Genomic DNA, 50,045 nt, shown 5'->3' with positions numbered 1-50,045 from the left:
CTAAATTAGCAGCATCGTGTTTGAATGCGACTGAATAAGTTGTTCGAGCTTTTTTCATTATGTACACCATTTTGATATTAAGAGTATTTTATCCTATTTAGGTGTACAAGTTCATTAAGCCACAACAATTGGACAATAATAAAACCCCACAAAAAAGCCCCATCACTAACAGCAATGGGGCTATTTAATTCAATAAGAATAAACCTTAACGGCGGCGCATTTTTAAGAACAATGCACCAGCACTTAAATTGCTGCCATCAAGTTCTAGTTTACGGTTTACCACGATAGGGAAGTTCTTACCTACACGTAAGCAAACGCGATCTGCTAGCACTTCATTAGCAAAGTCACTACCTGCAAGGGTAACGGCTTTAATGCCACCAGTTTCGTCCATACGTTCGATCCAGTTAGCAATATAGTCTGCTAGTGAGTCCATCACACCAAAGGCGAGTTTGTCGTAATTAACTTCATCAACGACCAAACAGAAACTCATTAAACTGCCGACCATTTTTGCCCAATCAATGGTTCGTTTGTTATCGACCATATCTAATGGAAAATCGACACGGTGACCTTGATTGTCAGCATTGTGGAGTGATTTAGCGATCAAGGCATCATTCAGATATTGAACACTATCATGACCTGTTTTAGATAAACCTAGTATCGTAGCTGCCAATGCAAATAAACCAGAAAGTTGGTTATTACACTCATTTAAGATTAATTTATTAAGCGCGTTATAACTTACAGGTATTTGATATTTAAATTTCGCTAATACTTCAGCTTGTTCACCAGCGGCTAATGTCGCAATCATTTCTGAGCCTGAATGCGGCAGGGTAGGCATGGTTAAGAAAGTCTCAGTGCGAGTAAATCTATCTTGACTAACAATCTCGCCTGCGGCATAGCGGCCAAAGTAAATAGCGGCACTATGACGACCCACTCCTGATTCTAACATTCCACCATGCAGTGCACAGATCGGAATAGTTTGTGCTGGTGCATCATTGGAATGATGAGGTTGATAATCAAAATGAATGCGACGCTTGCTCCAATAGGCATTTAAGCCATTGATGCAAGCTTGATCATGTAATGGTTCAACCGCTTTGAATGGCGCTAAAGGATTAATCACCGGATCGCTACAAACCTGACTCCAACCTTTATTAATTCGTGCAATTAAAGGTTGCTGATGATTGGTTTCAATGTGTAAATAATCGATACCACGTACACGGAGTATTTCAGTCAGTATTGTTAATACGCGGTTGTAGCTAAAGCAGAGATCATATAACGGTTGATCAAGCTGAGCGTGATGTTGTTTAGATCGAACAGTAACACGGGGTTTTTCTAAGCTCGATAACGCTAACACATGTAACGATGGCACAAGAAAGTGCATTGGTACATTATTAGGGTTACAAACAATGACTTGTTGACGCTGCTGGTGTGCGATGACAATAGGACCACGACTTAAATGAAATTCATGTTGTTGGTTATTAGCTAGCGGTAAGCTAAAGCTGACATGACCCGTATTCATTACCGTTTCAGCCCATTGCTGAATCTGTTGGCTAGTAATAGAGGGATCAACCAATTTTTCACCATGACAATGTGAACAAGTAATATCCACTTCACCAAATAATTCAGATTGGTTATCACCAAGAGCAGGTTCGCAATAACTACAAAAAGGCAGGTTATGCGCAGTTGTTATTAAGGGAACAATACGCCCTTCACGGTGACGAATTTCTTTGATTGAAGAGTCAATTAGCCAAATAGACAGTAAGAAATCTTTGGATATTTGATCAGCTAATGCTTCAAGTTGTGGTTGGGTGCCAACGGCTTCAATAAGGTAACGATTTTTATCATAAGCAATAGTGATTTCCACTTGTTGATTGGCTAAATAATCGTTACATAATTGCGCATAGAAAGGTACAGGGCGTGAACAGGTAAAAGAAAATTGAATTAATTTCATTGTTCAATGCCTCGTTTGTAAGCCGTAGGAATCAGGCTGTTAATATCAATATTATTCACTTTTTCGCACGTTATATCGAGAGCGGAAAGGTGCTTAATTAGTGCAGATTCCATAACAGGTATTGCTGCATTAATTTTAGAGGTTAGACCCATATGCATTGGCTCTAACACTGTTGGTGTAACGCCTAAAACATATGTTTTAGGACGATCGCCAACCAGCTCCATCATGATTAATGTTTGTAGCATTTCCACTTCGTGAGCACTACCTTGCCAATCGATTTCAGCAGGGGCTTTATCAAAGTCAAAGAAATACACTTCACCAGCATCTACATCTGCGGCATTCACTGTATCAACCACAACAAGGTGGTCATATTGGGTTAATGTCGGAATAAGACAATGTGCTAACGTACCGCCATCAATAAGATCAATCTGATGGTCGGGGTGCGTAAAGCGGTAATTTTCTGTGAGATAATTGACGAAATGTACGCCGACTCCTTCGTCGGCGTACAAGACATTGCCAATACCAAGCAGCAATATCTTCATTTGCGCTAGTGGCCTTTATTTTTTGAGTGACTATTTTGATGAGCATGATGCTGAACGGGATGATTGCCGTTATCTGTTTTTTTTACGTTTACCGCGTGGTAATCATAACCAGACATAATGGCATCAGCAGAACCGTTACGGAAACGGATCCCTGTCCAAATCACCATATACACGTGGATCAATACAAAAATAATGAATGCCCAAGTAATATAATGGTGCCATTTACGTACTTCATCTAGCCCGCCCATCGCGTATGCGACCCATTGAGCAGGTTCCCACATCATGCCACCAATAAAGTGGTACACATTAGCATATAGCGTTAAGCCAGTCACACACATGAAGATGGCAGCGATAGAAATCCCTGCATAAACCATCAGTTGTAAAGGACCATAAGCGCCATGGTGCGGAGCATTACCCATCCAAAAATAGGCTTTGATCTGTTTTACCCAGCTTTTGGGACTCACGATATCTTGAATCGAGCGCCGTTCAACGTTGCTACGACTGAAAAAGAACAGATAGACACGAATCAGTGTTACGGCGATTAAAATAAAGCCTAATACTTCATGTGCTAAACGGATCCAGCCTTGTTCAAGCACATTGGTGCTATCGGGTGCGACTAAAAACGGCCAAGCAATATAAAAACCAGTAACGACTAGTCCAAAAACTGCAAAGGCACGTAGCCAGTGGCATAAACGAATAACGAATGAAAATACATAGGATCGTTTATACAACACAGTATTTGTTGACATGATAAATCCTTAGTTACATTGCCTGAGCTGGAATACGGAATTCACTAAGAGATTGACCTTTATAATCCATTACGTGTACTGAACACGCCATGCAAGGGTCAAATGAGTGAATAACACGTAATACTTCTAATGGTTTTTTCGGATCTTCAAGGTGTAATCCTACTAATGACGCTTCGTATGGACCAACCTTGCCGTTACCATCAATAGGGCCCGCATTCCATGTTGTTGGTACTACTGCTTGGTAGTTTTCAACTTTAGCATCTTTAATACGTAACCAGTGGCTTAAGAAACCACGTGGTGCCTCAATGATGCCAACACCTTTGTATTCTTTATTAGGATCAATCGTCGGTTCGATGTAAGTGGTATGATCTGAATTTAGGTTAGTAACCATAGATTCAAATGTTTCTAGACCATGACGAGAGATAGTTAATGAATGCAACATACGTGCAGCAGTACGACCAAGGGTGGTAAATAAAGCGCCTGCAGGTAGTCCTGTTTGTTTTAGGAAATCATTTACAACTGGTGTTACACGAGGGTTACCCTGTGCGTAGTTAACAACCATTGTTGCAAGTGGACCTACTTCAACAGGTTCGCCATTATAACGTGGTGATTTAACCCAAGAATATTTACCAGCTTCATTGATTGTTGGACGTTTACCAACAATAGTATCGCGCTCAATAAACGGTGTATGTTCAGGGATTGTAGTACCATCGTATGGATGTTGAGGCTTGTTAGCGTCATACCATGAGTGAGTCACATCTTCGGCAATTAGATTAATATCAATCTTTTCTGCTTTAGATAAATCTTTATTACGGATGACACCACTAACAAAAAGATGATCATCTGGGTTAAGTAAAATAGATTCACTACACATGAACGTATCAACGTTACAACCACCAAGAACACTTGGTGCAGTACCATAAGCCGCTGCTGCCATTAAAATATCAGCTTGGTATGCGCGTTCAACAAAGTCAGCAACATGTTGATATTTTTGCTTGAATTCTTGTAGGCGAGCAGGGTCTAGCATGTCACGTACACATGTTACACCACCAACAACAATCGATTGTGGGTGTGGGTTCTTACCACCCCAAACTGCCATTGATTCTGCTGCAATACGTTGAACTTCAAGAGCTTTAAGGTAGTGGCTTAAACCGATCAAGTTTTGCTCAGGCGTAAACTTGTAGGTTTTATTACCCCAGTAAGCATTAGCAAATGGACCTAACTTACCGGTATTGACTAAGCCTTGCACTTTTTCTTGTGCAGCACGTAAGTCGCCTTCACCAGCTGCTATTGGTGTTGCTGAGTACTTCATTGCTTCAGCCGCAGCTTTAGCAGGATCGGCACTTAATGCTGAAACAACATCTATCCAATCTAAACCATGCAGAATGTAGAAGTGCACAATATGGTCATGCAATTGTAGAGTCGTTAAGATCAAGCTACGAATGTATTTCGCATTGAGAGGAACTTGGGCATTAATTGCATCTTCAACAGCCAACGTACCACATAGGTAGTGTGATGATGTACATACACCACAGATACGTTGCATTAATAGGCCAACATCATACGGTGTACGGCCTTTCATAATAATTTCAAGACCACGGAACAGGGTAGATGATGCCCATGCTTTGTTGATCACGTTATTCGCATCAAGTTCAACTTCGATGCGTAAGTGGCCTTCGATACGAGTAATGGGATCGATAACGACGCGCTTGCTCATGGATTATTCCTCGACTTTTTTAGCAAAAATACTACTGACTGCGTGTGCACCAATACCAACGGCAGTGACACCTAAAATAACTGCACCAATGGTATCTGCGGTAGCATCTAAACCATGAACAGGTTGGCGACTTAATGGTTTTTCGAAATCTGCCATATCATCCCAAAAGTCAGGTTCTGAACAACCGATACAACCATGACCTGCAAGTACTGGCCAGCTAGTGTGAGCATTAAATCGCTCAGTAGGACAGTTGTTGTAAGTGTAAGGACCTTTACAACCCATTTTGAATAAGCAGTAACCTTGTTTGGCATTGTCATCACCAAACTGTGTTACGAATTCGCCAGCATCAAAGTGACCACGACGTTCACAGTTATCATGAACACGTGCGCCATAAGCCCATTTAGGACGGTTGAAAATATCTAATGCTGGTAAACGACCAAACATGATGAAGTACATTAATGTACCGGTAATGTTGGCTGGGTTAGGTGGACAACCTGCAACGTTAACCACTGGACGGTCAATAACCGTACCGACACTTTTCGCGCCAGTTGGGTTAGGACGAGCGGCTTGTACGCCACCGAAAGATGAACATGTACCGACACAAATAACTGCGGCAGCATCGGCTGCAACACGTTTAATTAGTGAGACACCTGTTTCGGCTTGGCTACCTATAGTAAGGAAAGTACCGTTATTTGCTGTTGGTACTGCACCTTCAGCGGCAAGTAGGTATTGACCTTTATAAGCTTTCATTGCGTTATCAAGATTTTCTTCTGCTTGATCGCCAGCGGCGGCCATGAGCACTTCTTGATATTCAAGTGACACATGTTCAAACAGTAATGTACTGATATCAGGTGTGGTGCTACGTACTAATGATTCAGAACAACCTGTACATTCGGCAAGGCTCAACCAGATAAGTGGAACACGGTCAGAAAGCTCTGCAGCCTCTGCAACCATGGTACTAAAAGGTAGCGGGAGTGCCAGTAATGAAGTGATGGTTGCACTCCAAATCATGAAATCACGACGGGTAAAGCCATTTTGTTCAAGTTTTTTCTGAAAAGATCCCTCACGAAGAGGTTTCGTATTTCGAAGCTCAGCAAGACGTTTCTGGCCGAGTTCAAAAAGGGCTGCATGCGAGTCCATGTATCAACCTTGTTAGCTATGATTAAATATACTTTAGAAGTATTACACACCAATTTTATGACTTAAATCAATAGAATTAGTTGATCTGAATCAGATTTTGAAAATTTGTGTGACAAAATAAAAAATCAAAAATGAACTTATGCATAAAATAATAAGTGGTAATGATAATTGCTATTATTTCAAAGTGTTATAGTCTGTTTTTGACCATTAACCCTATGATTAAAAATGATTTTATTTAAGCGGCGAATTGAATGTATTCGCTAAGGTTTTGCATTATTATGCAATATAAAAGGAAATTAAAATATAAATATTTTGAAAGAGTAGTTTGTTAAATTCTAAAATTAGAATTTTTTAGCAATGTGACATAAAAAACGGCCTTATTTGGTTAAATAAGGCCGTTTTAATGCGTGTAATGAAAGCTAAAAAAGCTTATTCACCAATAAGAAATTTCTTATCAAGCATGCAGAATGAAAGGAGTAGATTTGCAGCTGCAGCATAGAAGCCAAAGCGATCACGTATCTGGCATTCTTTAGCAAATAACGGTAACCAGTTTAGTAGCATTGTATTGATGAATGACAATTGTGATTGCATCAGAGCTTCACGTTGTTCTTCAGTTTTCTGCTGATTACCCATGATGATTAAATTACCCATGAAGTCTAATTCAATGGCAAGGTGATCAGCTGGTTCATTAAATTCTTTGCGCTGTGCAATATCAAATGATGCCATAAGCTCATGCATTTCTTGTGCGGGCTTATCGTTTAGTAATCCTGTTTTACCGACATACATTGAAGCGTAAGGCAACGCTCCTGATTTTGGTGTGCTTAAAAATAAACCACAAAAATCAGCGGCAAGTTCTAGTTGCTCGTCACTGCGAGCATTAGACTTTGTAATGGCTGCTCGAAAGTTATCAACGGGTGCTTTTAATTCCTCAGTCATACCAAGACCCGACAGGAAGGTATACATCTCACCGCCATGGTATTCATGTAGATCTGCATCACTTAATTCACGGGCGAAAAGTGAAGACATCCACCAATAGATTTCAGCTCGTTGTTCATTGAATGCGATAAATTCTTGCATGGTCACTCCAGACATAAAACATATTCAAATAAAGCAGTTAAGTAGAGTATACCTAACGGTTATTAGAATAGGTTCTAAAAAATGAAATAAAGGCGATGAAAATAAGATTCATCGCCTTTATGGATTGATTTATTCGGCTAACAATGGATTAATTATTTATCCATTGCAGGGAATAGTGGATCAATGCCAGTTTCATACGTCGGGCCGTTAAAACCAGTTACTTCAGGTACTGGGCCTGTGTATTTCTCAATATCAACCACAGCGGTGTGCGCTGATGTTGCTTGTGCTAGTTGAGAAGTACCGATATCTAACGTTAATACGTTTGGATCGCCGTAAGTACAGATTGTACCTGCTTTGCCGCCTTCTAATGGGCTATACCAAGCACCTTCATGAATACGACAAACACCTGGTGAGTAGTCTTCAGTAACAACCGCACCCGCTAATACTTGACCACGACCGTTAAAGACACGTACCAAATCACCCGATTTAATATTACGAGCAGCAGCATCTTGAGTATTGATGTAAATCGGCTCACGATCTGCAACAGCGTAAGTTGCACGGAAGTCAGTTGATGAACATAACTGTGAGTGCAAACGATTATTGGGGTGACAGCTTTGTAAGTGAAGCGGATAGACATCAGAGCGTGGACCACCGTGACTACGTTCTTCTTTTTCAAACCACATTGGGTGACCTTGACAGTCGTTATAACCCATATCTGCGATGGTCTTACAGTAGATCTCAATTAGACCTGATGCTGTACCTAGTGGCTCAAGATCCGGTTCGTTACGGAATGATTCGTGACGTACCCACTCTTTGCCCGCAGGGAATTCAATATAACCATCACCTTCCCAGAACTTAGAGAAGTTTGGCATACGAACACCGATACCACGGCCTTGCAAACGCGCACCGTTGTAGATTTCTTCGATGATTTCCATTTTTGTTTTACCGCCAGTAAATGCTTCTTCACGGTTGAAGCGTGCACATAGCTCACGGAAAATATCAAAGTCATCTTTAGATTCAAACATTGGCTCAACAATCTTACGTAATGCAAGGATACCTTTGTTGGAGTGGTTACCAAACTGCTCGATATCATCACGCTCGTAAGTGGTTGTTGCAGGTAAGACGATATCTGCAAAACGACATGTTGCTGTCCATTGGTGCTCGATAGAAACAACGGTCTCTAGTTTCGTCCACGCTTTGATCATACGGTTACGATCTTGGTGGTGAGCAAATGGGTTGTTACCGCTGAAGATCGCCATCTTCATGTATGGGAAGGTAATTTCGTTACCATTCCATTGAATCTTCGTACCTGGATTAGAGATACAATCAACAAAGCGCGCAACAGGAATTGTCTTAGCGTAACCTTTAAAAGAACCGTTGTAGATTGGCTCTACGCCTGTTACACCACTAAAGCCTGACATTAGTGGGCCAGCCGAAGTGATAGTACCTGCGTCGTTGTAGTGCCAGCCAAAGCCGAAACCACCACCAGGTTGACCAATTTGACCAAGCATTGCGGCAAGAACAACTAGCATCCACGCCCATTGTTCGCCGTGTTGCATACGCTGTAAACACCAACCGCCGACAAGCTGAGTACGACCACCCGCCATTGTACGTGCTAGTTCACGGATCTGACTTGCCTTGATGCCACAGATTTTCTCTGCCCATTCGGGAGTCTTAACGATACCGTCAGTTTCGCCCATCACGTAAGGCATGAACTGCTTAAAGCCTGTGGTGTAGTTAGCGATGAATTCTTTGTCGTATAGATTTTCAGTGTATAGCGTGTGCGCAATCGCCAGCATCAACGGAATATCTGATTGTGGGTGAACAGGTAACTGCTCACCACCAACAAACTTCATGGTTTGGTTACGGACAGGGTCAATGTGAATAACTTTAATTTCTTTGTTTTTCACTTTTTCAGCAAGTTGCTGGTATGAACCGTATACGCTGTGATCAGGAACCAACCAACCTACTTGAAGGTTTTTAACGGGATCCGTACCCCACATTACGATGGTATCTGTGTTTTTAAGCACGATATCCCAAGAGGTTTGTTGCTCGTAGACTTCCATTGCACCAGCAACGTAAGGAAGAATAACTTGTGCAGCACCTGTTGAGTAGTCACCCATTTTACCAAGGGTTGTACCGTGTAGGCTGATACCACGTTTCATCATCGTACCGGCGTTGTGTAGTTTACCTACAGACTGCCAGCCAGTATGACCTGCGTATAACGCACTTGGGCCATAAGTTTCTTGAACACGGTTTAATTCGTGTTGGAAGAAATCTAATGCTTGTGACCAAGGCACACGTACGAAACGGTTGTTACCACGTTGGCTTGTATCAGACTTGTAGCCTTGTTTTAGCCAATCGATACGGATCATTGGGTATTTAACACGTGCATGGTTGTATACCACTTCACGTACGGCATCTAGCATAACTGTTGGGTGTGGGTCTTTCTCAAACGGTGTGGTTTCAGTCCATACACCGTTAACAACTTTAGCGCGGAAAGCACCCCAGTGAGAGCCACAAAGCACTTCACCGTTAAAACCTGTTATTGCATCTGTTGCTGCCATTGCTTTACGAGGAGCAAGCAGGCTAGTACCGACAACTGATGCAGCACTTGCAATCGCAAGACCAGATAAGAAGCGGCGGCGTGTAATGCCTTTATGATTGTTTTGAGTCGCCATAGTTGGAGAATCCTTAAACTTTAATTTTTATCGATGGGGCGGGGATAACCGTTATCACCCGCCTATCATTTAATCGTTTATTGGTGCGCTGGATTAATGCGCGCCAGTACTACCGGTATCGCTGCCATGGTTCTGAAGATATTTAAGTAGTGTGCGTTCTTCAGTTTTAGTCAGACGGTAGTAAGAGCTCATGGCTTTCAGACTTGCGATCCAGCCATTTGCAGTAAAATGGCCAGGATCAGGCGCCGCATGACAAGCGTTACATGTAGACGCGTACATATCTTCTGCGTAGTTCCAGATTGGTTTAATACTATCAATCATGTCTGATTTAGTAACCCAACCTTGAACGCTGATGTTCTGCCATACAATGTTAGTTGCAGGATCAGTTTCTTCTTTAATGATTTTCTCGTTCGCTTTCACTTCGCCACGGATAGTTGCCTTAAAGACACGCTTGCCCATGTACTCAGTCATTACACGACCTTTACCTGCTTTTTCTAACCAGCCGTTAACTTCAACTTTTAGCATGTCGCCTTTGCGTTCAAGTACGGTGACTTCAGAAGCCGGTAATAATTTACCTTCTGATTTACCTTTTGGATCATCAGTTGCAAAGATATCTTTCTCACCTAATGAGTAAAGTTTCTCAGCCGTTGCACCTTGAGAGGTTGCTTCGGCTTGTAGCCCTTGGAAATCTTTCTGGAAACCACCTGCCATGTTTGGCAGTTCGTGTGCAATACCTTTGTGACATTCAATACAGTTCATGTCTTTTGACGCTGCTTCTGTCATTGCAGCAGCAGCGGCAGGTGATTGCTTAGCATGGTCCATAGCAGAATAGTTATGGCAACTCTTACATGTGCTTGAGTTTTGTTTTTCCATGCGTTTCCAAACCATTTGAGCCAATTCTAAACGGTGCTCTTCAAATTTTTCAGGCGTATCGATTTTCTTGGTAATAAACTGGTTATACACATCTTTTGATGCCATTAACTTAGTTTCTATCATACCGACTAAATCTTTCGGTTGGTGACAGTCAACACAGTCAGCACGAACACCTGAAGCATTTTTGAAGTGTACAGATTGGGTATACTCTTCATAGTTTTGCTGCATGGTATGACAACCAACACAGAATTCATTGGTTGATGCATGTTCAAAACCTTTGTGCACAGCAAAAATGCCACTCACGGCGATACCAATACCAACAAGCACCAGAGCAAGAATTGAGTACTTGCTGCTTGGTTTCGTCAACATCTGCCAAATTTTTTTCATTTTGAAAGATTCCATTTAAAAGAATGCTCACCGTAGGCTACGGTGACGGTTAAAATTTTATGAGGTAATCTTATTGTTACGATATGAATAAGGTTAACGCTACGAATGAATAGCCAAGGCAGAGTTATGACAAATTGTGAATGGTCTTAGTTTGTGCTACCGTTCAGCAAGAAAGCCAAAAACTAAAAAGAGAACGACATGACCCATCACATACTTGTTGTAGAAGATGAAATTGTTACCCGCACAAAATTGGTTGGGTATTTTGAGAATGAAGGATACAAGGTAAGCCAAGCAGACAGTGGCGCACAGATGCGCGAGATAATGGCAACGGAAAAAATCAACCTTGTAATGCTTGATATTAACCTACCTGGCGAAGATGGCTTAATGCTAACTCGTGAGCTTCGTAGCCGTTCTGAAGTAGGTATTATTTTGGTGACTGGACGTACCGATAGTATTGATAGAATTGTTGGTCTAGAAATGGGCGCAGACGATTATGTAACTAAGCCTTTTGAATTGCGAGAGCTATTAGTTCGAGTGAAAAATTTGTTATGGCGCATGACGTTAGTAGAAAAAGCGCGTGATGAAACGATGGTTGAAATGCAGGAAGATAACATCATTCGTTTTGGTGAATGGCAGTTTGATATTAATAAACGCGCACTGACACATAACGGTCTTCCAGTGAAGTTAACTAAGGCTGAATATGAGCTGTTAGTTGCGTTCTCTTCACACCCAAATGTAGTGCTAAGCCGTGAACGTATTTTGAACATGCTAAGCCACCGTGTTGAAGCGCCGAATGACCGAACTATTGATGTTTTAATTCGTAGAATGCGTTCTAAAATGGAACTTGATCCGAAGAACCCACAGATTTTTGTTACCGTCCATGGCGAAGGATATATGTTTGCTGGCGACTGATAGTAGTCTTGTTTGGGTCAGAAAAACGTTGTCTCAATAAAATAGTTATGACATAAATTGACATAAAAATGCCCTATTTGAAAAGAATAGGGCATTTTTTTTGAACGCTATTTGGGCGATTTTTTGATTTATATCATGATTCATTGAAATATTTTTTTGGGTCAAAATGGAACAAAATCGCGTATTGAGAATTATTATTAATACCAAGACCGTTTTGTAACATTACAGAAACTATAAAAATGATTTACGGACACTTGGTGAAACATATTTGCAGCAATGACATTGAAAAATGAAATCTTATGAACATGTATTTTGAGCTATATTCCCTTGTAAAATTTATTTTACCTTAAATTGATACTTTCAATGTGTAAGTGAGTGAATATTAATAAAGGTAAATAATGCTTTTTGGTGATGCTATTCATACTACAATCATTCACTGTTCATAGTTAAGTTGTGATTTATTCATAAAATAGTCATATATCGAATGAGGCATTTACGCTAATTAAAACCAATGAAATGGCAAAAAATGCGATATGCCGTTAATTTTAAGAAAATACCGTATAGATATAAGCGCCTTATATATCGTTTTAAATTCTTTTTTCTAGTATTTTTTCAGTCAATTTAATGATTTTAGGCAGGCTAATAGTGCTTTGTTGTGCAAGTTGTTGTTGCTCAATAAGGACATTTTCTAGAATTTCAGTGGTTGTTAGAGGATTTGCTAGCACAACCCGAAACACAGTCGTTGCTTTTCGTTGCCACTTTTCAGGGGTAATACGCGTACGTGATACAAATGATTTACCTGATTCTCGTTGGCGTTTTTGAATAAATTGGGTGAGATCATTTAACAGCTCTAGCAATATTTCACGTTGTGCTGGGGTTGCTTGTTGTAATGCTTGTTGTGTGTTTTTGGGAACAAAGCGGTAAGTCAGTAGGCATAATTCAGGTTCAGTAACTAACTCAAAATCAGGGTGCTGTTTAATACATTGTGCAAAGTAAGCGGCTTTTTCAATGCTGTTATTGATCAATAATTCATAGCCAGGGCGACTAATAATATTCAGACTCGCAAACAGTAACATCGCCATACCACTGCGTGATCCTTCAAGTGTATGACTGCCTAAATCTTTTGAACCTTCTCGAAGAATATATTCAGCATGATGCTCAATTGCACTCATTAATTCTGGATTTTTAAAGATCACCATGCCAGCACCCATTGGAATATAGAGCTGCTTATGGGCATCGATAGTAATTGAGTCTGCGCGTTCAATCCCTTTCAATAAATGACGATATTTATTTGACATTAAAGTAGCACCGCCCCAAGCCGCATCAACATGGAAGTGACATTGGTGTTCGGCCGCAATATCTGCAAGCTGATCAAGGGGGTCGATATTGCCCGTTTCTGTGGTACCTGCAATCCCAATAATCGCAAAGGGTTTAATATTTTTCTGTTTTAAAATATCGAGTGTGATTTGTAATTCATCAAGATCAATACGATTATTATCATCAGTTTTTATGGCAATAAGGCTATCTCTGCCGATACCTAAAACATCTGCTGCTTTTTTAAGAGAATAGTGTCCACGTTCTGATACGAGAATAGCAAGATCATCATAACCATAGTGCTTCATTGCTCGCAGTAAACCTTGTTGTCCTACACCCGTGAAATCACCATCAGGTTGTAATACTGTATTACGAGCAACCCATAATGCGGTGATATTGGCGATGGTGCCACCGGAACAAAAAGCGCCTAAAGAATGGTCAGCACTGTGCATCCATTGTTGGTAGAAACTTTCATTTTGATTAAATATTAACTTATGAAGCATACCTAAAACTTGACGTTCTAGTGGTGTAAATGCTTTTGATGTTTCTATTTTTACGAGGTTTTGGTTTAGCGCGATCATGATCTTAGACAAAGGCATCATGAAATAGGGTAGTGCAGAGGTCATGTGACCGATAAACGTAGGCGCAGCAGTATGAACTGATTGGGCGACAAGTTTATTTAATAAGAATTGGGTATGTTCAGAAACAAAAGAAGGAACTTCCGGAATATTCGGATTAGAGAAATCTTTTTCAATTTCAGCTAAGGGTTTTTCGATTGCTGCGATATGGGTTCGCAGAAATTCATTGAGGTTTTCAGAAAGCTCTTTTTCGATGGATCCCAAAGTTGAATCAGGTGCTTCTGGTATAGTAAAAATGCGATGCAAAGATTCTAGGGATGCATCTGCAGTACGATTATTAGCCGCCATAATTTATTTAACGTTTCCATAACGTTGGCAAAGTATCGTTAATCTAATCGATATTTTGAATGATGTCTCGAATTATTTCGATATGGTCAAAATGTAATCACTTCAAATGAAATCCATTAATTAAAGAGTGCCATTATTTATTATGTTGTTATTAGAATTTATAATTTAAACCGATACTAACTAACATCTCGTTACTATCATAAAAGTTTATATTTGATTGTGTTGAGTTATAACCGACGAGAGAAACTAAACCCCAGTTCTTCCAATTAAAGGGTTGGTTATATTCATACGCTAAGAATGCTCCGAATTTATTATCTTGTTGTTTTTTATTAAATACGGGATTAGCTAAGTCAAATAATGCTCTTTTGTAATTTAAAGTAAATGCAAAGCTTGATTGAGGTAATAACTGAATAATAGTCGCGGCTACACCATACATATTATTACGCATGGCATTACCCTCAGCATCAATATTAGTGAAATTAAGAGAGGTTCGTAGAATTAAACTACGACTAAATGGTTTCGTATAAGAGGCTTCAGTATAAAGAACGTTAGCATTACGATTTAGAGTGGCTTGTTCGTTGACAGTCAGCGAAAGTAAAGGATCGTTGCCACTACGTTCATGATCAACACTAAATTTACCGTAGGCAACTTGACCAGAAAAACGAGAACCACGAATGTTGTTAAGCTTGATGCTAAATGCATTAATGCTGGTTTTTGTTTTACTGCGTTCTACATCTTGTAGGTAAGGATCTTGCCATGTTTTTTGAGTCAGTACACCGGGTATATAGCTCAGGGTTAGCATTGAGCTATCAGCAAACTTTTGTCGATAACCTATATCAACATGAAACCGACCAAGAGCAATATCAGAACGGTTAGTACCAAAATAGAGTTGTTTATCACCATCATTAAAGGTGTAACTGAGGCTACCAATAGGGGCAACGAACATTTTATTTTGATCGTCACCGCTACTATTTAGATTTGGTGTAGTGTGATTATCACTATTAAACTGTGAGTTAGATTTACTGTAGCCAACCATGAAAGAAACATCACCGCCAATTCCAGGCGTCCAATCGACGGGTTTTGCCAGTGCCGTGGTGGAGATTATTGTCGTAGCAATTAAGCTGACAGTGAGTAATGGTTTCATTATTTTCCCTATAAAATAAGCTATATAATCAGTAGATTATAATCTTACATAGAATATAAAAAAACTGTTTATTTGCATAGTGTAGCATAATGAAAAGTTTTCTTTATTGGCGATAATGTATTGTGTGAGTATTGTCGTAATGATCGCAATTCATATTGCTTTTAGTAACAACCTGAACAAGACTTAAGGTAATGTTATGTTCCGTATTATAAGAGGGCTTTATTATGAATATTGAATTTAAAATTACGCTAATAACAGTAACTATCATACTTTTCGCATTAGCAGGCTATGGAATTATTGTTGTACATGCATAGTAATTGACACTGCATTATTAGTTAATGTAATAATATTTTTTAGCATTATTGCCTGTTGGTATGTACGAGTTGTATATTCTACTCTCTTAGATATAGTAACGTATGTTGGTTTACATATTTAACAGGGAGAAGCAATGAATTATCTTCCGTTTAGTTTACGTGATTTTAATGAAAAATCGGTCGCTGATTTTTCTTTGATGCTTAACACTACATCGAATAAAAAAATAGCATTAATTGTTCAAGGAGGCGGCCAACGGGGTATATTTTCTGCTGGTGTGCTTGATAGCTTTCTTGATCATCAATTTGATCCATTTGAGTTGTATATTGGTACTTCTGCCGGTGCGCTCAATTTATCTTCTTTTATTAGCCGTCAACCGAGATTTGGTTATCATTTTATTCGTGATGTATCGATGGATGATAAATTTTTTAATCTTTATAAATACCTTAGCAAGCAACAGCCGATGAACTTGGAGTGGGCGTTACAGCAAGTGTCATCCTCTGGGCTATATCCTCTCGATGTTGCAACCGCGCACAAAACATTAATGTGTCGAACTGCACTCGCATGTGCGACCCGTAAAGATACTCTGCAAGATTATTATTTGCCAATGTACCAACAAGATTGGCAAGATGTGCTGTTAGCATCGTGTGCGATTCCTCTGCTTTATAATCAACCTGTCAATATGGATGAGCTTCAATGGGTTGATGGTGGCGTGAGTGCGGCAATTCCTGTTAAAGAAGCATGGCGACGTGGTGCTGATTTAGTGGTGGTTATCCGTACTGAGCCACTAGAGTATAGCGATACAGACAGTAGCGATAATAATGGACGGGGTATTTTTGATGATTGGCGGGAAAACATTGAAATTCAATTACCTTATTATATTGATAAGTTAAGTTTGAATGAGTCAGTTGATAAAATTAAAAATATTCATCAAGAGTTGAGCCAGCGATTTGAACAATGGCGACAACATTATTGGAATGATGAAACTAACGATTCTCAAGAGACTGGATTAGTAAATAAATCGATATCTAAAAAAGGTTGGTTTTCACAGTTAAATGTTGAGCGACTCATAGCGTTAACAGGGCAGGGAACAAACTCTGAAATATTAGAAATGTTAGCGCGTTATCATCATACTTATCGTGATGTGAATGATTTTTTAGTGAATCCACCGCAAGGGTTGCAGGTTATTCAAATTGCACCTGAGAAGGCATTAAATAGTAGTGCGTTATTAAGTAGTTATGAAGATTTAGAGCTTGATTACCAGCAGGGAAAACAAATTGGTGAGCAGTTTGTGACGTCTTTTTCACAGTTATTGAATCAAAAGACCAGTTTGATGCAGCATTTGCGTTAGGTCAATTACATAAAAAAAACACATAAAATAAAGCCTTGATAACTTGCGTGGTATAAACAAGATTATCAAGGCTTTTTGTTAGGCTAGATTATTTATTTAAAAAATCAGCCATATCTTTTTGCATACTCTTTGTTGTTGTTTTAGACGCTTCAATGGTAAAGCTGTCACTTGCTGTTGGCATCGTGACATCGAGTAATGATGTATGGCTGCCTGGTGTATATTCTTTCCAACCTTTAGTTGCATTGTTTAATGCTAAATCTAATTGCTTAATCAGTGGTTCAGTACCGGTGAACGGTGAGTAAGGCAGGTTGTTTGGCGTAGTAATATTTGGAATCGTACTATCACCTTTAACCATTTGCACATAGACAGGGACAGAAGACGGAATACCATCAGCAAGGTTAATCGGATCAACTGGATCCATTACTGTTTGGGCGGCATAAGCGAACTTAACGTAAGTCTCTGTCCATTTAGCGAATAAACTTGGGTTGTTATCTTTAATCGCTGTAATGTTATCAACATAACATTTGTTCAAATCTTTGTGCTTATTATCTTGAGCGACATAACAAACATTCAGTGCTTGTAGAAATTTACCTGTTTCAATTACGTCTGGCGTTATTTGTGCTGGATTAGATACTGAACTTTGTAGAACCCCTGCTTTTAGAAGACCACCAAAACTGCCTGAGTTTAATAGTAGGTAAGGGATCTCGGCCCCAGGGTTTGCTAATGCCAGTTTGTTTATTTCAAAGTATTGTTTATCAAACGCTGGGTTCATTGTTGGACGGTTGGCAATATTACCGACATTAGTACCAACGATTGCGCCTAATGAATGACCCGCAAAACTAACACCGCTATTAGGATTTAACATATCAAGTGGTGATGATGCGGAGTTATTATCCAGCTGTTTTTGTTTTATTGTGCTGAATAATTTACCAATAGATGCTCTAAGGTTCACTACATCAATCGTACTTTGACGTAAGTTATCACGTGCAACGGTTAAGTTTTCAAGATTTAAATACATTGATGGATCTATTGCTGCATTTTTATATACCGTTACGCCACTTTTATTTGTGATATTAATACCACGATCGGTACCATGAAGTGGTTGGTTTATGGCAAAAATTGCGCGGCATTGATCCCCAACTAATTTTTCTGCTAAAGAGGGTAAACCATCACTGTGTGTGGTTAATACACTCTTATCTGCGGTAATACCATGTTGGAAAATAGTGACATCATTAGCACCAAGAGTCTGACATTTTTTACTGTTTGGTAAGACTAAAGTGTAATCAATCGTCTGCACTGATTTAAGTTCAGGTATAGCACTGTAGCGAGTAATTAGACGTTCAGGGTCAAGTTGGTTGCCATTGGCTAAAAATAGCTTTTTACCCATTAATAGAGTGAGTACTTTAATTTGCACTTGTGGGTTTGTCGCCACTTGCGCCATGTCGGTTAGTGTTACTTTCGCAGCGGCTAATTGAGCTAAAATCGTCGCTTTATCCGCATTACTACCATTGCTTAATACATATTTAATCTTAGCAAGGCTTGGCATACCACTTTGCCAAGGGGTATTCATAAATTTGTTAGCACGAATATCTAAGTAATAAGGTAAGGAAATCTTACCAGAGTAAATATTAATTTTACCGTCTACTACTTCTTTATATTTACCGTCTTTGTCTAGATCTAAAGAGAATGTAAATAGTTTGTCTAATTCATTTTGTTTTACAGAATTTGCAATAGCAGAACCTTGCCATACGTTGTGAGCACCAGCATTTATGGCTTCTTCTGTTGCCATCTTCGCTGCAAATAACACATCACCAGATGATAATGTCGTAAACCATGATGAGAAGATAATATCGCGTTTTTGCACAATACCATGGAAAGCTTCTTCTGTGGCGTGAGTGATCTTTTGAGCAGGTAATAATGCAGGTGCTGGTGGCAGATTATTCGATTTTAATAAAGCGTATGAATTACTCATACCAACAGCCTGACCATTCACATCTTTTAAATCATCAGTAACGGCATACATATAGTTACTAGCAGGATCTAACGGTTTTAAAAGAGTGACGATTAAACTATTGCCTAATACCTTGAGCTTAAAATCACCATGCTTACCATCCGTTGATTGGGTTAACTGAGTGACATTATTAGGATCAGTTGGAGTCCCTTTGATTAAATAAAAGCTAGTCGCCGCTGGTGTAGGATCAAGAGCTTTACCTATAAAATTGATCGTAATAGGTTGAGTCGTACTCCAACCGTCGGTTTGTCCCATGGCAACTAATGGATCTGAGGTATTGGTTTTATCTTGCGCCATCGCTTCTGTTGCAAGGGTGCCGTCTTGAGCATCCATCGCTAAATAGGTTGGTAATATTAGCGTTTTATTGGCAGACAAAAGGTCAAAGTTTATTTTTGTTTCAGCATTCAAGCTTGCAGCAATATTAGGATCAATCGGTGATTGATTCTCCAATGTACCATCACTTTTACAGCCCATTAAACTTAATGCAGAGGTGACTAATAATGCTATTGAACGTATCTTCATTGTTATTCCTAATGATTTATAGTTTATTTCGCATTAAAAGCGGTAATTAACTTGTGCAGCAGCAAGGTAAGCTTTGCCTGATGACGTAATGCTGTCATTTTCACTTGCAGGTGTTTGTTCTACAAAGTCAGCTTTTTTACTGTGAATATAAGATACGCCGAGATCAACAGATAGAGCTGGATTGTAATGATAAGTTGCACCCGCTGAGTACCAATAACGATCAGTATCTGGAATGCTTAATGTTGCCTGTCCAGCATTTTGATCAATGGCAAAACCATAACGCAGTGTCCACGTTGGGTTTAATGTATAGGTAGTACCTACAGCCCAACGGTAAGTATCTTTGAAGTTTTCTTTTTTAACAAAACAAGTGCCTGTTTTACATTGAGAACTGATTGCTCTGATTTCTTTAAATTTATTGTATTGCGTCCATTGCACGCTATAGCTAATCGCCCATTGTGGGTTCAGTTGATGAAAGCCTGAAAATTCAGCAATTGCAGGAAGAGGAAGTGCAAGGCTTGCTGCAACGGTTTCATCTCGTTTGGATGTTGCTTGACCCAAGTAGTCAGTAAAATGGCCTTTAAAATTGAGGTCTACTTGTGAACGGTAGCTTAGTCCAAAACGAGTATTGTCATTTAGTTCGTATAACGCACCAACATTCCATCCCCAGCTCCAATCGGTACCTTCCATATTGATAAGGTTATGGCTTGGCGCTGCGTAAGCTAAAGAGCCTAAACGACGATTAAATTCTGCTGTGCCATAAACAAGGCTAACACCGGCACCAATACTTAATTTTGGTGAGATACGATAAGCAATATTCGGATTGAAGTTAACCGTTTCTAATGCAGTTTTACCCGCAAGGCTACCTGCTTGCATCGCTGTAGGGTAGTCAGTGGTCACGCCATAGTTACTAAAAATAGCTAAACCAATCGCTGTTTTATCATTGATAGGCTGAATGTAGTAGGCTGCGGGGACTAGACTTATTGGTGAAATATCTTTTGCAGTTTCATTGTGAGTATGATCATCAATATTGATTGATGGATTAATGACACTCATTACCCCTGAAACTTCAGCATGTTTAAAACGTGTCATTGCGGCAGGGTTACGTGCTAATACCGCAGCGGTGTCTGCTATTGCAGCATCACCGGCGTATGCACGACCAAGACCTGCAGCAGAGTGTTCTGATACCTGATATCCAGCAGCATGCGCTTGGCTTGAAAGTATGGCTGTAATAATGAAGGAGATATGTTTTTTATTTATGGACATTATACTGTCTCTCTATAATTTCTAGTAGCTTCTTGTTCACCCTTCAAAGAAGGCTGGATTTAAAAGAGAGAGGATTATAGTTATACCTCAAGAGAATAATAAGCAAATATGGATAAATATCACAATAAAATAGTTTGTTTGCTTATAATTTACTCATAGCGGTGGTTTTTAGATGTATTTATATTGATTTAAATAATTAAAGTATTTGCTCTAATTTGGAAATTGGTGTAGCACATATTTTATTTTTAGGGGAAAATTGGTGGTTATTATTGGTGTTATTTATCTTTATTATGATCAAAAAAAAGACTCTAAAAAGAGCCTTTTTTATTATCAATAATTAGTTGAAATAATTATTTTGCAAGTACTGTTTGTAGCCAAGGCCAGCCTTGTTTTTTACGGCTTAGCGTATTTTCCATCATTAATACACCGTCTGTTGCGTGTGTATCAAGAATGTGATTCCAATCACCGGTGTAAAGTAGGCGAGTAGTACTTGTTGTAATATCTGTTAGCATTAATGCTGCCAGACCTAAACCGTCTTCGTCACAACGACGTTGAAGATCAGCTTGAAGCTCTTCAATCATGCTATCTACTTGCTCAAGAGTCGCAAGTTCGATTTGACCAACAACAACGTCACGATTGTTGAAAGGGTAGCCTTTAAGATCTTTTTCAACAAGTTGTGCAGCCGTTAGACCTTTGATATCAGTCTTAGCAATTAGTAAGGCTTTGATGAATGATTCTAGGTCTTGTATGTCAGCAATTTGAGCAAGCTCATGTACTGCATCTTTATCTTTTTGAGTACACGTTGGAGATGCAAAACCGACAGTATCAGACAAAATAGCTGACATCATTAGTACGGCTAGTTCACGTGTGATTTTGTGATCTTCAATCTTAAATAAGTTGAATAGAACAGTACAAGTACAACCTACAGGCCAGATCCATGCTTCCATTGGGTTGATTGTCATTACATCACCTAGACGGTGGTGGTCAACAATACCGACAACTTCAGCTTCAGCTAGGTCATCAGGTGCTTGAGCAAGGTCTGAATAGTCAACTAACCATACTTTCTCACCAGCAACACTTGTACGTAGCTCAGGAGCCGTAACGCCAGCTAGCTCAAGGATATGTAGAGTTTCACGGTTCATTTCGCCTTGACGAATTGCTGTCGCCTCAAGACCACGAGCTTTAAGAAACGCTGTACAAACTAGTGCAGAACAAATGCTGTCACTATCTGGGTTTTTGTGACCTACAACTTGGATCATGATATTTCCTTTACTTTATCTGTAACAGCATGGTGCTGTGTAAGATATATAAGATTAACTCGATTCTTGATCGATTATACCTTGAAGATAAATTGTTTTATAGGGATAAGCGAGATCAAGAACTTGGAATGGGGGATGATTGTAGAGTATTTTGCAGAAATAACAATTAAGGATAAAAAATAAAGGCGCAAGTGTCTAATCTTGCGCCTTTTTCGTTATTTGAAGATAAAATCTTTTTTAACTATAGCTTATGCTTTTTGAGCTTGCTCAATAGCAACGGCAACAGCAACAGTTGCGCCAACCATTGGGTTGTTACCCATACCAATAAGACCCATCATTTCAACGTGAGCTGGTACAGATGAAGAACCTGCGAACTGAGCGTCAGAGTGCATACGACCCATAGTATCAGTAAGACCGTAAGAAGCTGGACCTGCAGCAACGTTATCAGGGTGAAGAGTACGACCAGTACCGCCGCCTGATGCTACTGAGAAGTAAGCTTTTCCTGCTTCTAGACGTTCTTTTTTGTACGTACCAGCAACAGGGTGTTGGAAACGTGTTGGGTTAGTTGAGTTACCAGTGATTGAGATATCAACGTCTTCGCGGTGCATAATTGCAACACCTTCACGTACATCATCAGAACCGTAACAGTTGATGTCACCACGTTGTGTTTGAGAGAAACGACGCTCAGAAACAACGTTTAGATCGCCAGTTACGTAATCATATTTAGTTTCAACATAGTTGAAGCCATTGATACGAGCGATTAGGTAAGCAGCATCTTTACCAAGACCGTTAAGAATAACGCGTAGTGGGTTAGTACGTACTTTGTTAGCGTTTAGGGCAATTTTGATTGCGCCTTCAGCTGCTGCAAATGATTCGTGACCAGCAAGGAATGCGAAACATTGTGTTTCGTTACTTAGTAGACGAGCACCTAGACGACCGTGACCAAGACCTACTTGACGTTGGTCTGCAACAGAACCAGGAATACAGAAAGTTTGTAGACCAAGACCTAAGAATTCAGCCGCTTCAGCTGCTGTTTTTGCGCCTTCTTTAAGTGCAATAGCAGCACCTAAAACGTAAGCCCAAGATGCGTTTTCAAACGCGATAGGTTGTGTTTCTTTAACGATGTTGTATGCATCAACACCATGTTCGTTACAGTAATCACGTGCTTCTTCTAGTGAAGCAAAACCATATTGTTCTAGTACTGGAGTGATTTTTGCAATACGACGATCAAAACTTTCAAATAATGCAGCCATGATGGAGTTTCCTCTAATTCGGTAAAAACAATTTCAGTGACGCTGTAACTCTTGAAAAGTTAAAATAAATGCGTCATTTACTTGTGTGATATAGGTCTATGATTACTCGTGACGAGGATCGATAGTACGAACTGCTTCATCAAAGCGACCGTATTGACCCGTAGCTTGTTCCATTGCTTCTGCAGCAGGAACGCCTTTACCGATAGATTCCATCATCTTACCTACGTTTACAAAACGGTAGCCAATGATTTCTTCGTTGTCATCTAATGCAATTTTAGTTACGTAACCTTCAGCCATCTCCATGTAACGAGGGCCTTTAGCAAGAGTACCGTAGTGTGTACCTACTTGGCTACGTAAGCCTTTACCTAGATCTTCAAGACCAGCACCGATTGGTAAACCGTCTAAAGAGAATGCAGTTTGAGTACGACCGTAAACAAATTGAAGGAAGATTTCACGCATTGCAACGTTGATAGCATCACAAACAAGGTCAGTGTTTAGTGCTTCAAGAATAGTTTTACCAGTAAGAATCTCTGAAGCCATTGCAGCAGAGTGAGTCATACCAGAACAACCGATAGTCTCGATTAGAGCTTCTTCAATGATGCCGTTTTTAACGTTAAGTGTTAGTTTTGCAGCACCTTGTTGAGGAGCACAAGTACCAACACCATGGCTTAAGCCAGAAATAGCAATAACATCTTTAGGGCTAACCCAGCGACCTTCTACTGGAATTGGCGCTGACTCGTGTTGTGGACCACGAGAGATAGGACACATGTTTTGAACTTCACTTGAGTATTGCATTGCTCTGCCTCATAGACACCGCTTTATAAGTAATAAAATAATACATATTGTAGGTATTAATCTATTACAGTGAGCAGTGTAGAATTGATAATTCGTTATCGTGCAGGTAATAAGAAGAGGACGGATACGTAAACAACGCGACGTGTTTGAAAATGAACATCTATCGTTAGATATTCAATAGAAAATAACACGGACCTCAACTATTAAAAGCCGAATGTTGTCAGACGTCATTATCCTTAAAGAAATTCAATAAGGCGGTTAAAGGAGGAACATCATCTCCCGCTATAACGATTATTATAATAATTTATCATTTATAGCAACAAAATAGATTTTAATACCTATATTTGTTAATGGAGTAAATATACGCTTTTTTTTATAAATAATATTACTTAAATTTTGAAAGAAAGATTTCAAATATGAAATCATTAACTGATAATTATTCTTATTAATATTTGTGGTTATTAAATAAAAAACAGTAATATTGTAAAGTGTTAATATTAAAGTATTTTTTATTTTAACAATTAAATCATCAAAAAAATAAAAATAATATTAGAGTTAAATGTATTATTATTTGTACAATGCTAAATGATAATCGTTTTTATTGTTAAGGGAGATAATACCATTGCAAGACTTTATTCAGAATGATGAACTTTGCTTTCGAAATATAAATATGAATGTACCTTTAAATTATGAACAAATAACCGAGGGTTCATTAACTATTTTTGCACGAGAGGTTGTACATAAATCCAACATTAATAAAGAATCACCTTGGTTGGTTTATTTACAAGGTGGTCCAGGGTTTGCTGCTCCACGACCAGAAGCAAACAGTGGTTGGTTAAGAGTCGCGTTAAAATACTATCGGGTATTATTACTTGATCAACGTGGTACTGGTGCGAGTAGTGCGATTTCTCATCAAACATTAGCGGCAAAATCACCGCAACAACAAGCTGAATATTTAACGCATTTTCGTGCTGACAATATTGTTCGAGATGCGGAACAATTACGTCAATATTTAGATATTGATCAATGGGCATTGCTTGGACAAAGTTTTGGTGGTTTTTGCGCATTGCATTATTTGTCTTTTTATCCGCATAGTTTGTCGCGTGTCTTTATGACGGGCGGAATACCATCGCTCACCGCAACAGCTGATGAGGTGTATCAAGCAACCTATAAAAGAGTAGCAGATAAAAATAAGGCTTTTTTTAAACGTTTTGCTGGCGCACAACAACAGTGTAACGCTATTGCTGAGTACATTATAAACAATAAGGTCTATTTACCGAATGAGCAATTATTTACGGTTGAACAATTTCAAACATGGGGCATAACACTCGGCGGTACGGGTGGGGATTTGGCGATGTACTATGCGTTAGAAAGCGCATTTGTAGAAGTCGAAGGGCAGCAAGTCTTGAGCTATACTTTTCTTAATACATGCTGAACCAACAGAGTTACCAAACTAATCCTATTTATGCGATTTTGCATGAGGCTATTTATTGCCAGCAACAAGCATCTGACTGGGCAGCTGAGCGAGTACGTCAGCAATATCCTCAATACCATTATCAAAAAGGCAGTGATTTGAGTTTTACGGGTGAAATGGTTTATCCGTGGATGTTTGATCAAATGACATGTTTGCAACCATTACGCGAAGCTGCACATTTATTAGCAGCAAAAGAAGACTGGCCACTATTATATTGTGAACAGCAATTGGCTAAAAATACTGTACCGATTGCCGCTGCGGTGTATGTTGAAGATATGTATGTTGAATATCGCTATAGTTGTGAAACCTTAGCCTTATTAGCAAATGCGAAATCATGGCAAACAAATCAATATGAGCATAATGGCTTACGTGTTGATGGTGAATATATTTTTGAGCGACTTATTACGTTAGCCGATAGTATGTAAGATCAATACAGCGTTAAAGGTGTATTTATTTTGTCATTTTATCGCTAATATTATCTATTGTCATTAAACGTTATAATATAACATTTAAATTTGTGGCACTAAGTGGTAATGTAACGCATTCAAAATAAATGTGGATTAATGATCCTGATTGATTTTGGATATAGTTGTTGTTAGTACCCTAATTTCGGTATTATTTAATCATAATCAAATACCCCTCTATGGCAGGGGTGTAAAGAAATGCTTAGGAAGAATATGGTAAATGTTAGGGCAAGAGTGCCTTTTAAAGTAGGTCTTAACAGCAATATCCCAGCTGAATTGCTTTCATTCAACGGTCTTGATTCAGGTAAAGAGCATGTTGCCATTATTTTTCAAGACGCAGATAAAACGCTAGTCCCTTTGGTTCGTATGCATTCTGAATGTTTAACGGGCGATGTGTTTCATTCTTCGCGTTGTGATTGTGGCGAACAACTTGATGAAACTATCGAAAAAATGGGTAAAGTTGGCGGTATCATTCTTTACTTACGCCAAGAAGGGCGTGGCATTGGTTTATATAATAAAATCGATGCCTATGAATTACAGACTCAAGGTATGAATACCTATGAGGCGAATAATCATCTGGGTTTTGATGATGATTTACGTGAATTTTCTGAAGCAGCCAACATGTTAAGAGCTTTAGGGATTAATGAAGTACGCCTCGTGACGAATAATCCTAAAAAGATTCGTGACTTAGAAGAACATGGTATCAATATCGTTGAAGTTGTTGGTACGAAAGCACATGTTAAAGATGGCAATGAAAATTATTTAAAAGTGAAAGCTTCACATGGTAAGCATCGCTTAAAGTTTGACTAATATTGATAAAACCATAGAGCCTCGTAATATTCTTTGTCTAATTGAAATATTACGGGGCTTTTTTGGGCTAAAAAACGCCCCTAATGCTTATCTTTACTTTGGATTAGTTTTTCTAATGCAGACCATAATAAACTATCGTGCATTATGAACAAGATTCACTTGTTAGTTATTAATCAGAAGACTACTATTTGCGCTTATTTTACAGGCATAGATACTATTTAAACGAACACGTTCGTCTTCAATAGCAGTGATACACTATTCTATATTTTTTTTCTTATTTAATATGTTGATTATTAATAATTAATTAACTAACAATATTAATCTTTTTGAGGGTGACGGTTGTGATTAAGCAATCTTCGGCTAGTAATACAAGTAAATTATTAATACTAATAATTGTTCTAGTTGCTGTAGGGCAAATGACACAAACAATGTATGTGCCAGCGATACCTGATATGGCAACATTTTTTTCTGTTAAATCCGCATATTTACAAGCGGTAATGGCTGTATACCTTATTCCGTATGGATTATCACAGTTTATTTATGGTCCATTGTCTGATCGTATAGGTCGTCGACCTGTAATCATTGCGGGAATGGTGATTTTCCTTATTGGTACCATCGGCACCTTATTATCATCAAATTTCCATTGGTTCTTGTTTGCTACCTTTATTCAAGGTTGTGGTACAGGTTGTAGTGGTGCGATGTGTCGTACAGTACCTCGTGATAGTTATGATGGAGATGATTTACACCAAGCTAATAGTTTAATTAGTATGGGTGTTATTTTATCACCACTGATTGCACCTGTTTTAGGGGGTTATCTTTCTAAGCATTTTGGTTGGGAATCGGTGTATGCGTTTCTATTAGTATTTGGTGCTGTAGTGACGCTTGCCATGATGCGATATTTTAGTGAAACATTACCTCCAGAGAAGCGTCATGTTGAACGTGTATGGGTAAGTTACCGATATGTATTAAGTAATCGTCGTTTTCAAGGCTATGTTATTTGTCTTATCGCAACATTTGCGGGTATTGCTGTATTTGAAGCATCGGCGGGTGTCTTACTTGGTAGTGTGCTGAAATTAGATCCTATCACTGTTAGTTGGTTGTTTATTTTACCTTTGCCTGGTTATTTAGGCGGCGCTTGGTTATCTGGTCGATTAGTACGACGTCTTGGTGTTGATCGGGTATTGGTTATCGGCATGATTGCACTTGTGCTGGGTGCAGTGACGATTATTATTCCTGGTTTTGCGGGTTTAATTACGATTAAGAGTTTGATTGGCGGTGCGTTCTTGTATTTTGTAGGTACTGGTATGCTATGTCCTGTTGCAACGACTGCGGCAGTGCAACCCTTTCCTAATCATGCAGGAACCGCTGGCGCTGTGCTTGGTGGTTTGCAAAATGTAGGCGCTGGTTCTGCAACATTAGCGGCATCATTTATGAATGCTCAAAGCCAATTTAGCTTAGGTGCAGTGATGACTGTAATGTCGATTATTGTCATAATGAGCTTATGGTGGATCCGTTACAGTAAACAAGATACGACGATTCTTGCTCGTTAATGATATTTGTACGTAAGATTATTGGTTAGCGAATCGCAAATTAGTAATCGTGATTAGAAAGACAAAAGGCGCGGAATACGACTTTCTTACTAGTTAATGTCTAGTTGAAAGTTATATCCCGCGCCTTTTTTATGGGGTAGCGATTGACTTAGTCACGCTTCCATAAAATGTGACAGCCTTTATTTTCAGGATCACGGCTGATCAGTAAACGCGCGAAAACATCATCAAGTTCGTTATTTTCTTCGTTAACTAGACCTACACAGACTTCTGCGTAAAGATCTTTATCGATTTCACACGCTAAATGTTCTTCCCAATCATCACGGGTTTCAACAACTTCCGCTGCGCCACGCTCGTCAAATTGTAGAGTGAAAAGCAATACGTCTGCAGACTCTAAGTTATCTGCTGCCATTTCTAGAAAAATATCGTATGCAACGTCAATAACATCATCGTATGAAATAAGGTTTTTTGTTTCCATGATACTGATTGATCTCTATCTGTGTTTAGTGGTGTTATTATACCGAAACCCTTGGAATATGCGATATTTAGCGATAATCGTTAATTGTATGGATAATTATTCTATTTGATGTCGATATGGTTGGGTAATCATCGTTGGGTAATATTAGGATTTTTCGGTAAGTTAATGACTTAGATTGATAATAAAACGTCATTAATATGTGTTAGTTGATGTAATGAGTATGTTTTGTGGCTAAGTTTTTACCTCAGTTGGATAGTCAAACCGCTTTTCAATTAGATTTCATGCCATTGCTTATGGCTGCTGTTACAGATTTACAATCTCAAGTGACGGTATTACACAGTATTTATCTTAATGGCAGTATTGCTTATCGGCAGGCAACGCGCGGTATTTCCGATTTGAATTTGACCGTGGTGATCACGTCGCCATTAACAGTGGAAGATCAACGTCGAATAGCCAGTGTGTCACAGACGTTACGCCGTGATTATCCTGTGATTTCAGCGATTGATATTACATGGGTACTGCTTGATGATGTACTGTCTATTGCTGCCATCTTTAAATGGGGCTTTTGGCTAAAACATTGTAGTGTGTGTTTATATGGTACTAACCTCAGTGAACAATTTGGTGATTTTGAACCTTGTTGGGAAATAGCAAAAGCGTTCAATTACGATATTGCAATCGCTTTAGTGGCGATAGAACAACAGATTAGGCGCACTAAAAGTATTAGCGAATATCAATATTATTGTCGGTGCGCGGGTAAGAAAATGTTAAGAAGTTGCTTTATGCTGGTGGCTATTTACGTTGATGATTGGGCATATACTGATCAACAATGCGCCGATTTTTTTCTGACGCATTACCCAGATAAAGCAACAGAGATTGAACGATTATTTGTGTTAATTAATGGCCCACAAGTACCAAAGAAAGCGTCTATTTTTATGTTGTCGCAATTTGGCGCATGGATCGTGAATGAGTTTAATAATATTGAACGAAAAATTGGCTAACACTTATTTTACCCTATTAAAATCAGATTGAGGTTTCTTTGCAGTCAAATTCAACCGGGTTTGTATTAACTCGTCAAAGTCGAGATATAAAAGGACAAACGGAAATTGTTCTGTGGGTAAAAACCGCCACGGGTCCTTGTCGATTATCGATTGTTGGCGATAAACCTGTGCTCTTTATTTGTGCAGATCAGCAGCAACAAGCCATGGATATTATTCGAGCGACTAATATTCAAGTGCAGTGGAAACCGTTAACGCTCAAAACATTTCAGCATCAGAATATCGTTGGTTGTTATAGCGATACTATTCGTGACAATTACGCCATTAGTAAAAGTTTACAGGCTGAAGGGATTCAGGCATTTGAAGCAGATATTCGATTGGCTGATCGCTTTTTGATGGAACGTTTTATTCGTGGTGGGCTAGTTTTTTCTGGGGAGGTAAAACAGCGTAATGGTTATCAAGATATATTGTTTACTAAAGCCAAAGCCGCTGACTATATTCCAACTCTGACCTTGGTATCTCTAGATATTGAGTGTTCAGAAAAAGGGGTTTTATACTCGATTGGTTTTCATAGCCAGATGGACAGTCGCGTCATTATGGTCGGAGAGCGTCCCGCTGATTATGATGCTAATGCTGAACTTAATATTGAATGGGTGGCTGACGAAAAAGCATTGTTGTTGGCGTTAGAAGCATGGTTTATTGAGCATGATCCGGACATCATTATTGGTTGGAACGTGATTGATTTTGATTTCCGATTACTGTTGCATCGTGCAGAATGGAATAAAATTAGTCTTCGTATCGGTCGCGGTAAACAAACCCCGCATTATCGACATTCGACTCAAAATGCCAATCAAGGTTTTATCAGTGTTCCTGGTCGGGTTGTCATGGACGGTATTGATACCTTAAAAACGGCGTCTTATAATTTTCGATCGTGGTCGTTAGAAGCGGTTTCGCAAGAACTATTAGGTGAAGGTAAAGCGATTCATAATGTGCATGATCGTATGGCTGAAATTAATCATATGTTTAAGCACGATAAGTGTTCATTGGCTAAATATAACCTGCAAGATTGTAAGTTAGTTACGCGAATCTTTAAACAAACACATTTGTTAGCGTTTGCGATAGAGCGAAGTCGTCTTACGGGGGTGGAGCTTGATCGTATTGGGGGTTCAGTTGCGGCATTTACTAATCTTTATATGCCGCAATTACACCGCGCAGGTTATATAGCCCCTAATCTTGAAAGTGAAAATTGGATCGCCAGCCCTGGTGGTTATGTGATGGATTCTAAGCCTGGGTTATATGATTCAGTGTTAGTCTTAGATTTTAAGTCACTGTATCCCTCTATTATTCGATCATTTAGGATCGATCCAATGGGCTTGGTGGAAGGTTTATTGTTAGAAGAGGGTAAAGCTGAACACCAAGCTATTGCTGGTTTTCGTGGTGGTCAGTTTCATCGAACACGTCACTTTTTACCTGAAATGATTGAATCATTATGGGCTGCCCGTGATCGGGCTAAACGTGAGGGAGATAAAGCTTTTTCACAAGCGATTAAGATCATTATGAACTCGTTTTATGGTGTATTAGGATCATCTGGCTGCCGTTTTTTTGATCACCGTTTAGCATCGTCAATTACTATGCGTGGTCATGAAATTATGAAGTTCACTCGTGAGTTGATTGAAGCAAAAGGTTATGAAGTGATTTATGGTGATACAGATTCGACTTTTGTATCGCTTAAAAGTGCTCACTCTCAGCAAGATGCAAATCATATTGGAAATACATTAGTTGAGCATATCAACCAATGGTGGCAACAACACTTACAACAACACTATGGTTTAGTGTCTGCATTAGAAATTGAATATGAAATTCACTACCATAAATTTCTAATGCCAACCATTCGTGGACAAGAAACGGGCAGTAAAAAGCGTTATGCGGGATTAGTGTGGCGTGGTGATGCTGAACAAATGGTCTTTAAAGGTTTAGAAACAGTACGAACTGATTGGACACCGTTAGCTCAACATTTTCAACAAACATTATATTCTATGGTATTTCATGATCAGGCTGTTGATGATTACGTACGTGATTATACCAATCGAACTTTAGCGGGGGAGTTTGATGATCAATTAGTTTATCGTAAGCGTTTACGCCGTAATTTAGAGGATTATCAGAAAAATATTCCGCCCCAAGTGCGAGCGGCAAGGTTGGCAGATGAAATGAATGCTAAGCTAGGACGTCCGTTGCAATATCAACAAAAAGGGGCAATAGAATATGTATTTACAACTTCAGGCGCTGAACCCGTAGAATATCGTCAAAGTGCTATTGATTATAATCATTATTTAGAAAAGCAATTAAAACCCGTAGCTGATGGTATCCTTCTTTTTATTGGAAAATCGTTTGATAATATAACCGCGCCGCAGTTAGGTTTGTTTTAATGGAACAATGAAAACGCGCTATATTGAGCGCGCTTCGATTTAAAACAAAGACGGTTAGTCAAAGTAAGTGACATGTTTTATTGTATCAGTACTTGCTAAAATAGGGTCAAAATTAATGACACCACGATTTTGAGTACAAATTTTATAAACATTATCACATTCAAAAATAGCTAAAATTTCATCCTTAGCGCAAAAAATTTCAGGTGGTAATTTCCCTATCTCACCTATACATTCAACGCCTTCATGGGTCCAAACTAATTTTTGAATACGTTTATTAGTCGTCGGTGTTGGGGCTGATACATGTTCTGCAATCGATGAATAAACCGATTGTGCTTGATCAATATTTTTAGCTAATGGTACGAAAAAATCCATGGTTCCCTCCAGTTAATACATTTATTATTTTATAGATAAATAAATGCATTTAAGTGATAAATAATTATCTACCGTGACAATATTAATAACCTTAGCAGAATTAGTGACCAAAAATCAACACGACAAAATAACAATTAATATTTATAACAAACACAATATAGAAGCATTAGGAACATTACTCAGTGCGTTTATACGATTTAAATACCGCGAGGGGAGCATGATTTATGCTCAATAAAGGAGAGTGTAATAACAAAAGAGTAGAATGACATGGAACAGCTGAATTTTTGACGATATTCATAAATCGCAGTCATAAAAAAAGCACTCCGAAGAGTGCTTTTTTGAAGAGTTTTATGAACCCGCAATTAGATGCGTTTAAAGTCCATGTGCTCAACCTTTGGCTTGTACACGTGACGTTGGATGTCTTGAGGCTTAACCTTAACTTCCTGGCCATCGATTACAAGAACAAAACCTTCGTAGAACTCAGGCTTATCCATTTGGTTGATAACATCACTGTGCTTAAGAGCGATAGCTACTGGTGCAGCTTCGCCACCGTAAACGATTGCTGGGAAGTGCTCAGTAAGACGAAGGCGGCGGCTCGCACCTTTACCAAGGTCTGTACGTACAATTGCATTAAATTTCATAATCAATACTCTTTGATTTAATAAAGTTACTAAGTAATGCGACCTTACTTAGCATCGTAAAACGAGCGCGCATACTAACAATCAAAACAAGTACATGCAAGCACATTAAACGTAATGGACTTTTTTTTATTGGTTAAGGGAATTATTGATTATTATACCAGCGTTTAACGTGTTTTTTATTTCCTTAAACAACGGCTTATTTATAAAAAATAATAATGAGATCGCAAGCACATAAATACACATGATAACGATAGTAATTCTCATTCGTATATGTATAATCATCGGCGAACTATATTGTTGGATTTTTGTTAAAGCAGGGAATTATGAATAAGCAACTGACACTTATTGCCAGCTCACTCGTTATGGCATTTTCTTCACCATCACTTTTTGCGCAAGATAGCGTTTCTCAATTTGATGAAATTGTTGTTTCAGGTACTCGAACAGAAGAGTCGATAAAAAACATACCCGCTTCTGTAGCTAAAATTACCGCTGAACAAATGAATAAAAATTTAGCCACAGATGTAAAGCAAGCATTGAAATATGAACCCGGAGTGTCGGTTAATGGTAATGGTCGATTTGGTATGGAAGATATTACCATTCGAGGCATGAAAGGCAGTCGCGTTAAAGTGTTAGTTGATGGGGTTGAACAGCCAGCATCTTATAATCCTGGTGCTGATGCAATGCGTAAGAATAGCAATAACTATGAGATTGATACGCTCAAAGCAATTGAAGTGAATAAAGGACCGACATCAACCCTTTATGGCAGTGATGCTTTGGGCGGTACTGTGATCATGCGCACTAAAAATCCTGAAGACTTATTAAACGGTGAATCATCACATGTCGGTTTAAAGAGTGGTTATGCAAGTGCAGATGATCAATATAAGTTAGGTGTTGAAGCGGCTAAGCAAATAGGTGATTTAGAGACAATGATCATCTACACCTACCGTAATGGCCATGAAACCGATGCTTATGATACTCATGATAACAGCAAAGGGGTAACGCGTAAGTCAGCTGATCCGTTGAATATTGAATCGCACAACGTGTTAGCAAAAGCGTTCTATCAGATAAACAACGCTAACCGTATTGGGTTTACGGGTGAGTATTATACGCGTAGTGCTAATGGCGATATTTTGTCTCGTGATGGTTATAGCGTTATGCCTGGGTTTACTTATACTAAAACTCGCGGTGTCGATGAGGATAGCCGTAAACGATTTGGTTTTGAGCATGAATGGCTAGCGAATAATGCCGTGTTTGACTCATTAAAATGGCAAGTCAATTGGCAACAACAACATAGCCAACATGATAATTATGATCATACCGATATGTTTGGTGATCGTAACCGTTATCGTGAAGGGGAAGATACCAGTAAGCAATTTGATATTCAGTTTGCTAAAGCCATTGAGTTGACGCAATCACGCCACAAACTGACTTACGGTGCGACGATCGTCAATGATGAGTTTGATTTAAATTACATTGATTATAATGTAGATAATGGCACTTCAAAGCCAGGGCCGACGGAAGTGCCTAAGGCGAAATCTGAAAAACGTGGCGTGTTTATTCAAGATCAGATCTTCATGCTTAATGATAAAGCCGTGGTGACAGCTGGCGCACGTTATGATGAATTTGAGGCTAAACCTGATTCAAATTCTGGTTTGGAAGATCATAAAAGTGAGGCATTTACTGCCCGTTTAGGTGCGGTATACCATTGGAACGATAATTTCAGTACTTATGCTCAATACAGTCAAGGATTCAGAGCGCCAACACTGTATGAAATGTATTACGATAAAAGTAACATTCCCCACGGGTACATTATTAAATCAAACCCTAATCTTAAACCTGAAGAAAGTAATTCTTATGAGTTAGGATTACGTGCAGAAAATCGTATCGGTAATGTAACCGCATCTGTTTACTATAATGATTACTCTAATTTTATTCAGAAAGTGACAACAAACTCTAATAATATCGAGATTACGACCAATGAAAATATAGATAAAGCCCGTATTTACGGTGCAGAACTATCGGCGAACGTATGGTTAGATGAAATTATTAATGCGCCAATGGGGACTTACGCAAAAGTATCTGTTGCATACATTGATGGTGAAGATAAACAAACAGGTAAAACACTTGATACGATTGCACCCTTAACCTCAGTGATTGGTGTCGGTTATGATGCCCCTAATGAAGCGTGGGGAACGGCCTTAGATGTTAAGATGGTTGCAGCAAAAGATAATTGGCAAGATAAAAGTAATCTGAATGTTGCTGGCTACACCGTGGTTGATTTAACGACGTATTACCGCCCAGTAAAAGACATGACAGTGCGTGCGGGGCTGTTTAACGCATTAGATAAAGAATATTGGCAGTATCAAGATTTGGCGGGTACGAACCAAACGACAGATGGAATTGATCGTCGCAGTCAACCTGGACGTAACTTTGGTGTTAATGTTAATTATGATTTTTAACTAAATAGTAAAATAGCCAGATAAAACAAAGCCGTGTCATGATCTTTTATTATAAAGTTCATTAACACGGCTTTTTAGATAGTTAGCGTGAAGTTACTATAGGTTTTTTAGAAACGCATTATCTTCTAATACAATTAATGGTTCTATATCACTGTCTTTTTTGATCACCAAAGAGTCATCAGAACGTAGACAAACACCACCGTAATTACCATCAACAGTAAAAGTACAAACTTGAATATGCTTATTAGCGACTTTAGGTAAGCACCATAATTGTTGATAGATATTTTTTTGATCGTTAAATTGACCATCAGTTTTATCTAATACTGATTCATTATGGCTGACTAAATCGATATTACTGCCACAACGTCCGGCAATCGGTTTAATCGCATAACCCGTACGGCTTAGCTCATCGGTTACTGTAAAATCAGTATCTAATAAGTAATGATGATGCGGGAATAAAGACCACAGTACAGGCAGAATCGCTTTATTGCTTGGGATCACCGTCCATAGTGGCTCAAATACTTTGATTTCAGGGCGCAATAACACGTCAATTAAGCGTACTTTAGTATCAGGATAGCCAGTATGAATCGGCACTGCCGCATATTCAGTGCTGCTGACTTCACGCACTTGATCTATTGCTGTTTCCCATGCCCATGTTTTCCATACACATTCAATTAAACGGTCATTATCATCAATTAATTGACCTGTTGAGTTCCAATGAATGCCATCTAGTCCTTTAAGTATTTTGCTCTCAATGCCAGCGAGAGACAGCGCTTTTTGCATAAATAAAGCGTGATAATCTTCTTCTGCGTCATCATCTTGCATTATATGGACAAATGAATATTCTTGGCTGTATTTCCAGACACTCGCAAGTTCATTCAATAAATCTTCTGCTGGGCTATTTTCAGCAATATCACCACCTTGTTCCGCCCATTTTTGAATAATCAAACAAGCTTCAGTATGGCAAGAGGCTGAGTCAGCATTATATTCATAAACTTTTAAGCCTTTTTCATCCATACAGAAATCTAAACGACCTGTTAGCATGCTATGGCGGTGTTTTTGCCATGATAAACGTAACCGTGGCCATAGAATTTCTGGAATATCAAACAGTGCTAATAAATTATCATCTTGCAGTACTTTATCTGTTGCATGTAAATACATTAAATGTAATTCGTTAGTTGCTTTAGCCAGTTCGTGTTCAGCACTTTCTGAAATGGTAAAATAACGATAAATATCATCATTAAGCAGTTTGTTCGCATTAACTTGTAAATATGTATGTTCAAGGCTATCGGTATTATCTAGCCAGTTAGTTTCAAACTGACCGTTATTGAGACGCTGAGCCGATTGAATATTAAGTAGTTCAGGTGCTGGAGAAGGCTGAGGCAAGCTATATGTTGCATCGGCATTGTAAGCCATCCAACCTAAAATTTCAGTATCATCAAACGTGTCTTCAATGGTGTAACAACCATCTTTAATATGTAATGTGAGTTCACGCGTCCATTGTTGACCTAATGGTAAGGGTGCAAAAGTCACATTCTGCTCGGCAATCATTACTTTATCATCTTCAATATGAGTAATAATCGCAACGTGGCCTGTATCTTGAAATTCGCCACCTTTTTGCCAAATTAATAATGATCCTACAATAGGTTTTTGACGAGAGCCATTTTCAAAAGCATATAAAGGTAAAATTTTATCGTTAACTACTTGGCGTAAAAAACGGAGTGAGAAAATTTCATATGCCATATCAACATCTGTAAAAACTAACCCATAGTTGACATATAAAAAACGGCGCGCAAATTCAACACATTGCCATTTATAGCCCATGTATTCACCATGAACGTAGCTTCGCATTGCAGAGTCATCAGCATATTCATCTTCATCTATGGTGCTGTAATCAGAAGAATAAATAGCGATACCACCCGCGGCATAACCGAGTAAAGTACCGAAAGGAGCATTATTGGAATTGTCTGTATTCATTATCTTGGCCTAGTTAATTGTTGAACCTTTTTCGACCGATGATGTGGCTCAGAATATTGAGCGTTATTGAATGCAAACGCATCAGGGGAGTGTTGAAAATAAAGGCTTTTTTATAACCTAAAACTATTGCAATGATATTTCAATGGTTATTGTTGATTAGACTTTATATTTCAATGATATGGACGTTTTGCGCAATGTGATAGACATTGAGAATAGCTAAAAATAGAAGCGTAGCCGTAGTTTATTAGCTTGTTTTTTCTTATGATTAATTAATATGAGGTATTGCAAAAAAATAAGCATGGCGATGTTTGTTGTCGTTTAATGTCATGTGTTTTTGATATAGGTTGAAAGGCGCTTAAAATGACAGAGAAAAAAGAAAGAGATAACTTAAATATCGCAATGATTAAGGGCTAATAGTGAAAAAGAAAACAGTTTTTACATTATGTTGTTACGCGACATTTATATTCTCGATTGAGAGTGCGAATGCTGCGGATAATATTACTTGGGTTAGCCCAACTAAACTTGATTTAAAGCAAGAGCATAATCTTTGCCCTTTAATTAAAAAGACAGCGAATACTTTTATTACTGAAACTCATCAGGCAATGAAAGAGGGTTTAACCAAGGTTGAGCCATCGTTGTACCAATGGCCTCTAAATATTGACGGTAAGCAATACCTAGCGGTTCAATATGCATCATCAATATATTGTGGATCTGCTGGATGTAGTACATCGTTTTATGCGCTTAACGGCAACGACTGCACTGACGTCAATTTCCCCAATAATGAACTGCAAGATATTGGTATTAAAGATAATTACCTTTACTTTAAAGGTGATCGCTGTGGGATCTGGTCATTAACTGATAAGCTTCGTCATGTAATTAATCTGCCAAATTGCGATGATGATCAAGATTGGGATTTAAAGACAGTCAAAACCTTTGGTGATTACACTGTTGCTCAATCATACCCTCAAGGCTCTGGCGGTTATGTTGGTAAAATGGCGTATGTAGAATTAACGGGTACTCAAAAAATACTCACGTTTGAAGCGGATGAAGCAACAGGTTGGTTAACTTATAACGTTGATGGCAAAGGTGTATCGCTAATTGTTGATAACGATTTTATTAGCGATTCACAGCTTGATGTAAACGTAATGAGCTTGATTAAAAATGCCCACAAGATGCGTGTTGTGGTTGATAATAAAGTATACGATGTTTCAACCAAAGGCTCAGGTGCGACAATGATTTACTTAAATGAATTCCCACGCTGGGTGGAGAAAATTAAATAAATTCATCACATTAACTAATCTATCGTTGCTCAATAGCAAAATGAGCAACGAAGAAGGTATCCTTAGCATTTAACCAACGAACATTTTCACTATCACGCTCATTCGCTTTTCTTCATTTAAACATCATCTTATTCTTTTTCTACCACCCAAATTGACTAAAAATTACTTTTGTGCAGAAAGTCGAGTTGCTAACCAATTATCTACAGCTACTTTACCGCCACCAGATAACATCAAAGACACACACGCCGCCAATAGTGCTAATCCAAATTCATAACCACCATTAGACATAAACAACCCATTAGGTAAATGAACACTTACAATCGCAATCAACATAGTAAAGCCTAATACCAGCGCGGATGGTCGAGTCAATAAACCAAGAATAATAAATAGACCACCAAAAAACTCAGCACTGCCTGCTAAAAATGCCATAGCGACACCCGGTGCTAGTCCAATAGATTCAAAGAATTGTCCGGTTCCAGCTAAACCATAACCACCAAACCACGCAAACAGTTTTTGAGAACCATGAGCCATAAATATAATACCCACAGGAATACGAAGTGCTAACGTGCTAAAGCCTGCATTTGACGTTAATAGTTGCTCAATTTTCTGTTTCATTTTATTTCCTTACCAATTCAATATAAGAGGATTTTCCTCTCTGTTGCTAAATGATTATAGATAATTGGTTCTCAAAGAAAATTGGAAGTATTTGAGCTTATAGTTCAATTTTTTTGAATATATAAATAGGCATGGTAGGGTAAGTGAACTTGAATTCGCTATATGCTGTCATATTATGGCTTAATATCTTTAAAATGAGGATCGTTATGCAATCACCCATCACTCTTGATTCACTAAGAGCATTAGATGCCATTGATAGAAAAGGCAGCTTTGCCGCTGGAGCAAAATCCTTATTTAAAGTCCCTTCTGCACTCACTTATACCATTAAAAAGCTCGAAGACGACCTTAATGTGGTTTTGTTTGATCGTTCAAAACAAAAAGCGCAGTTAACTTCAGCAGGCAGATTAATTTTAGATCAAGGACGAGAAATTCTGATAGCTACCGATAAATTAGAATCGGCAGTAAAGCAACTTGATTCTGGGTGGGAAAGAAATATTATCATCTCAAGAGATACCATTATCCCGCTCGCTCCTTTACTAGAGTCTGTTCTTGAGTTCAATAAATTAGAACATGATACCAATATTACCATTTCTGAAGAATCACTCGGTGGAGGGTGGGATGCGCTGCATAGTAATCGTACCGATATCGCCATTGGCGTTTCAGATCACTTACCAAAAGGCGAGTATCAAATAAAAGAGATTGGTAGAGTCGATTTTCTATTTGTAGTAAGCCAGAGTCATCCATTAGCCCTTATAGAACGACCTATCGAAGCCAGTGATTTATTGCTTTATCCCTCTTTAATTGTATCTGATTCTTCTGTATTACTGCCCACCAGAGACATGGGTTTGTTTAAAAGCAAACAACAAATCCGCTTTAAAACCATGCAGGCTAAAATTGAGGCTCAGACAATGGGGCTTGGTGTCGGTTTTTTACCTCGTCATTTAATTAAACAGCAACTACATGACGGTATTTTGATTGAGAAAAAATGCACAGTGGCAAGAGTTAACCCGCCTTTATTCATTGCTTGGCATAAAGATAACGATGGTAAAGCGTGCGAATGGTTAACCAATGAATTAATCAGTAAGGCATGGTTGTAATTGTCTACTTTATAACTATTACCGCAAGCATCGATTATTGATAAGTCGATGCACCTGATACCACCGTTTTCAGCGACGATGGCATGATGAAACACATCGGTTTTCTCAACGTCTTTGAAGCAAGCTAACCCATCAAAAATCAAGAAAAAAACATAGAATAGCCATAATCTTGCGCTTTTAAGTGCAAAGGAAAGTCAGCGAGTTATCAGTTACATCCTAATTAAATATAGCTTCTTAGAATGAGATAAAAATACCGCAATAACGGTCAATATTGTGGTTTTTGGTGATCTTGAAATATAGAAATAGAATCGATTTAACCAAGAATGTAAAAATAAGCAGTAATTTTCACAGTAAAAAAAGCTGTTGCTGGTGGAATGGTTTATTTTTTAGGGACTCGATTTAAGAACAAAATATATGGCTGTCCAATGTTTTACTGAAAATTCCAAGAGTAAATGCAAAACTCACCCCGTCATTCCCTACAGTGAGGTTACGAACGAGATAGGGAATCTACTTACAGCATGTTGTAGTGTTATTATTTTTGCTAGATGTGTTTCTTTATTTAAATAAGAGAAAGATAAACTATATTGCACTTTTTATACTGTTAATAGATACCCGAATTAGTATTAGGAATAAAGCTAAAAGGAAGATATCTAATTTTGTGACTTATATCGGGTGGTAAATATAATAATATGTTTGATTTATAATGTTGTTTGTATAATGACGAATAAAATACGGGCGTAGGTTCAAAGAACAAATTCGGGCAAGTTGTTAATATAATAAGTTGTTATATTCAAGGAGATATATGAAACTACTACAATGGACTTTATTTATTGATATGTTGGGTTATCGAGACATTAATGGCTCGATAAACTCAGAAGACTTGGCTAAAGAGTTTGTCAGCTTTATGGAAGAGAATAAGGCTCTATTCGATTTTCAGAATGACGATTATTTTGTTGAACGCTACAAACAAAATAGCCAGTTTGACCTTTATGAGTTCTATGAGGTTAAACATGCTTTTGTTTCTGACTCACTTATTCTCACGTTCTATCCCAAGGAAGTTGAGTCGTTAGTTAATGTTGACAAAATGTATATGCATTCTGCTAATGCACTATTCATAATAACGATGAGACTTCAAGCATTTATTTACAGTTGTTTTAGTCAGAAAAGTGTGTTTTTAAGAGGTGGCGTTTCCAATAAATATTGTTACGTGAAAGATAATTTTGCTGTCGGTGAAGGGTTGATTGATTCATATCTAGTTGAAAGTAAGGTCGCAAAATATCCAAGAATTGCTTTGTCGAAAGACACTAGTTCAAATACAAAGCTAATGGAAAAGATTAGATTCCTGTCCGATGTTATGTACAACAATAATCAACTCGTTGCTAAAGATCCTGTAGATGGTGTTTATTACCTGGATTATCTGAAATATAACCTAGCTATGATCGACGCTAGCTCTAAAATTGTTCAAGCTAGAATACTAGCTGATCGAAAAGGTTTTGATGCTCAATTTGAGTCTGTACAGTTGTTTGTAAAGAAACATGGTAATGGGATCGAGGCGAAGTTAGCGGAACTAAACATACGGGTAGCTCCTTTAAAGGGGAAAGAGAAAGAAGCTATGCAAAAGGTGATTGATAAATTTGAATGGTTAAAAGATTATCACAACAGTTTAGTTTCTAAGAATAATCTTGTATCAGAGTATACAATAAAATGAATATAACAGATAAGGATATGTGTCGCGCAGCCGACACCTATCCGAAGTGTTGGACAAGCCCGAGCGGCTTTATATAAGTAAATATTGCGAATGTCATGAAGTGTGATGCTAAAAAGAAGTCGAGCGTTATTCTTGGCGTGAACCAATCAATTTAATTCATTGATTTATAATTAGATCCTCTTTAATTATTACGCGCTAATGCCATTATCCTTATTGTTTTACGTTTTTATCTGGGTGAAAAAAACATAGTAAAAAACATAGGACACCCATCACTTTCGTAATCCATTTTGATCAATTCTGACGGTACTCTATAAATGGTTGTAATCCGTTGAGCTAAGTATCGCTTGAGATCCTCAGTAGTTAATGTATCAGTCAATTTATTCAATATGAGTAATAGAGAATCTACTATTCAGTGTTATAGATTCTATGTTTCTACTTGAAATTTAACGTGTTTCACTGGCGTCTTTAAGGCTCGATCACGCGTTGAGTAGATCACGGATAGTTCGTGCCTCACTTCCGAGATGACGGATATTAGGCTAAGGAAAAATAAACATAGGACACCCATCACTTTCGTAATTCATTTTGATCAATTCTGACGGTATTTCATGAATGGGTTTTAATCAGTTGAGTAAAGTATCGCTTGAGATCATTAGTGGTTAACATATCAGGCGATTTATCTAAATGGTGAGTAATGCGACGAAGTGCACGACTATAACCATCAATAGTAGCTGGACGTTTACCTTGTAAAGTTAGGTGGGTAACATGTTGTTCATAAAGATAATCTGAACGTTGCTGTTGTTCGTTATTCATCATTAATACTCCATTATAAAGAGTGTTAAAGGTAGCTTAATCGCTGTCTGCTTTACTCTGCCGCGCAGCGGCTTCGTTCAACAAATGCATCAACACGATTTGCTACATTCGGCATTGTCAGTTTGTCTTTAGTTTCAGTGATTAAGGCGTTAAAATTCAGCTTGGTTTGCATAGAAGCAAACGTGTTATGCAGGCGTTATATTTTTTTTATTTAAAGGTAAGTTTGATGTCGACTTTAATTGAGCAATATAGAGAAATAAAACCTAAATATGAAAGGCTAAATGGGAATGTTTGTTCTGCCCTAAAACAACTTATTGATGAAGAGCAGATACCTATTTTTGCTATTGAATCTAGAATTAAAGATGAATCGTCATTTTCAAATAAATTATCAAGAAAAGAATATTCATCTCCTTTTGAACAGGTTGAAGATCTCTGTGGTATAAGAATAATTTGTTATTATCAAGAAGATATCGAAAAAATTTGCTCGATTGTAAAAAATGAATTTATAGTTATATCAGAAGAAAATAAACAAGAGAACTTGAATGTTGACCAGTTCGGTTATTCATCGTTTCATTATGTTGTTAAGTTGAAAGGGGACTGGTTGAAACATCCTAATGCTCGAGGTTTAGACGAGCTAAAGGCTGAAATACAAATAAGAACAATGTTAATGCATACTTGGTCTGCTATTAGCCATAAATTGTTATATAAACGTGAGGCTGATGTTGCGCCACAATTTAGACGGAAATTAAATAGATTAAGTGCGTTGATTGAATTAGCTGATGAACAATTTAATGCCATAAAAAATGAAAAGCATTCATATCAAAAAGATAATTCTCAAGCATCAAAAGCATTTGATTCATCTGTTGCTCTTAGTTCTGATAGTTTAATGGCGCTTCATAAGTATTATTTCAAGAATAGGAATTTTGATGAAAATGATATACCTAATCTAGTTAATGAAATTAGATCTTGTGATTTAACTTTTCAACAATTTGATGAAATATTAAACCGTTGTTTACCATTTTTAAGTAATATGGAAGCTGAAGAAATAGAAAGTGAACATGAAGAATTACCTCTATGGGGTTTTTCTGGGGTAATCAGAACAATATTAGACCTTAGTTGTGACCACTATTATGAGAGAAGAGAAGATATGTTTCCATATATTGTTCGTGAGGCTCGTGAGAAATATAGAAAAATACTAGCGGCAAGTTAAAATATAACAGATAAGGATATGTGTCGCGCAGCTGACACCTATCCGAAGTGTTGGACAAGTCCGAGCGGCTTTATATAAGTAAATATTGAAAATATCATAGAGGGTGATGCTGAAAAGAAGTCGAGCGTTATCCTTGGCGTGAATCAATTTAATTCATTGATTTATAATTAGATCCTCTTTAATTATTACGCGCTAATGCTATTATCCTTATTGTTTTACGTTTTTATCTGGGTCGAAAAATCCCCGCCAATTGCATGACATGCTGACAGTATAGACAAAAAGGTTGTGTCATTAAACGGACAATTTTTTGTTGTGAGAGTAACGTAAACATAAAGGCATATTGGATCAGTTGAAGTTGTTTCTTCTCATGCCCTCGTAATATCACTAACTAACTTCTAGCTAACTATAAACTTCAAAAACAGTAACTTAGCTGTAAGACGAGTAAAAGTCAGTACAGCTAATCAGTTATTTCTTCAGCCTTTTTGATACTGATCTAAATCGAACAACTTATCGCGGATCGCCCAGAAGCGGCCATTTTTACGGGCAATAATGATTTCTGGTGGACGTAATCGATGTTCGTTATTTGCCACTTTTGTCGGGGCAGTATCAGTAAAGGGGCGATGCCTATCCACTAAGTGCGGATTAATGAACTTGGTGAGAAAGTCACTTTTTTGAGTCTTGGTTGATAACTGCCAAATCTCGTTAATTTCATTGTCTTCTTCGCCAATATAAACCACTTTAAGTTGTGGCTTACCAAACTTATTCTTACCCGGTTCTAAACGCATATCGGTGCATTTCATTATCATTGCATCTTTGAGCTTTAATGCTTCGCGTAGCTTTTTATCAGGGTCAACCATCACTGCATTGCACTGATGGCAGCGGCGGGCGGCAATGTCGTTATCTGCGCCACATTCTTCGCAATATTTAGCGCGGAAACGGTAGCCACATTCTTCACGCTCACCCGTATCGTCATCTTCAAAATAACCTTGGCAGCGTCGACCATAATGCTCAACGAGGAAGCCAGCAGGATCAAGCTTGCCCCAAAAGCTATTGTTGAAACCACACGCAGGGCAGGGAACCATTATTATTTCACTATCGCCATTCGGCTTAGGATCGCCCACTTCTGGTTGGTAGAGATCGTAACAGTTACCTGCATATTCAAGAATAAGGCAGTCTTTTTTACCTTCAAATAAACGTAAACCACGACCGACGATTTGTTGATAAAGGCTAATTGATTCTGTCGGGCGTAATATGGCAATAAGATCAACATGAGGCGCATCAAACCCCGTTGTTAATACGGATACGTTAACAAGGTATTTGATTTTTTGTGCTTTAAAATCATTAATGATCCGATCACGTTCATCAAGGGGAGTATCGCCGATAACAAGCGCGGCATTTTCATGCGCAAGATAGCCCATGATCTCTTGAGCATGATTAACGGTAGAGGCAAAGATCATAATACCGCGACGATCTTTGGCGTAATCGATGACTTGTTCGATGATCATTGGTGTCGCGCGACCTGATTGCTCGATCACATTATCAAGATCTGATTCTTTATAATGACCTGTATTTGAAGGTGTCAGTGATGAAAAGTCATAGCCTAATACCGCCATATCCATCACTTTTGGTTCAGTTAAAAAGCCTTCATCAAGCAAGTAACGAATGGGTAATTCAAAAATACAATCACGAAAGAAGCGTTCAGTTTCTGTTTTCACTTGACCACGGGTATGGTATTTGTAAATCCAGCCTGTACCTAATCGATAAGGGGTAGCAGTTAATCCAAGCACTTTGATATTGGGATTAACGGTTTGTACATGTGTGATAACTTTGCGGTAAGCGCTATTTTCATCATCAGGTACGCGATGACACTCATCAATAACCAGTAATGAAAATTGTTCATGAAATTTATCAAGGCTATTTGCCATTGATTGAACGGAAGCAAACACCACTTGTTGATCGGTTTCTTTACGTCCTAATCCCGCAGAGAAAATAGCGGCTTTAAGGCCATAGCTTTCATATTTAGCGTGGTTTTGTTCCACCAGCTCTTTTACGTGAGTGAGCACCAGAACACGGCCTCTAGCAATACGGGCTAATTCTGCGACGACGAGGCTTTTACCAGCGCCCGTAGGCAGAGCAAGGACGGCGGGTGTGCTATGTTTGCGAAAATAATGAATGGTAGCGTTAACGCTATCTTGTTGGTAAGGACGTAAAGTATACATACAGTAAATCTATGACAAATGACCTGCTACTAGTGTACATTTAACCAGTGTTTTGGCAAGAGACAATGGTATCTTAAAATAGAAGATCATGAGCAGATTAATGTCGAATATATATAAAATAGAACTGACATATTACAAAGTAAACTGTCAAGGAAATAGTGCTTATTTTGAGGGTGATAGGCATGATTGTTATTGAATTTATATATTGCAGAAATAGAGTAATATAGTCATTAATATAATGTTACATTGTAACTTAGCTATGATTTTTACTTATAATTAAAAAATTACGACCATGCTTTATATTTTTAGAATTATTATTATTTTATCGGCATTTTTGTCATGGTATGCCGCTGCGTCTACTACGCGAACGACAGCCCATACAATTGTGCATCATTCTCGTATTCATCATCATTACTTACATCAAAATAAGCAACAAGGACATACATTACACCATAAGCATTATTTACGTAAGAGTCATCATCGAACAAAGTCGCAAGAACGGCGACATGTACGATTGGTAAAACGTAAAATTTTTCATGCATATTATGGTTGGAAAGGAACACCTTATCATTTTGGTGGTTCAAGCCATCGAGGGATTGATTGTTCTGCTTTTGTGATGAAGATGTATCGTCAAGTATTTCATCAAGACTTGCCTCGAACAACGTTAGGGCAAGTGAAATTAGGGCGACGTATTCGTAAGGATCACGCTAAGTTAGGGGATTTAGTCTTCTTTAAGACGGGTCGTAATGAACGTCATGTGGGGATTTATCTTTCTAATGGTGATTTTATGAACTCAGCCAGTTCGCGAGGAGTGTCTATTTCTAATTTACATCATGTTTTTTGGAAGCGGCATTTTTGGCAGATTAGACGATTAGTTGCAATATAAGATGTAATAAAAACGGAAGCTCTTGAGCTTCCGTTTTTTATGGCTGTAATTTATTACTCGCTTTATGGTTTTGTCCAAATTCGCGTATTGAGGTCGAGTTCATCAACAATATTAATAACAAATTTTAGATCGTAATAAATAGCGGCAATAAAGGTTAAAGAATCCGCTTGTTGAAATAATTTAGGTTCAAAATAATTCTTAGAACTGGAAATTGCAATATAGAGATGATCGTCGACGAATGAGAAGGCTATTGTATGATCAGAACGATTACTAAAATTAATAAGTCGTTGTATCATTGAGGGTGATAATAAGTAACGAGCCTCAACTTGATCATTACTATAGATATTAAACAGTTGCGAAAACTCAGGATCATCGAGGATCACTTGTTGTTGGTTATTACTGAATATATCCGATAGTTTCTGATCTGTAGCCGAGAAAATACTATGGTTATTTGGGATAATAGTTGTTTGGCCTGAAAAGTGTTTATTTGCATCAGCAACAAAAAAAAGCCCTTTAAAAATAGTATGCCATTGATCTTGGTTCTTACCGTTGTTATTACGGCTTTGGGTTTTGTATTCAGTGTGTAATTCAGAAAAGCGTAAATACGTTTTATCGAGTTGGCCTTCAATAAAATCTTCACCACGATAGCGATCATAATGACGACTAAAGAGGGCACTGTTTTTATAATCTTGTTTATCTATGCATTGTGCAGGCTTGTAATTAAAGCTGCTATCAATTGAATTAATGAGTTTAGTGATTATTTTATGCTTATAGTCTTTTTTATATTGATCCCAGCGTTTGCTATATAAACGGTGCATAACGATAGCAATAATAATCGAAAAAATAATACCAAAGGCTTGTAAATCAAACATAAAGCTTAGTGGAATTATAATCACGGCAAAACCGATCCCAAGCAGTAATGATAACCAATATTGTTTTATGACTTTTTTACGATCATGATCAAGTGCTTTAAGTTGAGGCTTGAGATGAGTCTCATAAAGTACAGTAAGTTTACTATCCATAAATGATTATATCCTACTGTTTAAATACAAGTGTCGCATTAATGTTAGTGCGTTCTATGTTTAGAATTTCAAAATATGAAAATGTAACCAATAGCATAAAGGTGATGATATTTATTAACATTTTTATGTTCCTATATATAAACCAATAGGTAAGAGTCAAGGCGGTTATTACCTACGTGATGTTTCCCTTGTAGTTATAACGAAAAAAGCCTTGTCAAAACAAGGCTTAAATGAAAATTAATCATTATTATTGGTTTTATTTATGAGGCAATGGTCGCTGGGATGTGGGATTCAGTTAAGTTTTTTGTCATCATGCAAAATTGACGACGAGGCGTAAAGCCATGCTTTTCATAGAAATTACGTGCACCAGCATTGCCTATATTGACTTCAAGCGATAACGCTTTAACGCCATCTTGAATAACCAAGGCTTCAAGTTGTGGTAATAATTCAGTTCCAATTCCATGTTGGCGCCAATCAGCTTTTAAGTAGAACTGATCGATTAAACCAATTTTCCCACCATGCTCAAGGCTGAAGCTATAGCTAACAATAATATGCCCAGCAATATGCTTAATACCGTGTTGTTCTACTTCAATAAACCATGCTTGTCCAAGTTTTGGATTACTTAATAGCTGCTTTACCGCGATCATGGTTTGTTCGGCCTTTTGTGGTAAGGCTTCATAATCAAATAACTCATCTATTAATTGAAGAAATTTATTGAGTGAAGAAAGTGTTGGTGTGCTGAGAGAAATATTCATACTGAGTCCCTAAGTTAAAGCCTATCGTTAAAAGCTTTATTGGTTACAACGTGTAAGTAAATTGTTGTATTTGCATAGAGTAAATGTCTTTTTAATTTGTAATCTAGCAGATATATGACAATTGAGTCATAGAAATGTTCATTTTTTGGCAAAATAGCGCCATGTTTAATGGTTTTATTTTTTTAGAACGTCATAAAAGCTATGTGCTTAAAGTATGAATGTGTACGAAAATGAAGTTTTTAATGCATATCTGTGATTTGCTTCCTATAATACCGAATCTTTTGTAAGTAACGGAGCCACTCAATGAGGCTTGATAAATTCTTAGGTACCACTTTAGGTATCACCCGTAGAGAAGCCGGTAAACTTCTTCGAGATAAAATGATTGAAATTGACGGTGAAATTGTCCGTAGTGCTTCTTTCTCTGTCGGTGACAATCACAATGTGGAATTTAAAGGTCGTCCACTTCGCCTGCAAGGGCCTCGTTACTTCATGTTGAATAAACCACAAGGTTTTGTGTGTTCACATGTTGATGGTTTCAATCCGACTGTTTTTGTATTGTTTGATGAAGTTAGCCCTGAAAAAATGCACGTAGCTGGACGTTTAGACAGTGATACTACAGGTTTA

General features: G+C 38.2%; 36 protein-coding genes, 3 pseudogenes and 1 riboswitch (1 of these 40 cut by a window edge). Of the genes and pseudogenes, 14 read left to right on the top strand and 25 right to left on the bottom strand.

The genetic code is table 11. The features are described 5' to 3' along the window. Window positions 1–205: 205 nt before the first annotated feature. The 8 genes from CIK00_RS08485 to torC form a co-directional block, all read right to left on the bottom strand. Window positions 206–1,948 carry a Kae1-like domain-containing protein gene (locus tag CIK00_RS08485; protein WP_101768453.1) on the bottom strand — a complete coding sequence of 581 codons (1,743 nt, stop codon included), beginning with the start codon at window positions 1,946–1,948 and terminating at the stop codon, window positions 206–208. Further along, the gene (locus tag CIK00_RS08480) at window positions 1,945–2,490 is read right to left on the bottom strand and encodes a HyaD/HybD family hydrogenase maturation endopeptidase (RefSeq protein ID WP_101768452.1); all 546 of its coding nucleotides are present in this window, start codon (window positions 2,488–2,490) and stop codon (window positions 1,945–1,947) included. Before CIK00_RS08480 ends, CIK00_RS08485 begins: the two co-directional genes overlap by 4 nt. Window positions 2,491–2,495: 5 nt before the next feature. Next, on the bottom strand, window positions 2,496–3,239 hold the full coding sequence (gene cybH, locus CIK00_RS08475; protein ID WP_101768451.1) for a Ni/Fe-hydrogenase, b-type cytochrome subunit: 744 nt from the start codon (window positions 3,237–3,239) through the stop codon (window positions 2,496–2,498). Window positions 3,240–3,252: 13 nt separating this feature from the next. Then, window positions 3,253–4,956: a nickel-dependent hydrogenase large subunit gene (locus CIK00_RS08470; protein WP_101768450.1), complete on the bottom strand. Its 1,704-nt coding sequence runs from the start codon at window positions 4,954–4,956 to the stop codon at window positions 3,253–3,255. A 3-nt stretch (window positions 4,957–4,959) separates the two neighbouring features. Next, window positions 4,960–6,096 carry a hydrogenase small subunit gene (locus CIK00_RS08465; RefSeq protein ID WP_101768449.1) on the bottom strand — a complete coding sequence of 379 codons (1,137 nt, stop codon included), beginning with the start codon at window positions 6,094–6,096 and terminating at the stop codon, window positions 4,960–4,962. A gap of 429 nt (window positions 6,097–6,525) precedes the next feature. Further along, window positions 6,526–7,173, bottom strand: coding sequence for a molecular chaperone TorD (gene torD, locus CIK00_RS08460; protein ID WP_101768448.1), 648 nt, complete (start codon window positions 7,171–7,173; stop codon window positions 6,526–6,528). 152 nt (window positions 7,174–7,325) lie between these two features. Continuing rightward, the gene (gene torA / locus CIK00_RS08455; RefSeq protein WP_101768447.1) at window positions 7,326–9,854 is read right to left on the bottom strand and encodes a trimethylamine-N-oxide reductase TorA; all 2,529 of its coding nucleotides are present in this window, start codon (window positions 9,852–9,854) and stop codon (window positions 7,326–7,328) included. Window positions 9,855–9,947: 93 nt separating this feature from the next. Continuing rightward, on the bottom strand, window positions 9,948–11,114 hold the full coding sequence (gene torC, locus CIK00_RS08450) for a pentaheme c-type cytochrome TorC (protein ID WP_101768446.1): 1,167 nt from the start codon (window positions 11,112–11,114) through the stop codon (window positions 9,948–9,950). Window positions 11,115–11,312: 198 nt separating this feature from the next. Here torC and torR point away from each other — a divergent pair, with 198 nt between their 5' ends. Next, window positions 11,313–12,026 carry a two-component system response regulator TorR gene (gene torR, locus CIK00_RS08445; protein WP_101768445.1) on the top strand — a complete coding sequence of 238 codons (714 nt, stop codon included), beginning with the start codon at window positions 11,313–11,315 and terminating at the stop codon, window positions 12,024–12,026. Window positions 12,027–12,613: 587 nt separating this feature from the next. Here the strand turns inward: torR and panP are convergent. Then, window positions 12,614–14,266 carry a pyridoxal-dependent aspartate 1-decarboxylase PanP gene (gene panP / locus CIK00_RS08440; protein ID WP_101768444.1) on the bottom strand — a complete coding sequence of 551 codons (1,653 nt, stop codon included), beginning with the start codon at window positions 14,264–14,266 and terminating at the stop codon, window positions 12,614–12,616. Between the two features lie 151 nt (window positions 14,267–14,417). Beyond that, window positions 14,418–15,410 carry a DUF2860 family protein gene (locus tag CIK00_RS08435; protein ID WP_101768443.1) on the bottom strand — a complete coding sequence of 331 codons (993 nt, stop codon included), beginning with the start codon at window positions 15,408–15,410 and terminating at the stop codon, window positions 14,418–14,420. A gap of 448 nt (window positions 15,411–15,858) precedes the next feature. On the opposite strand from CIK00_RS08435, the gene CIK00_RS08430 reads away from it, so the two are divergent. Next, entirely contained in the window at window positions 15,859–17,073 is a 1,215-nt protein-coding gene (locus CIK00_RS08430) for a patatin-like phospholipase family protein (protein ID WP_101768442.1), read from the top strand. Window positions 17,074–17,161: 88 nt separating this feature from the next. Here CIK00_RS08430 and CIK00_RS08425 read toward each other — a convergent pair whose 3' ends face one another. The 5 genes from CIK00_RS08425 to CIK00_RS08405 form a co-directional block, all read right to left on the bottom strand. Beyond that, a complete protein-coding gene (locus CIK00_RS08425) occupies window positions 17,162–19,606 on the bottom strand; it encodes a VolA/Pla-1 family phospholipase (RefSeq protein ID WP_101768441.1) in 2,445 nt (814 codons plus the stop codon). Between the two features lie 33 nt (window positions 19,607–19,639). Then, the gene (locus CIK00_RS08420; protein ID WP_101768440.1) at window positions 19,640–20,869 is read right to left on the bottom strand and encodes an outer membrane protein transport protein; all 1,230 of its coding nucleotides are present in this window, start codon (window positions 20,867–20,869) and stop codon (window positions 19,640–19,642) included. A 350-nt stretch (window positions 20,870–21,219) separates the two neighbouring features. Beyond that, a complete protein-coding gene (locus tag CIK00_RS08415; RefSeq protein ID WP_101768439.1) occupies window positions 21,220–22,128 on the bottom strand; it encodes a manganese-dependent inorganic pyrophosphatase in 909 nt (302 codons plus the stop codon). Window positions 22,129–22,376: 248 nt separating this feature from the next. Further along, window positions 22,377–23,381 carry a GGGtGRT protein gene (locus CIK00_RS08410; RefSeq protein WP_101768438.1) on the bottom strand — a complete coding sequence of 335 codons (1,005 nt, stop codon included), beginning with the start codon at window positions 23,379–23,381 and terminating at the stop codon, window positions 22,377–22,379. Window positions 23,382–23,483: 102 nt separating this feature from the next. Next, complete coding sequence (locus CIK00_RS08405; RefSeq protein ID WP_101768437.1) at window positions 23,484–24,176, bottom strand: iron-sulfur cluster assembly scaffold protein; 693 nt, start codon at window positions 24,174–24,176, stop codon at window positions 23,484–23,486. A gap of 214 nt (window positions 24,177–24,390) precedes the next feature. Further along, window positions 24,391–24,465: riboswitch (Fluoride riboswitch) on the bottom strand. 381 nt (window positions 24,466–24,846) lie between these two features. Between CIK00_RS08405 and CIK00_RS08400 the strand changes: the two are divergent. From CIK00_RS08400 to emrD, 3 genes and pseudogenes are all read left to right on the top strand, one after another. Next, window positions 24,847–26,075: pseudogene (locus tag CIK00_RS08400) on the top strand (alpha/beta fold hydrolase). Window positions 26,076–26,327: 252 nt separating this feature from the next. Continuing rightward, window positions 26,328–26,924 carry a GTP cyclohydrolase II gene (locus tag CIK00_RS08395; protein WP_193435461.1) on the top strand — a complete coding sequence of 199 codons (597 nt, stop codon included), beginning with the start codon at window positions 26,328–26,330 and terminating at the stop codon, window positions 26,922–26,924. A 341-nt stretch (window positions 26,925–27,265) separates the two neighbouring features. After that, complete coding sequence (emrD, locus tag CIK00_RS08390; protein ID WP_101768435.1) at window positions 27,266–28,474, top strand: multidrug efflux MFS transporter EmrD; 1,209 nt, start codon at window positions 27,266–27,268, stop codon at window positions 28,472–28,474. Window positions 28,475–28,622: 148 nt separating this feature from the next. Here the strand turns inward: emrD and CIK00_RS08385 are convergent, their stop codons facing one another. Beyond that, the gene (locus tag CIK00_RS08385) at window positions 28,623–28,949 is read right to left on the bottom strand and encodes an HI1450 family dsDNA-mimic protein (protein ID WP_101768434.1); all 327 of its coding nucleotides are present in this window, start codon (window positions 28,947–28,949) and stop codon (window positions 28,623–28,625) included. A 227-nt stretch (window positions 28,950–29,176) separates the two neighbouring features. Between CIK00_RS08385 and CIK00_RS08380 the strand changes: the two genes are divergently transcribed. Continuing rightward, window positions 29,177–29,947: a nucleotidyltransferase domain-containing protein gene (locus tag CIK00_RS08380; protein ID WP_232602499.1), complete on the top strand. Its 771-nt coding sequence runs from the start codon at window positions 29,177–29,179 to the stop codon at window positions 29,945–29,947. A 38-nt stretch (window positions 29,948–29,985) separates the two neighbouring features. Next, window positions 29,986–32,370 (top strand): DNA polymerase II, encoded by a 2,385-nt coding sequence (locus CIK00_RS08375; RefSeq protein ID WP_101768433.1) that lies wholly within the window; start codon window positions 29,986–29,988, stop codon window positions 32,368–32,370. 54 nt (window positions 32,371–32,424) lie between these two features. On the opposite strand, the gene CIK00_RS08370 is transcribed toward CIK00_RS08375, so the two are convergent. Together CIK00_RS08370 and rplY are read right to left on the bottom strand one after the other, a co-directional pair. After that, a complete protein-coding gene (locus CIK00_RS08370; protein ID WP_101768432.1) occupies window positions 32,425–32,742 on the bottom strand; it encodes a hypothetical protein in 318 nt (105 codons plus the stop codon). A 362-nt stretch (window positions 32,743–33,104) separates the two neighbouring features. Beyond that, entirely contained in the window at window positions 33,105–33,383 is a 279-nt protein-coding gene (gene rplY / locus CIK00_RS08365; RefSeq protein ID WP_045040311.1) for a 50S ribosomal protein L25, read from the bottom strand. Between the two features lie 323 nt (window positions 33,384–33,706). Between rplY and CIK00_RS08360 the strand changes: the two genes are divergently transcribed. Continuing rightward, on the top strand, window positions 33,707–35,842 hold the full coding sequence (locus tag CIK00_RS08360; RefSeq protein WP_101768431.1) for a TonB-dependent hemoglobin/transferrin/lactoferrin family receptor: 2,136 nt from the start codon (window positions 33,707–33,709) through the stop codon (window positions 35,840–35,842). 96 nt (window positions 35,843–35,938) lie between these two features. On the opposite strand, the gene gss is transcribed toward CIK00_RS08360, so the two are convergent. Then, window positions 35,939–37,819 carry a bifunctional glutathionylspermidine amidase/synthase gene (gene gss, locus CIK00_RS08355; protein ID WP_101768430.1) on the bottom strand — a complete coding sequence of 627 codons (1,881 nt, stop codon included), beginning with the start codon at window positions 37,817–37,819 and terminating at the stop codon, window positions 35,939–35,941. A gap of 416 nt (window positions 37,820–38,235) precedes the next feature. On the opposite strand from gss, the gene CIK00_RS08350 reads away from it, so the two are divergent. Beyond that, complete coding sequence (locus CIK00_RS08350; protein WP_101768429.1) at window positions 38,236–39,099, top strand: hypothetical protein; 864 nt, start codon at window positions 38,236–38,238, stop codon at window positions 39,097–39,099. A 162-nt stretch (window positions 39,100–39,261) separates the two neighbouring features. Here the strand turns inward: CIK00_RS08350 and CIK00_RS08345 are convergent, their stop codons facing one another. After that, window positions 39,262–39,714, bottom strand: coding sequence for a DoxX family protein (locus tag CIK00_RS08345; protein WP_101768428.1), 453 nt, complete (start codon window positions 39,712–39,714; stop codon window positions 39,262–39,264). A gap of 206 nt (window positions 39,715–39,920) precedes the next feature. On the opposite strand from CIK00_RS08345, the gene CIK00_RS08340 reads away from it, so the two are divergent. Together CIK00_RS08340 and CIK00_RS08335 are read left to right on the top strand one after the other, a co-directional pair. After that, window positions 39,921–40,811, top strand: a complete 891-nt coding sequence (locus CIK00_RS08340) for a LysR family transcriptional regulator (protein WP_101768427.1) — start codon at window positions 39,921–39,923, stop codon at window positions 40,809–40,811. A gap of 802 nt (window positions 40,812–41,613) precedes the next feature. Further along, entirely contained in the window at window positions 41,614–42,519 is a 906-nt protein-coding gene (locus CIK00_RS08335) for a hypothetical protein (protein ID WP_101768426.1), read from the top strand. 606 nt (window positions 42,520–43,125) lie between these two features. Here CIK00_RS08335 and CIK00_RS08330 read toward each other — a convergent pair. Further along, a pseudogene (locus CIK00_RS08330) lies at window positions 43,126–43,329 on the bottom strand (phage integrase N-terminal SAM-like domain-containing protein); the annotation flags it as partial. 226 nt (window positions 43,330–43,555) lie between these two features. Here CIK00_RS08330 and CIK00_RS08325 point away from each other — a divergent pair. Then, a complete protein-coding gene (locus CIK00_RS08325; RefSeq protein ID WP_101768425.1) occupies window positions 43,556–44,539 on the top strand; it encodes a GTP pyrophosphokinase in 984 nt (327 codons plus the stop codon). Between the two features lie 223 nt (window positions 44,540–44,762). On the opposite strand, the pseudogene CIK00_RS21750 reads toward CIK00_RS08325, so the two are convergent. Beyond that, a pseudogene (locus CIK00_RS21750) lies at window positions 44,763–44,921 on the bottom strand (IS91 family transposase); the annotation flags it as partial. Between the two features lie 91 nt (window positions 44,922–45,012). After that, on the bottom strand, window positions 45,013–46,758 hold the full coding sequence (locus CIK00_RS08320; RefSeq protein WP_101768424.1) for a DEAD/DEAH box helicase: 1,746 nt from the start codon (window positions 46,756–46,758) through the stop codon (window positions 45,013–45,015). A gap of 292 nt (window positions 46,759–47,050) precedes the next feature. On the opposite strand from CIK00_RS08320, the gene CIK00_RS08315 reads away from it, so the two are divergent. Further along, window positions 47,051–47,644 carry an NlpC/P60 family protein gene (locus CIK00_RS08315; RefSeq protein WP_101768423.1) on the top strand — a complete coding sequence of 198 codons (594 nt, stop codon included), beginning with the start codon at window positions 47,051–47,053 and terminating at the stop codon, window positions 47,642–47,644. 62 nt (window positions 47,645–47,706) lie between these two features. Here CIK00_RS08315 and CIK00_RS08310 read toward each other — a convergent pair whose 3' ends face one another. Both CIK00_RS08310 and CIK00_RS08305 read right to left on the bottom strand, forming a co-directional pair. After that, window positions 47,707–48,666, bottom strand: a complete 960-nt coding sequence (locus tag CIK00_RS08310; protein ID WP_101768422.1) for a DUF3137 domain-containing protein — start codon at window positions 48,664–48,666, stop codon at window positions 47,707–47,709. A 260-nt stretch (window positions 48,667–48,926) separates the two neighbouring features. After that, window positions 48,927–49,421 carry a GNAT family N-acetyltransferase gene (locus tag CIK00_RS08305; RefSeq protein ID WP_101768421.1) on the bottom strand — a complete coding sequence of 165 codons (495 nt, stop codon included), beginning with the start codon at window positions 49,419–49,421 and terminating at the stop codon, window positions 48,927–48,929. A gap of 303 nt (window positions 49,422–49,724) precedes the next feature. Here CIK00_RS08305 and rsuA point away from each other — a divergent pair, with 303 nt between their 5' ends. Then, on the top strand, window positions 49,725–50,045 hold the 5' end (the start) of the coding sequence (gene rsuA / locus CIK00_RS08300; protein ID WP_101768420.1) for a 16S rRNA pseudouridine(516) synthase RsuA. It continues 378 nt past the right edge of the window; 321 of the gene's 699 nt are visible here — the first part of the coding sequence; the start codon lies at window positions 49,725–49,727; the stop codon falls past the right edge of the window.

Source organism: Photobacterium carnosum, from assembly GCF_002849605.1.
In the GTDB taxonomy this organism is placed as follows: domain Bacteria; phylum Pseudomonadota; class Gammaproteobacteria; order Enterobacterales; family Vibrionaceae; genus Photobacterium; species Photobacterium carnosum.
Note: the sequence above shows the minus strand (reverse complement) of the source record. Positions and strands in the feature narration are given on the sequence as shown.

Coding starts and splice junctions, on each gene's coding strand:
- CIK00_RS08345 (WP_101768428.1), bottom strand. CDS start 39,714: ATGAAACAGAAAATTGAGCAACTATTAACGTCAAATGCAGGCTTTAGC.
- CIK00_RS08370 (WP_101768432.1), bottom strand. CDS start 32,742: ATGGATTTTTTCGTACCATTAGCTAAAAATATTGATCAAGCACAATCG.
- CIK00_RS08485 (WP_101768453.1), bottom strand. CDS start 1,948: ATGAAATTAATTCAATTTTCTTTTACCTGTTCACGCCCTGTACCTTTC.
- gss (WP_101768430.1), bottom strand. CDS start 37,819: ATGAATACAGACAATTCCAATAATGCTCCTTTCGGTACTTTACTCGGT.
- torD (WP_101768448.1), bottom strand. CDS start 7,173: ATGCAAGAATTTATCGCATTCAATGAACAACGAGCTGAAATCTATTGG.
- CIK00_RS08395 (WP_193435461.1), top strand. CDS start 26,328: ATGGTAAATGTTAGGGCAAGAGTGCCTTTTAAAGTAGGTCTTAACAGC.
- CIK00_RS08415 (WP_101768439.1), bottom strand. CDS start 22,128: ATGATCCAAGTTGTAGGTCACAAAAACCCAGATAGTGACAGCATTTGT.
- CIK00_RS08410 (WP_101768438.1), bottom strand. CDS start 23,381: ATGGCTGCATTATTTGAAAGTTTTGATCGTCGTATTGCAAAAATCACT.
- CIK00_RS08385 (WP_101768434.1), bottom strand. CDS start 28,949: ATGGAAACAAAAAACCTTATTTCATACGATGATGTTATTGACGTTGCA.
- torA (WP_101768447.1), bottom strand. CDS start 9,854: ATGGCGACTCAAAACAATCATAAAGGCATTACACGCCGCCGCTTCTTA.
- CIK00_RS08470 (WP_101768450.1), bottom strand. CDS start 4,956: ATGAGCAAGCGCGTCGTTATCGATCCCATTACTCGTATCGAAGGCCAC.
- CIK00_RS08405 (WP_101768437.1), bottom strand. CDS start 24,176: ATGCAATACTCAAGTGAAGTTCAAAACATGTGTCCTATCTCTCGTGGT.
- CIK00_RS08420 (WP_101768440.1), bottom strand. CDS start 20,869: ATGTCCATAAATAAAAAACATATCTCCTTCATTATTACAGCCATACTT.
- CIK00_RS08465 (WP_101768449.1), bottom strand. CDS start 6,096: ATGGACTCGCATGCAGCCCTTTTTGAACTCGGCCAGAAACGTCTTGCT.
- CIK00_RS08340 (WP_101768427.1), top strand. CDS start 39,921: ATGCAATCACCCATCACTCTTGATTCACTAAGAGCATTAGATGCCATT.
- torR (WP_101768445.1), top strand. CDS start 11,313: ATGACCCATCACATACTTGTTGTAGAAGATGAAATTGTTACCCGCACA.
- cybH (WP_101768451.1), bottom strand. CDS start 3,239: ATGTCAACAAATACTGTGTTGTATAAACGATCCTATGTATTTTCATTC.
- CIK00_RS08435 (WP_101768443.1), bottom strand. CDS start 15,410: ATGAAACCATTACTCACTGTCAGCTTAATTGCTACGACAATAATCTCC.
- CIK00_RS08360 (WP_101768431.1), top strand. CDS start 33,707: ATGAATAAGCAACTGACACTTATTGCCAGCTCACTCGTTATGGCATTT.
- CIK00_RS08325 (WP_101768425.1), top strand. CDS start 43,556: ATGTCGACTTTAATTGAGCAATATAGAGAAATAAAACCTAAATATGAA.
- CIK00_RS08335 (WP_101768426.1), top strand. CDS start 41,614: ATGAAACTACTACAATGGACTTTATTTATTGATATGTTGGGTTATCGA.
- torC (WP_101768446.1), bottom strand. CDS start 11,114: ATGAAAAAAATTTGGCAGATGTTGACGAAACCAAGCAGCAAGTACTCA.
- rplY (WP_045040311.1), bottom strand. CDS start 33,383: ATGAAATTTAATGCAATTGTACGTACAGACCTTGGTAAAGGTGCGAGC.
- CIK00_RS08310 (WP_101768422.1), bottom strand. CDS start 48,666: ATGGATAGTAAACTTACTGTACTTTATGAGACTCATCTCAAGCCTCAA.
- CIK00_RS08425 (WP_101768441.1), bottom strand. CDS start 19,606: ATGAAGATACGTTCAATAGCATTATTAGTCACCTCTGCATTAAGTTTA.
- CIK00_RS08320 (WP_101768424.1), bottom strand. CDS start 46,758: ATGTATACTTTACGTCCTTACCAACAAGATAGCGTTAACGCTACCATT.
- CIK00_RS08480 (WP_101768452.1), bottom strand. CDS start 2,490: ATGAAGATATTGCTGCTTGGTATTGGCAATGTCTTGTACGCCGACGAA.
- panP (WP_101768444.1), bottom strand. CDS start 14,266: ATGGCGGCTAATAATCGTACTGCAGATGCATCCCTAGAATCTTTGCAT.
- CIK00_RS08315 (WP_101768423.1), top strand. CDS start 47,051: ATGCTTTATATTTTTAGAATTATTATTATTTTATCGGCATTTTTGTCA.
- CIK00_RS08430 (WP_101768442.1), top strand. CDS start 15,859: ATGAATTATCTTCCGTTTAGTTTACGTGATTTTAATGAAAAATCGGTC.
- CIK00_RS08305 (WP_101768421.1), bottom strand. CDS start 49,421: ATGAATATTTCTCTCAGCACACCAACACTTTCTTCACTCAATAAATTT.